At 44.8% G+C, this 43,346-nt stretch carries 34 protein-coding genes, 2 pseudogenes and 1 riboswitch; of the genes and pseudogenes, 11 read left to right on the plus strand and 25 right to left on the minus strand.

The genetic code is table 11. The features are described from left to right. Window positions 1-265: IS3 family transposase (locus BMZ95_RS06615; protein ID WP_143454974.1), on the plus strand; the 265-nt coding region annotated here is incomplete at its 5' end. Between the two features lie 333 nt (window positions 266-598). Here BMZ95_RS06615 and BMZ95_RS06625 read toward each other — a convergent pair. From BMZ95_RS06625 to BMZ95_RS06660, 8 genes are all read right to left on the minus strand, one after another. Further along, window positions 599-2,623 (minus strand): Orn/Lys/Arg family decarboxylase, encoded by a 2,025-nt coding sequence (locus tag BMZ95_RS06625; RefSeq protein ID WP_046922031.1) that lies wholly within the window; start codon window positions 2,621-2,623, stop codon window positions 599-601. Beyond that, window positions 2,620-4,071 carry an APC family permease gene (locus BMZ95_RS06630; protein ID WP_046922030.1) on the minus strand — a complete coding sequence of 484 codons (1,452 nt, stop codon included), beginning with the start codon at window positions 4,069-4,071 and terminating at the stop codon, window positions 2,620-2,622. Before BMZ95_RS06630 ends, BMZ95_RS06625 begins: the two co-directional genes overlap by 4 nt. A gap of 500 nt (window positions 4,072-4,571) precedes the next feature. Next, entirely contained in the window at window positions 4,572-5,039 is a 468-nt protein-coding gene (locus BMZ95_RS06635) for a hypothetical protein (RefSeq protein ID WP_046922029.1), read from the minus strand. Beyond that, window positions 5,020-5,682, minus strand: a complete 663-nt coding sequence (locus BMZ95_RS06640; RefSeq protein ID WP_046921549.1) for an ABC transporter ATP-binding protein — start codon at window positions 5,680-5,682, stop codon at window positions 5,020-5,022. The genes BMZ95_RS06635 and BMZ95_RS06640 overlap by 20 nt, the downstream gene beginning before the upstream one ends. Before the next feature lie 11 nt (window positions 5,683-5,693). After that, on the minus strand, window positions 5,694-6,344 hold the full coding sequence (locus BMZ95_RS06645; protein WP_014074216.1) for a hypothetical protein: 651 nt from the start codon (window positions 6,342-6,344) through the stop codon (window positions 5,694-5,696). Next, the gene (locus tag BMZ95_RS06650; RefSeq protein ID WP_014074217.1) at window positions 6,341-7,075 is read right to left on the minus strand and encodes a hypothetical protein; all 735 of its coding nucleotides are present in this window, start codon (window positions 7,073-7,075) and stop codon (window positions 6,341-6,343) included. The genes BMZ95_RS06645 and BMZ95_RS06650 overlap by 4 nt, the downstream gene beginning before the upstream one ends. Continuing rightward, complete coding sequence (locus BMZ95_RS06655) at window positions 7,062-7,862, minus strand: hypothetical protein (RefSeq protein ID WP_014074218.1); 801 nt, start codon at window positions 7,860-7,862, stop codon at window positions 7,062-7,064. Before BMZ95_RS06655 ends, BMZ95_RS06650 begins: the two co-directional genes overlap by 14 nt. A 48-nt stretch (window positions 7,863-7,910) precedes the next feature. Next, window positions 7,911-8,330, minus strand: coding sequence for a hypothetical protein (locus BMZ95_RS06660; protein WP_041820182.1), 420 nt, complete (start codon window positions 8,328-8,330; stop codon window positions 7,911-7,913). A 123-nt stretch (window positions 8,331-8,453) separates the two neighbouring features. Here BMZ95_RS06660 and BMZ95_RS06665 point away from each other — a divergent pair, with 123 nt between their 5' ends. The 6 genes from BMZ95_RS06665 (at window position 8,454) to BMZ95_RS06690 (ending at window position 13,164) form a co-directional block, all read left to right on the plus strand. Next, the gene (locus tag BMZ95_RS06665; protein ID WP_041820184.1) at window positions 8,454-8,684 is read left to right on the plus strand and encodes a helix-turn-helix domain-containing protein; all 231 of its coding nucleotides are present in this window, start codon (window positions 8,454-8,456) and stop codon (window positions 8,682-8,684) included. Window positions 8,685-9,196: 512 nt separating this feature from the next. Next, on the plus strand, window positions 9,197-10,072 hold the full coding sequence (locus tag BMZ95_RS06670; protein WP_046922028.1) for a metal ABC transporter solute-binding protein, Zn/Mn family: 876 nt from the start codon (window positions 9,197-9,199) through the stop codon (window positions 10,070-10,072). An 18-nt stretch (window positions 10,073-10,090) separates the two neighbouring features. Then, window positions 10,091-10,747 (plus strand): metal ABC transporter ATP-binding protein, encoded by a 657-nt coding sequence (locus BMZ95_RS06675; protein ID WP_046922027.1) that lies wholly within the window; start codon window positions 10,091-10,093, stop codon window positions 10,745-10,747. Further along, the gene (locus BMZ95_RS06680) at window positions 10,747-11,547 is read left to right on the plus strand and encodes a metal ABC transporter permease (RefSeq protein ID WP_014074221.1); all 801 of its coding nucleotides are present in this window, start codon (window positions 10,747-10,749) and stop codon (window positions 11,545-11,547) included. The genes BMZ95_RS06675 and BMZ95_RS06680 overlap by 1 nt, the downstream gene beginning before the upstream one ends. A 194-nt stretch (window positions 11,548-11,741) precedes the next feature. Next, window positions 11,742-12,305 (plus strand): ECF transporter S component, encoded by a 564-nt coding sequence (locus tag BMZ95_RS06685; RefSeq protein ID WP_014074222.1) that lies wholly within the window; start codon window positions 11,742-11,744, stop codon window positions 12,303-12,305. 138 nt (window positions 12,306-12,443) lie between these two features. Further along, window positions 12,444-12,546: riboswitch (THF riboswitch) on the plus strand. 63 nt (window positions 12,547-12,609) lie between these two features. Further along, complete coding sequence (locus BMZ95_RS06690) at window positions 12,610-13,164, plus strand: folate family ECF transporter S component (RefSeq protein ID WP_014074223.1); 555 nt, start codon at window positions 12,610-12,612, stop codon at window positions 13,162-13,164. 103 nt (window positions 13,165-13,267) lie between these two features. Here the strand turns inward: BMZ95_RS06690 and lepB are convergent, their stop codons facing one another. The 3 genes from lepB to serC all read right to left on the minus strand — a co-directional run bounded on the left by lepB (window position 13,268) and on the right by serC (window position 16,377). After that, window positions 13,268-13,798 carry a signal peptidase I gene (gene lepB, locus BMZ95_RS06695; RefSeq protein WP_046922026.1) on the minus strand — a complete coding sequence of 177 codons (531 nt, stop codon included), beginning with the start codon at window positions 13,796-13,798 and terminating at the stop codon, window positions 13,268-13,270. A gap of 312 nt (window positions 13,799-14,110) precedes the next feature. After that, window positions 14,111-15,289 (minus strand): 3-phosphoglycerate dehydrogenase family protein, encoded by a 1,179-nt coding sequence (locus BMZ95_RS06700; RefSeq protein ID WP_046922025.1) that lies wholly within the window; start codon window positions 15,287-15,289, stop codon window positions 14,111-14,113. After that, entirely contained in the window at window positions 15,289-16,377 is a 1,089-nt protein-coding gene (gene serC, locus BMZ95_RS06705) for a 3-phosphoserine/phosphohydroxythreonine transaminase (RefSeq protein WP_174519772.1), read from the minus strand. Before serC ends, BMZ95_RS06700 begins: the two co-directional genes overlap by 1 nt. Before the next feature lie 835 nt (window positions 16,378-17,212). Between serC and BMZ95_RS06710 the strand changes: the two genes are divergently transcribed. Then, on the plus strand, window positions 17,213-18,556 hold the full coding sequence (locus BMZ95_RS06710; protein ID WP_052750346.1) for a C40 family peptidase: 1,344 nt from the start codon (window positions 17,213-17,215) through the stop codon (window positions 18,554-18,556). A gap of 855 nt (window positions 18,557-19,411) precedes the next feature. Here the strand turns inward: BMZ95_RS06710 and BMZ95_RS06715 are convergent. From BMZ95_RS06715 to BMZ95_RS06775, 11 genes are all read right to left on the minus strand, one after another. After that, on the minus strand, window positions 19,412-20,098 hold the full coding sequence (locus tag BMZ95_RS06715; RefSeq protein WP_014074226.1) for an amino acid ABC transporter permease: 687 nt from the start codon (window positions 20,096-20,098) through the stop codon (window positions 19,412-19,414). Between the two features lie 15 nt (window positions 20,099-20,113). Beyond that, window positions 20,114-20,944, minus strand: a complete 831-nt coding sequence (locus tag BMZ95_RS06720) for a transporter substrate-binding domain-containing protein (protein ID WP_014074227.1) — start codon at window positions 20,942-20,944, stop codon at window positions 20,114-20,116. 1,303 nt (window positions 20,945-22,247) lie between these two features. Continuing rightward, window positions 22,248-24,071, minus strand: a complete 1,824-nt coding sequence (locus tag BMZ95_RS06735) for an alpha amylase N-terminal ig-like domain-containing protein (RefSeq protein WP_046922023.1) — start codon at window positions 24,069-24,071, stop codon at window positions 22,248-22,250. A 53-nt stretch (window positions 24,072-24,124) separates the two neighbouring features. Then, a complete protein-coding gene (locus tag BMZ95_RS06740) occupies window positions 24,125-24,934 on the minus strand; it encodes a maltodextrose utilization protein MalA (RefSeq protein WP_046922022.1) in 810 nt (269 codons plus the stop codon). A 205-nt stretch (window positions 24,935-25,139) separates the two neighbouring features. Beyond that, the gene (locus BMZ95_RS06745) at window positions 25,140-26,015 is read right to left on the minus strand and encodes a sugar ABC transporter permease (protein ID WP_014074231.1); all 876 of its coding nucleotides are present in this window, start codon (window positions 26,013-26,015) and stop codon (window positions 25,140-25,142) included. 8 nt (window positions 26,016-26,023) lie between these two features. Beyond that, window positions 26,024-27,307, minus strand: coding sequence for a carbohydrate ABC transporter permease (locus BMZ95_RS06750; RefSeq protein WP_014074232.1), 1,284 nt, complete (start codon window positions 27,305-27,307; stop codon window positions 26,024-26,026). A 317-nt stretch (window positions 27,308-27,624) separates the two neighbouring features. Next, a complete protein-coding gene (locus BMZ95_RS06755; protein WP_014074233.1) occupies window positions 27,625-28,875 on the minus strand; it encodes an extracellular solute-binding protein in 1,251 nt (416 codons plus the stop codon). Between the two features lie 312 nt (window positions 28,876-29,187). Then, window positions 29,188-30,951, minus strand: a complete 1,764-nt coding sequence (locus tag BMZ95_RS06760) for a glycoside hydrolase family 13 protein (protein WP_014074234.1) — start codon at window positions 30,949-30,951, stop codon at window positions 29,188-29,190. An 18-nt stretch (window positions 30,952-30,969) separates the two neighbouring features. Next, window positions 30,970-32,649, minus strand: coding sequence for an alpha-glucosidase (locus BMZ95_RS06765; RefSeq protein ID WP_046922021.1), 1,680 nt, complete (start codon window positions 32,647-32,649; stop codon window positions 30,970-30,972). 109 nt (window positions 32,650-32,758) lie between these two features. Continuing rightward, window positions 32,759-33,730: a LacI family DNA-binding transcriptional regulator gene (locus BMZ95_RS06770; protein WP_046922020.1), complete on the minus strand. Its 972-nt coding sequence runs from the start codon at window positions 33,728-33,730 to the stop codon at window positions 32,759-32,761. Between the two features lie 227 nt (window positions 33,731-33,957). Beyond that, window positions 33,958-35,883 carry a sucrose-specific PTS transporter subunit IIBC gene (locus BMZ95_RS06775; protein WP_014074237.1) on the minus strand — a complete coding sequence of 642 codons (1,926 nt, stop codon included), beginning with the start codon at window positions 35,881-35,883 and terminating at the stop codon, window positions 33,958-33,960. A gap of 285 nt (window positions 35,884-36,168) precedes the next feature. Here BMZ95_RS06775 and BMZ95_RS06780 point away from each other — a divergent pair, with 285 nt between their 5' ends. Beyond that, on the plus strand, window positions 36,169-37,659 hold the full coding sequence (locus BMZ95_RS06780; protein ID WP_014074238.1) for a sucrose-6-phosphate hydrolase: 1,491 nt from the start codon (window positions 36,169-36,171) through the stop codon (window positions 37,657-37,659). A 25-nt stretch (window positions 37,660-37,684) separates the two neighbouring features. Continuing rightward, the gene (locus BMZ95_RS06785) at window positions 37,685-38,686 is read left to right on the plus strand and encodes a LacI family DNA-binding transcriptional regulator (protein ID WP_014074239.1); all 1,002 of its coding nucleotides are present in this window, start codon (window positions 37,685-37,687) and stop codon (window positions 38,684-38,686) included. A gap of 556 nt (window positions 38,687-39,242) precedes the next feature. Here the strand turns inward: BMZ95_RS06785 and BMZ95_RS06790 are convergent. The 3 genes and pseudogenes from BMZ95_RS06790 to BMZ95_RS11480 all read right to left on the minus strand — a co-directional run. Further along, entirely contained in the window at window positions 39,243-40,061 is an 819-nt protein-coding gene (locus BMZ95_RS06790; RefSeq protein ID WP_014074240.1) for an endonuclease/exonuclease/phosphatase family protein, read from the minus strand. 231 nt (window positions 40,062-40,292) lie between these two features. After that, window positions 40,293-42,485: a PTS transporter subunit IIBC gene (locus BMZ95_RS06795; protein ID WP_014074241.1), complete on the minus strand. Its 2,193-nt coding sequence runs from the start codon at window positions 42,483-42,485 to the stop codon at window positions 40,293-40,295. Between the two features lie 279 nt (window positions 42,486-42,764). Next, window positions 42,765-43,204, minus strand: a pseudogene (locus tag BMZ95_RS11480) (family 1 glycosylhydrolase); the annotation flags it as partial. Window positions 43,205-43,209: 5 nt separating this feature from the next. Between BMZ95_RS11480 and BMZ95_RS10890 the strand changes: the two are divergent. Continuing rightward, window positions 43,210-43,346 (plus strand): annotated as a pseudogene (locus tag BMZ95_RS10890) (transposase); the annotation flags it as partial.

Below are 43,346 nucleotides of genomic sequence, written 5' to 3' on the forward strand. Positions count from 1 at the left end.
GCCTTACTATACTCAAAGATTGGCTAACCATCACTTTGTTCAAAGTATGTCTCGTAAGGGACATTGTCTGGATAACGCACCAGTGGAAAGCTTTTTCCACATACTGAAAACTGAGTTGCTGGATGGGCTACCATTATTTGAAGACATTACTGCATTTCAAATGATGGTTCAAGACTATATCCATTTCTTTAATTACGAACGGGTTTCTTTAAAAACAAAAGGCATGACTCCGGTAGAATACCGAAATCATGCCATGACAGCTTAATTGTTTAATTTTGTCTAACTTTTTTATTGCACTTCAGTAACTGGCACGGATTTCAAATCATTATTCATTCAGTTGGGGCGTCGGCTTCACACCTTGTTAATCAGGCTCAGACCAGCAACAAGGCTCATGATAAGTTCGTGCCGCGTCGCGACTGCGCTTTCGCTGATCGCTCGCGCCCCTCCTTATCTACCGCCTTGTTAAGCGGTTGGTCTTCACACCTTGCATAATCAGGTTCCGCCTCACAACCCCCTTGTCCCAAGCACCCTTGCTCGGGCAAGACGAGCTTACCCGTCGCAAGCGCGCCTTGGATACGCGGGGGCTGACCGTTCGGCTTCACACCTTGTTTTTCAGCACATATCCCTTCGCCACGTGCTTTCCGTTTTCATCCTTTTCAAGATATATCCCCTGAATCTCGGGATCAAATCCCGGAAACTCGTCCATTGCGCCCATCAGCAGCTTGAAGTAATCGACGTCAAGCTGCTGCCAGCGCTCACCGGGAGCGACGATGAAGACTCCTGGCGGATAGGGAAGCGCACCCTCAAGCGCGATGCGATCGACGATGTCGTCAAGATCGACCAATTCGCCCTCGTTTCTCATGAAGGCAAGATCAGCGTCATACGGAAGCATTTCGTAGTCGTTGAACGTCTTCTTTATGAACAGGTCGCGCTGAAGATGCCACGTCTGCCGACTGCTGTAGTATGAGTGCATTTCGTCGCACAGGCCGTGAAGCGTCACGTCCTCATAGCGTTCCCGGTTCATCCCGTACAGACGCGGCAGCGCCGTTTCGACCGGAACGTCGTCCAAGTAGAGACGCTCGAATTCCATCAGCGTACGGTACAGGACGTCAAGGTCTGCGGCGGGGCTTCCCGGCGTCACCAGGAACAGAAGCGAGTACAGGTCGGATTTCTCAGGCACGATACCGTGTTCCATGAGGTATTTTCCGACAACCGGCCCCGGGATGCCGCCTTCTTCGTATTCACCGGATTCGATGTCGATTCCCGGACACTTCACGACAATCTTGACGGGGCTTTGAATGGCTTCTCCGGCACCGCATCTCCTGAAGCTTTCAACGTCCCGGACCGTCGTGAAGAGGCTGCTTTCCTCCATTCTCCTGCAAAATGCAGAGCACGCATCCACGGTATCCTGCCAAAATGCGCTGTTGCCCGAAGCTTCTGCCATGGCCGCATTGACCGTCAGCGAAGCGTAGACAGGATAGGAGTAGCTGGTCGTCACATACTTGAGGTAGGCATTGTTGAAGCGCTTGTGGTCAATGTAGCGTTCCTGTCCCCTGATGTGTGCATCCTTCTTCAGAATCTGCGACGTCTGCGCAAGACCAGCCTGCTGTTTGTGAACGGACTGCGTAACCAAAATTCCTGGATCTTCCGGACCAAGCTCAAGCTGAAGCGGCGACAGCTTCTTCATTGAGGAAACGAACTGTTCGTATCCGCCCCAGGCACAGTCGAACAAAACATAGTCGCACAACTTGCCGATCCTGTCCAGGATCCACTTGGCATTATAAAAAATCCCGTCATACGTTTCAAGCTGCAGGACGGCCAGCCTGAAGGGCCGCTTGGCTTGCGCCTTTTTCGGATCAACCTTGACAATTTGTTCTCTGATCTTTTCTTCGGTCAGTTCGTCTGCGACAAGCGGTCCGATCAGTCCCAGCGGATTGCGATCCGTTTTAAGATACACGGGCTTGGCCCCCGTCATCACGAGCGCGCTGTTATAAAGCGACTTGTGGTTGTTTCTGTCGAACAGGACCAGATCCCCAGGCGTCAGGCAGGCACTTGCGCAGATTGTGTTGGAGCTTGTCGTTCCGTTCGTGCAGAAGTAGGCCTTGTCGGCATTGAAGGCACGCGCGGCCTGTTTTTCCGCATCAAGCGGCGTTCCGCCGTGCGTCAAAGTGTCGCCAAGCTCCGGCACGGTATCGCTCGTGTCGGCATAGAGCATGCGCTCCCCGAAAAAGTTCTTGAACACGGCGCCTGCCGGATGAATCGCATAGAACTTTCCGTTGTGATGTCCGGGAGTCGCAAATGTCGTCCGTTTTTCATCCGCAAAGTTGACCAGATCGAGCAAGAAGCCGGGGACGTTTTTTTGCTCGTAATTTTCTGCTTTTTCCTTGATAAATGCAGTGCTTTGATTCATGGCGCCTGCATCGACTTCAACGATCGGAATTTCAAGTCGCGCTTTTGCTTTGATTTTTTCAGCAATTTTCATTGCCTCAGAATCGTTTTTCATAAAAGCGATGCAGGCAAGTTCCGCACCGTTCAATTTTTCTGAAAGCAGCACCGTTTCCCACGGCTCTTCAACCAAAGCTTTCACTTCAGCGGTCACGGCGATTTTCAAATACTTTCTCATTTTGCCTGCCCTCGTTTGAGCTCAAGCTTGCGCAAAAGCGGCAAGATGAAGCCCATGCCGAAGATCAGGAATACGAAGAAGAAGTTCATCAGAAGCTCATGATCGAACTGCTTGGTTCCAAGCTCTGCATTTTGCGGAATAAAGCCCATCGTTGCGCACACGAACGTGAACATGAAGCACCAAAAGCCGACGGCCAACGCCCCCTTCCGATTCTTGATGAAGACGTAATCCGAGCTGAACTCGTTTTGTCGATAGCGCACGGCCAAAAAAGCCACGAAAACAAGGCACGTCTTATACGGCGAAACGATGCCGTTCAGGTTAAGCAGCCAATTGTAAATTGAGTTGATGCTTGGAAGCGTTCCGCTCAAAAGCAGCAAAACAAGCGAAATTCCGGCCGTCAGCGTATAACTGTTAATCGGGCGACCATTCTTGTTTTTCTTCGTCAGCCAGCTAGGCATATACTTTTGGTTGACGTCCCCGGCAAATACACGGCTGGCAGCGTCGATCAAGATTGCAAGCTGCGCCAGCATGAAGAATGCCTGAACGACAGCAAACACGTACATCAAAACGCTGCCCATCCCGAGCTTTTCGCCCAATAATTTGAATGCATAGTACGGACCGTTCATCTTGAAGTCCTGCGGAATGTGATTGGCATCAAAGAAGACCGCAAGCGACAACGTTCCAAGAATCGTCAAAGCACCTGTCATAAGCGCAAGCACCCACATTGAGCGCGGAAATTCTTTTTTGGGATTTTTCATTTTGCTGATGTAAGGAGCCGCAAGTTCGGCACCGGACATCGCAAAAATAAGCAAACCGGTCGTTGAGAAATAGTGAAGAGAAAAACTCGGCTTGAAGGCTTCAAGATTAAACGGCTGCGTTGCGACATGCGCACCGTGCGTCACTGCCCAAAAAGTCATCAGGACGAACAGCATCGACATGATGAACATTGCGCCGCCGCCAATCAAAGACAGGATTTCAAGCGAGTCTTTGAAGAAGTTTTCCAATAAGATAAATGCCAGAATAATTGCAAAAGTCAGCAAGCCGAACGTAAACGTCGACATGTGCTTTCCAAGCGTCGCATCCCCGAGGATAATCCAACTGAACGACACGATGACCGAGTTTGACACGTCGACGAGGTACGGAATCGTCTGAACCCAGTACATCCAAGACGTCGCATATCCGAACAGATCGCTGCCGGTTCCGCGCCTGATCCAGGACGCCAACCCACCGGCCTGCTGATCAAACGTCAAGCCGAGCTGACTGACGATCAGTTCATAAGGGATAACGTAGGCAAACAACATGAAGATCCATGAAATGACAACCGATAATCCCTGATTTTGAAAGGGATAAAAGATGTTTTCAAAACTGATGATCGTGACGAAGTCGAGCAGCGTCAAAATCAGCCATGGCGTATATTTCTTGCTTGCATTTTGCTCTAAAGTATTCATTTTTTTCATCCTTTGCTTTTATGACTAGTTTAATCGGTTCAGTCACTCGAGCAATCACCTGACTTAAGCAAGGAATTGCTTGAGCTAGAAGCCAGGCGTGCCGGGATGCTTATTGGAAAACATTTCTCTTCCCCCTCTTTTCAAAAATACACTTAAATATTTTAAAATATTTTAATGAAAAAGCAAGTCAAATTGTGGGCAAAGAGTGAAAATACTTGCAGAAAAGTTTACGAACAAAGTCCCAATTTTCATCAATGCGGCCGATTTTGACAAATGCAGTGCTGCTCAAACTCTGCTCAATCCGTGCGCCAAGACGTCCTTACGGGCAAAACGGTGATTTCTAAGATTTGTCCGTAAATACCATCCCTAGGTTACTGAAAGCGCCCTCTTTTGGCTGTTTTCATCGCAGCAGGAGCTTGTCATGCATACGCAAAAACCGGTTTAGATTTGCAATCAACTGCAAATCAACCGGTTTTTCACTTCGAGCCATATTTTCCTCATCATTCAAAAAAATATTCAGCATATTTCATTTTGCCAAGTTTGTACCACAGCACGGTCTTGACGCCTTTTTTGCCAAAGTCTTCCTTATTGACTTTTCCTTCAATGACGTTTCTGCCCGGCTTGAGCTTGAGTCCTTCCGAAGCCTTGCCGTTGACTTTGTACGAGTCAAAATAATCAACCGTTCCGTCAGGCGTATTGACCAGCTGCAGATTTTCCAGAGATTGCGCCTTTTGGCTGTTCACGATCAGTTTGAAATAAACCTTCTTCGGTTCAACCTTTTCGACGTAGCGTTCAATCTCAATCTGCCTGCCGGAAATTTTCGTTCCAGCCTTTGCGCTGCAGCGAACGATTTTATACTGTCGGGCCAGCGCTGCATTTTCATGCCGAACTAACAAGAGACCTGCCGAAACCAAAGCCAACAAGACGAGTCCGATGCCGACAAAGCCTTTATTCGTCAATTTTTTCATCGCAATTAACCGCCTCTTTTTTGATCCTGCCTTCGCTCACGTAATAGATCTTATCCGCCACGTCATTGATGAACGTCTTGTCGTGACTGGAAATCAGCAAGGTTTTGCCGCGTTTTCTTTGTTCAAGCACGAGTCGCTTCAAAAATTCCTGACCGTCTTCGTCCAAAGCATTGGTCGGCTCGTCAAAAATCAGAAGACTCGGATCGGACAGCATCGCCATCGCCAAAAGCAAGCGCTGCTTCATCCCAAGCGAGTATTCCTTGTACGTTCTCTGATTGTTCGGATCGAGCCCGACATATCTCAAAAGCTTGTCCAAATCGTGTTTTTCAGACGCCAAAATATCCATCAGTTCCAGATTCTGCTTGCCGGTCTTGTCGGCCAAGGCCGCATATTCGACCATTGAATACCCAGTATCTTCGGCAAACAGGATGTCTTTTCGAAGCTTCTTTCCGTGCACGAAAACCTGCCCCGAATCAGGTTTCAAAAAGCCAAGAATCGTCTTGAAGATCAAACTTTTACCGGACCCGTTCGGACCAACGAAGCCGTAAATGCCCGGTTCGGAAATTTCAAGCGAAATATCGTCCAAAGCCACAAGGCTCTTCATTTTTTTAGTTACGTGTTCAATTTTTACGATGCTGCTCATCAAAAATCACCTCAAATAAAATCCAACTGCTTGATTCTAAAACCGCACCAAGCGATGATGATCAGCATTAGCAATGCTGCCAAAACATCCCCTGGCAAAATCGCCGTTCCTCTGACAAACATCAACCGGTCAAAAAACGGCATCCCATCGGCAAAAATTGTCAAAACCGCAATGACGACGACTAGCCCTTCGCAGATTACGGGCGAAAAAATCAGAGTCAGGAAGGCAAAGCACGCTAAAAACAAGAGCAGGCAAAACACTGCGGTCCATGCAAAATGCAGAGAATGATGCCTCGTCATAACCAACAGCAGCAAAACATTTGCTCCTCCGACCGAAAACAGATTCAGAACCGAACAAAAAAGATACTTGCCAAGACTGATGCTTGCGACCAACGGATAGTCATGCAAAATCAATTTGCGAAAGGAATCACCGATGACGACCTGATTAAAAATCACGATCAAAAACCATGACATCGGAAAGTACGGATTGCCTCTGAAATCTGAAATACCCTGCATCACGTCGCTTAAAAGCGGCCTTTGTCCAATTTTGGAATACTGAAAAACGGCAATGGCGCACAAAACAAGCATGATCAGTTCGCGGCGCCAAACGTTTCCGAGCATCAGTTTCATGTTTCTTGAAAAAAGTTTTCCAAAAACTTTCAACTCAAGCGCTCCCTTCTAAAAAGAGTCTTCTTGAAAATTTCAGACGCCAAAACGGCATAGCCTGCATTGATCAAACAGTCCAATGCAAATTCAAAAAAGCCAAAGCTTGTTGCATCGGGAATCAGCAAACCGCGCATGATCCAAACGGAAATGCCAAAAAATTCGAACGTTTTGGCTTCAATCAAAAACACGATTTGAAACAACAGCCACGTTAAAGGTTTTGACAGCACGTTTTCCAAAGCAAACGTCATGCACCCGAAAGCAAACCAGGCTAAAAAAAACAAACTCAAATCTCCTGCCAGGCAGAAGAAGGTTGTTTTTTGCACCTGATATCTGCCGCCAAAAAAGATTGCAAAAACCAACAGGCCCAAAATGGCGCCAGAAGTCAGGATGAAACAGGCTAAAAAGACCTTCGACCTTGTCAAACGTCCGATCTTTTCAGGCTGTTTCAACACAAACATTTCCCTTTCAAATCCGCAATCAGTCAACAACAGCAAAAAAATGGCCGAAAAAACGGGAAACAGTCCCAATTCACAATACTGAAGATTCGAAAAACTCGCAACGAACATTCTGCCGAGCTCAGTGTCGCCTTTATTCCCTATTGCAATATTGGCCCTGCATTTTGAAAGAACGGACGCAAAAGTCAAAACCGAAACGGCCAATCCCAAAACAAGAGCCTTGATGCGCGATTTTTTCGACGTTTTTTTCAAGAGATACTTATATGCTTGCATGCTTTCTTACCCCGACAATCTGAAAGACAAAAAGCAGCGCGACGCAGACCAGATAAAAGGCCGCCAAGCATCCAAGCGACGGCAGGTACATCTGCGACATGACCGGAAGCACCAGCAAAAACGACGGCAGATTGACGATTTTCTGATTGGCCAGCACGAAGAAGATCAACCCGATGATAAAGCCGCTGAACATGACCGTGAACCTGTTTGAAAAATAAAGTCCGCAAACGGCCGTCAGCATTCCGAACAATCCTGCCGCACACCCTGACAGAATTATATAAAACAAAATCAATTTAAATGGTTTAGAGTACATCCATTCAACGTGATACGTGAACAAACGACTGTAGCCTTCGCCTGAATTCAGCACTTGATCCGGCAAAACGTTCGGCAGCAGCAAAAAAACAAACATGACGTCTGCCGCCAAAACAAGCACGGTCTCGATAAACGTGACCGCATAAACCGAAGTCAGCGAACCGAGCACATAGCCGATTTTGCCCTTTTTCTGCAGCACGTGCATGATAAAGCCGCTGTTTGCGTCATCATACGTCATCTGACTGTTTCCGAGCGCTGCCATGAACGGAATCATCAACGAAAAAATGAGGCTCCAAAACGTGTCTGCCATAATCCATTTATAGTACGGACAAAATGCTTCCGGACTGTTTTTGAATTCGCCGATTTGCATGCGGAGAAAGCCGACCGCAAAAACAACGTGCAATAAAACGACTATCAGTCCGAGCAAAAAACCCGAAAGGTACCTTCTGGAAAAGGAACGCTTTACAAAATACACGATTTCACTTCCTATCAATGAAAGAATGATGCTTTTTCCAAATCTATATTAATATTTTCCACAATCTGCATGCCAAGTTCCATAGGCACTTCCATTCCCCCAAGATGATGCTTCAAGCCAAACGTTGTTTCCTTTGCCGTATTTTTCAACCGCATAATTAGTTATATAATATGTGTGGTTTCCATATATTCTTCTAGAACTACCAATAGAAGTGTTTCCCTTTCCGCCAACTAAATAACTGTGAATGTATGGCGTAACTGTATACCAAGGACGGGTGCACTTAGTTGATTTAAAATAAATATAAGACTTAGTCCATTTCTGTTGCCTATATGTTGCATCATATGGACTATTCCACCTGAATTCAAAATGAACGTATGACGTATTAGCAGCAGATGCTACGGAACCAAAGTTAGCAAAAAGAAGCAATACTCCTAAGATAACAGCCACTAATAAATTTCTCTTCTTCATAAAAAACACTCCCTCATTTTTAATCTTTTTGTAACATTACTACATGTGTCATTATACTATAATTAACTCAATTGTTGATTTGATTATTCATATTTGCATATTATTTTTTTGGGGGGCAGATTTATGAATTATGGGAAAATATTTAAATTGCTTCGCAAAGAACAGGGCTTGTCGCAAAAGCAGGTTGCAGCAGGCATCGTCTCGCAATCAACCCTGTCTCGCTTTGAAGAATCCGGAAACATCGATTTTTTGTCATTTATTCTTCTGTTGAAACGACTCGGAATGACCCCTTTGGAATTTATACAGTATTGTGATGATTTTGAAATAGGCGATTCTGATTATTGCCTTAAATAATTCTTAAATAATTCGATATATTTTCTTTAAATCCATTGTGTACAATTAAATTACAGCTTGAAGTAGAACACCAAAATTTGAATACACCCGCATCTGATCCTCCCCTTTCAGATGCGTCGGAAAGCTGATAATGCTGCGGACTTTCCCCAGTCTGCAGCTACAACACATACTCCTTTTTTCCTCCGTATTTCCCCATACGGAGGTTTTTTGTGTCTTCAGCGCAATTCTTCGTGCCTGACGCGGACTGCCAAAAACCAGAAGACGCTTTCGGGGTCGAGACGTTTCCTCAATCACTGATTGCCGAATGTTTCATTCAAAAATTCAAAAAAATTTAAATCGTAATCTTACTCCTCTTATTACGCTTAACATCGTAATACCGTTTTTGGCTAAATCGTAATAAGGTTGATATATCAACGTTTCTTGCTTGACAGTCATATTTTGGGCGGTTATGATTTTAATCGTAACAATTACTAAATAAAACTCAAGTACGCTGTTAAAGAAAGGAATTATGCATGAATAAAAGAACTCATTTGCTCTCATTATGTCTTTTGACGATCTGTACGCTGCTTATTCTTGGGGGATGCGCGAACCAAAGCAAAAAAAGCAGTTCTGACAAGCTGAACGTGGTTTCGACTCTGGATTTTTATGGAGAAACGGCCAAGGCAGTCCTTGGCAAAAACGGAACCGTCACGTCCCTTATCGACAACCCGAACATCGACCCGCACGACTTTGAATCCACGACCAAAACGGCCAAGCAAACCGCAAATGCCGATGTCATCATCAGAAACGGCGCCGGCTATGATGACTGGATCAAAAAACTTTCGGACAAAAAGAGCCTTTCCGCTGCCAGATTGATGAACGTCAAGGACGGTCAAAACGAACACCTCTGGTACAATCCTGAAACGATGTCAAGGCTTGCGGATGAACTGGTCAATGTTTTTTCAAAAAAAATGCCGTCAAAAAAAGCTGAATTCAAGCAAAATGCCGCTGCCTACAAGAAAAAAGTCGCCAGACTGAACAGCGAACTCGAAAAAATCAGAGCTGAAAGAATTGAGAAGCCAGTGGCCGTTTCGGAGCCGGTTTTTGACTACTCACTTGAAAAAATGGGTTACAAAGTCGCAAACGCTCACTTTGCCAAGGCAGTCGAAGAAGAAAGCGATCCGTCATATACGGACATCAAGAATCTGCAAAATAGAATCAAGCGAAAAGAAATCGCCTTTTTCGTGTATAATGTTCAAAGCGACGGCACGACCGTCAAAAACATCGTAAATCTTTGCAGAAAACACGACATCCCGGTTGTCAAGGTAACGGAGACGCTGCCAGAAGGAAAGAACTATTTCAATTGGCTGCAATCGGAATATCGTCAAATTGCAGAAATCGAAAAATAATCGGAAAGAAGAACGACTATGGATTCTATTTTGAAAGTGACCAACCTGAATCTGAAAATCCCCGACCGAACGCTTTTTTCAAATCTGTCATTTGAAATTCCGCGCAGAAAACTGACCTGTATCACGGGTGAAAACGGCGTCGGCAAAACGACTTTGATCAAGCATCTCCTAGCGGATTTATCGCATGACTACGAGGAACACGCCAAGTTCATGGTTTCAAGAGATCAGGTTCAATACGTGCCGCAGCTTCGAAGCATTGATGACGAATATCCGCTTTGCATTCGTGATTTTGCGGCTTTCGGGCTCAAAACCAACAGCATTTTTTTGAACAAAGAAGCCAAAGAAAAACTGGCCGCCATCCTCTCTGAAACCAATTTGACAAAAATTGCCGACCGACCGCTCGGACGCGCTTCCGGCGGTGAAAAGCAACGTGCCTATCTCGCCCAGGCTCTTTGTGCCGATCCGAAGCTTTTGATTTTAGACGAAGCAACCGCGAGTCTTGATCAGACAAGCAAGCACGAACTCTTGAAAATGCTTCGCAACGTCATGAAGGAACATGGCCTGACCATCATGTTCATCACGCACGATCCTGAATTGATTGCCGCTTATGCCGACTACGAACTGCATTTGGCAGACAAATCGGGAAAACTTATCAACAAGGGGGACAAGAACTGATGCTCCAATATGATTTCATGCGCTATGCTTTTATTGCCGGGATTTTCATTGCACTGATCTGCGGCGTCATGGGCGTCTTCGTCGTGGCGCGCCAGACTTCGTTTTTCACGCACACGTTGTCCGAAATCGGTTTTTCCGGTGCTTCGTTCGGCGTCTTTGCCGGCATTTCACCGCTTGCAGGGATGCTTTTGTTCACCTGCTCGTCTGCCCTCCTGATCGGTTTTTCAGGCGAAAAGCTCGGCCGGCGCGAATCTTCAATCAGCGTCTTCTCCGGTCTTTTCCTCGGACTCGGAATTTTGTTTCTATCCCTTTCAAACAAGCAGGCCAATTATGCAACGAGCATTCTCTTCGGGAGCATCGTCGGAATCAATCGCTCAAGCATTGACATTCTGGTCGGATTAAGCATTTTTTTGCTTTTGGTCATTTTCCTGCTGTTCAAGCGCTTGGCCTACAACTCGTTTGATTCGCAAGGCGCCGAATATAATCAGCGTTTCAACAAGTCGATTTCAATCATCTTCTTGATCATGCTTGCGCTGACGATCAGCATCACGGCGCAGATCGTCGGTTCATTGCTGATTTTCGTTTTACTGACGATTCCTGCATCGGCAGCCAAGTATTTTGCGCACACGCTGAAAAAGATGATCGTGCTCAACTTCCTGTTCGCTCTGTTCGGAATCTGGTTCGGCCTTGTTCTGAGCTGGGTGACCGATCTTCCGGTCAGCTTCTTCATCACCGTCATTGAGGCACTGATTTACGGCAGCGCAATCTTGAAGGAACATTTTGAGACATATCAAAAATAATTTATGTCAGCGGATGATTCGCAGCTTTTTTGTGAATCATCCGTTTTTTTGTGTCCGCACAGTCGGCATCTCATCCAAGCACATAATTGTATCGATACATTATCCAAAAATTAAATAAAGCATCGTTTATTAATTGATTTTTAACCATCCGAAACCTATAATTCACTTAACGCTATTATGAAGAAGGTTTTATTATGAGAAATGAAAAGCTTTACGCAGTAATTCGGGCAGCATTCTTCGCTGCGCTTGACTATGTCTTCGCAATGTTCCAGATTCACGTCCCGTCACCCGTCGGTCACCCGTTCGTAGATCTTGGTTTTTCTTTTGTTGCTCTGGGCACGCTGTTCTTGGGATTCAAGTACGGTTTTATCTCAGGCGCGATCGGCCTTGGCCTTTTTGATCTTCTGAACGGTTACGCCAATCATGCATACCTGACCGTCATGGAAGTCCTTTTGCTGACGGCGGCCGTTGCGGTTTCCTACAGGCTGCTGAAAAGAAATGACGGTCTTTCCCGCTCGTCACTGATTACAATCGGCATTGTCTCCGGCCTCGTCAAGATGTTTTCCGGCTATCTCCGCTATCTCGCCGAAAGTCTCATCGATGCCGGTCTTCCGTTCGGCAAGGCTGCCGTGACCGCGCTCGCAGCGTTTCCGGCCGACTTCGCAACAGGTTTCGTGATGTTCTTTGCAGTTCCAGTATTCTTCGTCGTCATGTCCAGAGTGACAAGCCGGATGAATCTGTCCGTACAGAGACATTGAAACAGGAAATAAGCGACAACGTCATTTTCCCGCGTCCGTGACCACATCCGGCTACAAGTGAACGATAACCATCAAGTTTTTAAGCAACATTCGTGTTTCATGGTGGATTTTGCACCCAATCTATGTTATATTATTCGTTACAGGGGTAGGAAGTCCTGCGTCAAGGGCTGACGGAACGGAATGTGAACGTCAGCAGAAAGGTCCTGTCATTGGCCTGCGTGGTTCTTCCGCATTCACCATAATTACAATTTCATAATTTTTGGTGCTTGTCTCCCCCAATAAACTTTAGGGAGATGTTTATCTAATGACAAAACTTACATGGAGCAGTCCTAAACTGACGACTCGAACCTTGACCTTTGGCGCATTGCTGATTGCGATTCAGCTTTGCCTGTCAAAACTGTCGGTTGGTCCCGAAAACGTCGTCAAGGTCGGATTAGGCTTTATCGGTACCGCAATGATCGGGTATTTCCTTGGTCCATGGCTTGGTGGAGTTGCATTGGTTTTGAACGACCTGATCAGCAACACCGTTTTTTCAACCGGATCGTCATTCTTTATCGGATTTACCTTCTCTGCATTTGTCACAGGCGTTATCGCCGGATTATTTTTGCACCGTCAGGAAATTACCTGGCAGCGTCTGGCAACGTACACTTTCTTTCAGATCCTGATTTCAAACGTGTTCTTCAACACGATGTGGATCTTTTTGATGTACTTCCAGACCAAAACGGCAGGCGCCTTGTATGGCCTTTTGGCTCAGCGACTTCCAAAGGAAATCATCAGCTGGCCGATTGAAGTCATCGTTTTGCTGTTCCTCATGAACGCAATCGAACGCTTGCCAATCAAATCTTTGAACAATAATTAAAGATAATGGGATCGGATAATCCGGTCCCATTTTAATTTTCTTCAAAAAATCAGCGCTTCAAAAAAGGCTTTTGACGCACGAACGCATCAAAAGCCTCCTATTCTCACTTATCCATTACGCCTACGACAGCCCGCTTGGGAACAAAGCCAAACATCCGGCTGTCTTCCGAAGTCGAACGATGATCCCCCAAAACGAAATAACTGTTTTCAGGAACTCTGTCGACGATCGTCTTCCAGTGATTGCGCACGCCAAGATCGTGCAGCGTCCAATCACCCGTTGAAGCCGACGTTTTTTGTTCTTCATTCAGATAGCTTTCATCAATTTTCCTGCCGTTGACATAGATGATTCCGTTTTTTGATTCGATGGAATCGCCTGGAAGTCCAATGACGCGTTTGATGTAATAGCCGCTTTCTTCCGGCTTGACGGACATCTTTTTGGTATCAAAGACGACGACGTCCGACCGCTTGATTTTTTTATGATATTCGATAAAAACCTTTTGCCCGGAATCAATCGTCGGGGCCATTGAGCTTCCGTAAACTTTGACTTCTGCACCGTTTTTCCTGAACATGAAAAAGGCCGTAAAACATAAAATACCCGTAACGAACCAGGCAGCAAGAACCTTTACTTTGCTCATAAATTCTCACCTCTGAGAAATTGTTATTCCCATTCTAGCATCATCCGTCCAGAATGTATAGAACAAGTCACCGATGCTTTCCTTCATGAAAAATGCAGTGCTCATAGCGACGGTCTTCTTGGCGATAAACATCGGAACTTGTGTCTCCGAAATAACGTTTAATCAAAAAAGAAAGCCACCGTCACTAGAAAACGCATTCACCGCATCTTCTTAAAAAAGCGACGTCCAAATCGCATGCGCAACTCGGATGCCGCTAAGGAAACGGAAATGCTCTCCGTCTGCCCCTGCCAAGGAATTTAATTATACCATACCTTAGGCGTGATTGTGCAATGCCCTGACGCGAATGACCTCAGGAATCGTCATCAATTCCTTCTCAAGCTCTTCGACTTGTTCTTCGGAAAGAGCGGCCGCATCAATTACCGTATAGGCAATCTTATCGCGCGACCTGTTGATCATGTTGTCGATGTTGATTTCGCGATTTGCCAAGATTGTCGTGATTCGTCCAACCATGTTGGGGATGTTTTGGTGAATCAAAGTCAGGCGAAGCGGTGCCTCAAACGGCATTTCGACCGTCGGAAAATTGACCGAATTGACGATGTTTCCCGTTTCAAGATACTTGCGCAAAGTTCTTGCAGCCTGCTTGGCACCGTTGACCTCGGCTTCTTCCGTCGTTCCACCAAGGTGCGGCGTCACGACCGTTTTGTCATGATTAAGAACTTCAGGAGAACTGAAGTCAGTCATGAAAAGCCTCAGCTTGCCGGAATCAAGCGCTTCGCAGACGTCATGATCGTTGACGATTCCGCCGCGCGAATAATTCAGGAGGACTGCCCCGTCCTTCATTTTTGCAAGCTCCTCTGCAGAAATCAGATTGCGGTTCTGTTCAGTATACGGAATATGAATCGTGACATAGTCGCTGTCATTCAAAACGTCATCGAGGGATTCCGCGCGCGGAATGTCGTTGGAAAGCCTCCAGGCATGCTCAACGGAAATATAGGGATCGTATCCGACAACGTCCATCCCTAAATCATATGCTGCACGGGCAACTTTTGACCCGACGGAACCAAGTCCGATAACGCCGATGCGCTTACCCTGAAGTTCCGTTCCGTCAAAATGGTTCTTGCCCTTTTCAGTCTGCAGCGAAACATCTGCGCCGCCCATCTTCTTGGCCCATTGAATCGCAGGAATAACGGGACGGGCTGCCAAGATCAAAAGCGCAACGACAAGCTCCTTGACGGCATTGGCATTTGAGCCCGGGGTATTGAATACGACGGTGCCCTGATCCGTGCATTTTACAAGCGGGATATTATTGAATCCGGCCCCTGCCCGAGCGATTGCAAGCACGTTCGTTCCAAAAGCCGTTTTATGCATGTCCTGGCTTCTTATCAGCAAAGCATCCGGCTTTTCCGTCTGGTTGACCGTATATGATTCCTTTGGAAAAACGTCAATCCCTTCCTGAGCAATTACGTTGTAAGTCTTAACATCGAATGTCATTAGTTTTCCCCCTTGATTTCCGTTTCAAATTTTTCCATGAATTCAACCAATGCCCTGACGCCCTTCAGCGGGAACGCATTATACAGGCTGGCCCGCATGCCACCGACCAGTCGATGGCCCTTGAGATTCTTGAACCCTGCCTCATCTGCCTCCTTGATGAAGCGCCGATCCAATTCTTCGTCGCCCGTAACGAACGGAATATTCGTCGTTGACCGGTCGTCTGCAAAGACCGGCGACTTGAACAGCTTGGAATTGTCCAAGAATTCGTAAAGCAAGCGTGATTTTTCCTCATTGCGCTTTTGTGCGGCATCAACGCCGCCTTCTTCAAGCAGCTGCTTAAAGACGAGACCAGCCGCGTAAATCGCAAAGACCGGCGGCGTATTGAGCGTCGAATGTTTCTTTGAAAGCTTGACGTAATCAAGCATTGAAGGCAGGTTTTGACTTTCATCGAGCAGAGAATGCTTGACAATCACGACGGTCAGACCGGCCGGGCCGATGTTCTTCTGTGCTCCGGCCATAATAAGTCCAAAATCTTCAACGTTATATCTTTGGGCAAGAATGTTTGACGACATGTCAGCCACAACGACGTTTCCCTTTACGTCCGGCAGCTTGCGATACATCGTTCCTTCAATCGTGTTGTTGAGCGTGACGTGAACATAGTCGCAAGGTCTGTCCAAATTCAGAGAATACGGCAGCTTCGTGTAATTTTCGGCCTCTCCGGATGCTGCCGCATATGTCGAGATTCCCGGCAGCAAATCCGCTTCCTGCCTGGCACGGACTGCCCAATGTCCGGAATCGACAACGGCAACGGTCTTTTCCCTGCGTGCCAGATTCAGGGGAATCGTGTCAAACTGAAGCGTCCCGCCCCCCTGAAGAAACAGGACATCATAATCGTCCGGCACGTTCATCAGCTGACGCAGATCGCTTTCGGCCTCATTTTGCATGTCAACGTAAAGTGAGGATCGGTGACTGATCTCCATAATGCTCATACCGCTTCCCTTATATGAAGGAAGTTCCGCCTGAATCTTCTTGACGACTGACTTTGGCATCACCGCCGGTCCAGCTGAAAAGTTATAAATCTCTGTCACATTACCCACTTCTTTCTTGTTTTGAATTTAATTAATCTATTTCTAATAAACAGAAAAGTTTCTGCTATCCTTTAACTTTAGGCTATTATCATGCAAAATGCAATAAGTTTCAGCGATAAAAATTAAAGAAATGTTTGAATTCCAACTCTTATTTAATGTCTCAATTATCGGATTGACAAATTCAGATTTTAATAATTAACATAACTGTAACATTCACGAGCTTTCATTGACAATCTTTGACGTTCAAAACCCTGTATTTTACAAGGGGTTTCCCCAGGCATCGGTTCCCTTAAGTCTTTTGTAACATTCACGTAACGTTAGAATGAAAGAGAACTTTGAAATCCATAACTTCAACAAACAAAATCCTTTATAAAAAGGAATTCTTCATTGCTTCATCAATATCTCACAAAAGCTTCACGTTTGCCTTTAAATCCCGTTATATCAACAATAATGAGCTGTTTGTTACAAAAATAACTTATTTTGTAATATTTTTAGCTCATATTTGCAACATTTACCAGTTAGAATAGTACGTATAGGGTGTCAAGGGAAAGTTTACCCTGTTGACATAATCCGTGAAACATGATATGCATGTTTCTTTGTTTATCGTTGGTGTTATTTAGAACTTATTCCATAGTATTTGAATCGGGAGGATAGAGACTGTTAATAGAATTGAAGAACGTTGCGCAACAGCATTTACCAATCAGGGGCAAGGCTGTTTGCCCTGGTCAGTCGCTTTAGGAAGAGCCACTGGCCTTGATGCCGGTCTTTGAGCCGGCAAGCGCAACGGATGCAGTTTTTGCATCATCCTATGTTTTATATAGCAGTTGTAGTTATTTTGAATCATACAGCTAAAAATATTTTAATCGGTACAGCTGGTGCTGCGGGTTTGTTTTTGGCCTCAGCTGCAACAGCAAATGCCGATACAGCACATAAAGTTGTTAAAAACGACACTGTTTGGGATCTTTCCCAAAAATACGGCGTTTCCATCGAATCAATTGAAACGCTTAACAAGATTGATCAGAACAGTCATTTGATCGTTACTGGTCAGACATTGCAAATTCCTGCAAAAAACGATGCCAGACAACAAGAAGACAAGACAACGGAAGCAACGCATGAGGTTTCAGTAAAAGACGGTGATTCTCTCTGGACGATTGCACAGGCTGAAAACACGACGGTTGACAAGCTTCGTTCATTGAACAACCTTAAAGCAGACGAAAATTTGATCTACCCTGGTCAAACGCTCAAGGTTCCCGGTGCTGCCCAAGCAGCGGCTCAAACTCAAACGACGTCCGCCGATACCCAACAAGCTTCAGCTCAAACGCAACAGCCTGCTCAACAAACCGCTTCAGCTGATCAGACTCAGCAAGCAGCTGCAACGAATGCTCAAACTCAACAAGAAGCTTCGACTGCTGCTAACTCTGAGGCTTCTCAACAGCAACAGGTTCAAGTTGTCGTTTCTGCAAACCATACGACTCATACGGTCGTTTCCGGAGAATCTCTTTGGTCGATCGCACAAGCTTACGGTGTGACCGTTGATTCATTGCGTCAGTCAAACAACCTTGGTGCAACGCTTGTCGCAGGCACGACTTTGACGATCAACGATCCGACAAAGAATCCTGCACAGCAGCAGACACAGGCTGCTCGACAACAAAAGCAAGCTGCTCAGGCGGAAGCTTCAACTCAAACACAGCAGGCAACCCAAAGCAGCAATAATGTTCAACAGCAACAAACACAGCAACAGGCTCAACCATCGAGCTCAAGCAGCCAGCAGCAGTCTGCACCTGCTCAGCAGCAAGCGACACCAACTCCTGCCGCTTCATCCTCAATCAGCGGCAGTGCGGTTGCAGCATATGCTCAACAATTCATCGGCGTGCCTTACGTTTCCGGTGGCAAGACGCCAAGCGGCTTTGACTGCTCAGGATTTACACATTACGTCTATGCACACTTCGGCAAGGAAATCGGAGGATGGACGGTTCCTCAGGAAAGCGCCGGAACACAGATCAGTGTCAGCCAGGCTCAAGTCGGCGATTTGCTCTTCTGGGGTGCACGCGGTAATACTTACCACGTTGCAATCTATCTTGGCGGCGGACAGTATATTACTGCTCCGGAACCCGGACAAAGCGTCAAAATCGGCAATATCCGTTACTTCCAACCTTCATTTGCCGTTCACGTAAATTAAACAATGATTCAAAGAGGCTGGGGAGAATGTGATCTCAATTGAAAACCCGGACGGAATTTGCATTAACTGCAAATTCCGTCCGGGTTTTTATGTATATGGGAACAAAATTCCTGTTATGACGGAAATAACCAAAGGAAGAGTAACAAGAGTCAGCTCCCAGACAACGAACGAATTCAGTCGCAAGCTGCCTTTTATCTCTCCCTTATATTGTGATTCATATCTGTTTATGTTTTTACATTTTACGTGTCCTCTGAAGCTGCCCGAAATTAAACGATTATTATTAATATTTATGCACAAATTTTATTTTTACTCAATTACCAACTTAATAGTGTAATTATAGTATTTTTTATCATAATAACTATTCAAGATATATTTTTTATAGAATAACAATCATCTTTGAGTAAAAGCGATTTTTAGTTATTCTCTTTATTTTTGTGCCTACAATAATCAGAATGTTTCCAAATAATGCCTTTTCCCTTAGAAACACAACTAAAAAACTCCCTAGCCGGGGAAAGGCCAGGGAGAAAAAAGGTTATATGGAGTATTCGATTATATCGCAGCACTGGGGAAGCGTGCAATACAATAGTTCCTTTGGAAAAAGGAACTAGCTTGAAATTTCCTTCAAGCTACAGGTTTATATTACAAGTTTGATGTGAACTTTTTATGAACTTTGGTTGAAAAATGATTATTTATTCACTAGCAAGATTTTGGACTGAATCTCCGCTTGTGCTCACATCAAACGTTAGCCGGCGAATCTTTTTTACAACTAAAAAAACAAATTAAAACAGCGCCATGGGGCAACATGACGCAGTTTTGCAGTTGCGCCCGCCGACATCATGTGTGTTAGGGAGTTTTTCAGGCCAGGCGCGCATATTTGCGACTCATTTTCTTTTCAAAATATCCAATAATCCAGGATAACGTAAACGTCAATACGAAGTAGATGGCAGCAGCGACAATCAAAGGAGGAACAAAGTCATACAACGTTCCGCCAACGCCCAAAGCTTGTGCCGTAACTTCCTGAACGCCGATATAAAACAGAACGGAAGATTCCTTGATCAAAGAGATGAACTCGTTTCCCATTGCCGGAAGAGCATTTCTGACCGCTTGCGGCAAAACGATTTCAAACATTACCATATGACGCGTCATTCCTAATGACAGACCAGCCTCAGTTTGTCCTTTCGGAATCGAAATAATCCCTGAACGGAAAATCTCCGCCGTATAAGCCCCTGAATTTAACCCAAGAGCAATCGAACCTGGCAAAACGCGATCAAGACTGGCGCCAAGAATATGAATCGGCGGGATGCTCAAGATTTTTGACAACGAATAATAAATCAGCATGACCTGAATCATCGAAGGAGTTCCGCGAACAACCGAGATATAGACGCGAGAAATCGTCGCCAGAATCTTGTTGTCGGAAATTCTCATCAAAACCAGCAGCAAGCCAATCAAAATCCCGATAACGCTTGCGATGATCGAGATGATAATAGTTTGTGCGGTACCTTCAAGAAAGGCTGGGTAATAGCGCCCTAAAAAGTCAAACATCTTAGATCCTCCTCATTACTTGCCGTACTTGGCTTGCAAGTTCTGAGCATCTTGAAGCATTTGGCCCGAAGTGCCGCCTTTTTGAATCTTGTCGATAACCTCGTTAACGACCTTGATCAGCTTCTTATCGCCCTTCTTAGCAGCAACGCTGTACGATTCGATATCTTTGCCGGTTGTCAATTTTACCTTGGCAATCGCATACTTGCCAGGATTTTGCTTTACATAATTATTGGCAATTGCATTTTCCAAAACAAGACCGTCAATCTTGCCGTTCTTAAGCTCTGTTGCAAGACTCGTCGTCACGGATTCCGTCACGAGGTTTGCGCCCTTCATTTGCTTTTTAACGATGTCTTCTTGCGTCGTTGATTGTTGAGCACCGATTTGCTTGCCCTTCGTATCGCTGATCTTGTTATACTTGTCAGCATCCTTCTTTTGAACAAGCATAACGTTCTCAACCGTGTAATAAGGCTTTGAAAAATCAACGACTTTTGCACGCTTGGCCGTCTTCGTCATGCCGCTCAAAACAAGATCGACTTTGTCGTTTTGAAGTTCAGAAATGAGCGACGGAAATTCCGTGTTGACGATCTTAAGCTTAACACCAAGCTTATCGGCAACTTTTTGCGCAAGCATGATGTCATAACCGGTAATTTCTTTTTTGCCGTTTTTAACGATCGGAAATTCGAACGGTGCAAAGTCTGCCGAAGTTCCGATGGTCAAAGTCTTGTTGTCCTTGACCTCTTGCACAGAATTATCTGATGATTTCTTTCCGCATCCGCAAAGAATCAGACCAAGAGCACAAACTGAAGCAATCCCAAGCGTAAACTTCTTAATCATATTCTTTTTCATATCAATTTCCTCCAATATTTAACATTGTGCCTGATTTCATGCTGATAGATGCACAACCAATCCTGATAAGTTACGAGACGTCATTTGCCCTTTTCGTCGTCGTTTTTTCATAGTAATTAACTCCTTAACTGTTTCGATATTGCATATGTTAAACTTATATACGGGATTTGTCAATATATTTATGCAATTTTTAGTGATTTTTTTGTTTTTTATGCATTTGTATGAATATTAGAAACGTAGTGACCCGCCATCTGCATTTTTCATGCATCCGATTTTTTTGTAAAATGCAGAGCTGACGGCAGCGAACAATGACTTGATGCCTCTTGAATCGACGTTCACGGCATTTGCGGGCAAATCGAAAAAAATGGCATTTTTCCCGGAACCGCAGTCTGCCTTTGAGTAATTTTGTTGATTGCGGCTTTGCTCGGAATCCTGCTTTAGCGCGCGGATCCGAAAGTAGACAAAAAACGGAATAAATGCCTCATTTTTGTCTACCAGCTTGTCAAAATTCGGGGCGCGCGGAACCAAAAGTAGACAAAAACCGGGGTGAATGCCTCATTTTTGTCTACCGGTTGGTCCAAATTCAGGGTGCGCGGATCCGAAAGTAGACAAAAAACGGGGTGAATGCCTCATTTTTGTCTCCCGGCTTGTCGAAATTCGGGGCGCGCGGAACCAAAAGTAGACAAAAACCAGGGTGAATGCCTCATTTTTGTCTACCGGTTGGTCCAAATTCAGGGTGCGCGGATCCGAAAGTAGACAAAAACCGGGGTGAATGCCTCATTTTTGTCTACCGGTTGGTCCAAATTCAGGGTGCGCGGAACCAAAAGTAAAACAAAATCTCCAAAATTCGGAAAAATGTTCTACTCGGTTACCTTCGCCAAAGCCGTGTGGTCTCAGATTACGGGCAAATTTCAAAAAGCAACGATTTGCCCGTAACCGAGGTCAGGTGCAGTGATTGAGCAAATGATGCGCAGCACTGCCTTTGGCAAAATCACTGCCGTTTACGGACAAATCGATGAAAATGGGCTCTTTGTCCGTAAATTTAAGTGAAATCTTGTCGTGCCTCCCAGAACAAGAGAAAATCCGCACCAATCATGGCACGGATTTAAATCATTATTCAGTTGAGCGTTCGGCTCCACACCTTGTCATAATCATGTTTCGCCTCACAACCCCCTTGTCCCAAGCACCCTTGCTCGGGCAAGACGAGCTTACCCGTCGCAAGTGCGACTTGGATACGCGGGGGCTGAGCGTTCGGCTCCACACCTTGTCTAAATCGGGTTCATGACCGCTCGTTTCCACACCTTTACATTTCCACAATCACAAACCCCTGCTTGCCTAAGCGCGAATCCTTTTCCATCAAATTTTGACTCAAAAGCAATTTGGCATTTTTCGGCGTCACGATTCGGATGCTGCCGTAACCCAAATTGAAGCAGCAAAACAGTTGCTGCTTGCCAAGTCTTCGCGTAAACGTAATGAAACCCGTCTTATTGCTGCACTGCCCCCATTCAAAGCTGCCCTTGGTCAAAATATCGATGTATTTTCTTCTGATTGCGGTCAAGCGTGAAACAAAACGCGTCATCGTAGCGTTTTGTTTTTCTTTTTCCCACTTCATCGTCGGTTGCAAGGACGGACTTTGACTCGCATTTAAAAACGGCTGTTCACCAGAATTTTCATCTTTTTCTTCCGCTTTGACCGACAGCAAATCCTCGGTTCCGTACAAAAAACAAGGGGCCTGAATCTGCATGAACGAAAAAGCCAGCAATGATCTCAAAAGTTCTTCATTTCCGCCGCATGCGTCAATCAGCCGAACCGTATCCGGTGCATCGAACTCCAATATGTCGCAAGGAATAGCCGAAGAGCGTCGCTTGGAAGCAGTCTGAACTTGCGAGTCGCTCAAATCAATGGGCGTCACGTCGCCCTTGGTGAACGCATCAACAATCTCGCATGAGTACGAATTCGAAAAGACAACATCAAGCACGTTTTCTGAACCGTCATTTGCTTTGAGGCGTCCCTTGGAAACAAGCATGACGCTCGGATCAAGTAAACGCAGCTCATCTTTTAAACGTCGCTTGAACGAGTCAGGCAGCTCATCCGCATTGTTCAAACACCATGCATCGATTCCGAAATTTCTTGTCCAGTACCTGAAAACATTGCTGAACATATCTTGAACCTCTGCATTTTCAAAATTGAGTCTTGGCTGATGAGGGTTGTCGTCAACAGCTTCATAAGTCAGCATTTTAGCGTAATCAGGAATGTCGCTTGGAATGTAGCGAACAGGATACTTGTCAATCAAGAACCACTTGGCGTAAGACGAGCGCTCGCTATAATGACGAACGTCCTGCCATTCGAGCGAAAAATCGCTCAAGTGGTCGCAACAAATATCCATCATCACGTGCATCCCGCGATTATGCACGGCTTCAACCAGTTTTTTCAAAGTTTCTTTCGTACCGAAATTTTTGTCAACCTGAAAAAAGTCGATTGTATCAAATTTATGTCCTGAATATGCGGAAAATACCGGTGTCAAATACAGTCCGTTGAACCCAAGCTTTTGCAGATGATCCAAATGATCAATGATTCCCTGAAGGTCACCACCGAAAAGACTGGCCTTCATTGGATCATTGTTCCAGTCATCTGCACCTTTAGGATCGCTTGTTTCGTCTCCGTTAGCGAAACGATCCGGCATCACGCGATACCACACGGTTTTTTGAGCCCAATCGTTTGAAATTTTTTGACTGCATTTATTCAGATAAGGGGTAATGAATCCTCGCATCTGAGCAACGTTTTGAAGGTTGAAGATTTTCAGCGCGTTTTCACCGTAAAGATATTCTCCATCCGTTGCATCAAGCAGTCTGAAAGCATACTTGATGCGATGCTTGGACGAAACCGGCAACAATGCCTCCCAGTAGTCAAACTCGCCATTCACCAAATATTTTGTCATTTCGAGCTGGTCAAAAGCCCAAGTATTGCCCTCGATATTCCTCAGTGCTTCTGCGCAAGGAGCACCATAAATTACTCTGATTCGCGCAAAGTCTCCATGCCTTGTTCTCAAGCGCACGCAATACTTGTTTTGTTTGGTCAAATAACCCATTTCGCTTTCTGGGTGATGAAAAATTGCCGCTTTGTCCATTTCTATTACCTCACCTGATTTTCTACTGTCTATATTATAACTTAAAAATCAAGTTATTTGCGTTTTTCAACATAGTAATCATTGAAGTGAGTTTTTGTATATACGACAAGCATCAAAATGATTGCAGAAGCCGATTGCACGGCCGTCATCAATGACAAGTCGAAATGCACAGTCCCGAAAACAAATGCCACCAACGATGCCGGCCCCAAAACGTTTAACATGACGTTGACTGCTTCTTTGAAGCTTCCGATTGTAATCATCGGACTCTTTCTTGCAAGCCATAAAAAGATGCTTCCGACAAGAATGATCAAAACATCCGTCATCAAAAACATGGATCCCACAAGAAACATCATTGAAAATGCAATTGCCGCCTTATTCCTAAGATACCAAGTTTTCACAAGCTGTTCTTTCAACTTGCCTTCATTCGGTGCATATTTTTCGTTATAAAAAATCTTGTAGGTTACCTTGCGATCTCTCAAATAGAAAAATTTGTCGCACATGACGACTGCCGATTTTGCTTTGTCTACCTGTTTTTTCGGCAAATTGATGCCCATCAAACGTCCTTTCTCGTTTTTGAGAACCTGCGAATTCTTAAATGAATATTCATCTTTGGAATATGAAGCATTCTTGGCAATTTGCTGCATTTCCTTATCATTTAGCATTTGCGAAACCTCAGGCATATATTCACCGATATCGACCGTCGTCTTTTGCTGATAATAAAGCGGAACCGGTGTTAAAACAAGCGCAAACAAGAAAACGAATACCAAAATCAGCTGCCACCACTTCATTGATTTGCGATTCGTAAACATTTTTACTGGTGACGTCCATGATGCGAAATAATTTGACGGAAATGCGTCTTTCATTATAAAAACCTCGTTTCAAGTACTTTATACAAATAATTTTACCACGTTTGCAATCGCTCGCAAAGGCGGTACGTCAACTTTCCCTAAATACGCGGCTCTGCATTTTTTCAAAACAAAAAGGAACCGGATTCCCGGTTCCCTAGCAATTAATTAAGCTAAAGGAGTTCATGGGAGAAAGTTAGCTCCCATGCCTCCAAAATTTCCGTTAGCCCTTGGCACCGCCGGCCGTCAAACCGGTTACGAAATATCTTTGCAGATAGAAGAACAATGCGCAGATCGGAAGGGCAATCAGAATAGCACCTGCGGCAAACAAGGCAACTTGTTGATTTTTCGGATCTGAGATGAATTCCTGCAGCCCAACGGCAACAGTCAGATTCTCCTCTTCGCGAAGCAGGTAGCGAGCCGTCATGTAATCGCCGAACGGTCCCATAAATGCCCACAGCGCTTGAACCGCAATCATCGGCTTGACAAGCGGCATGACGATCTTCCAGAAAATAGTGAAGTTGCCGGCACCGTCAAGTTTGGCCGATTCGTCAAAGTCATAAGGCACGGTGTCAAAATATCCTTTCATCAGCCAGGTATTCATCGGAATGCCTCCGCCGATATAGATCAAAATCAAGAACCAGTCATGATCAAGCCCATTAAGCAACATGCCCAAAACGTAGTAAGCAGTCAGAGCCGCCATCGTCGGTACCATTTGAACGACAAGGAAGAAAGTCAATGACCACTTTTTGCCGGCAAAGTTATAGCGCGAATATGTGTACCCTGCAAGGGTAATAACAGCAACTTGAACAAACATCGTAAAAATAGAGATGATGAGCGTATTTCCGTACCAAGTACCGTAAAGCGTATCCGTGAACAATTCCTTGAAGTTGTTCAACGTCCATGGCCCGCTGAAATCAAGCGTAAAGGCAACCACGTCGCTGCTCTTAAATGCAGTCATCGTCGTAATCAGCAACGGATAGATAATAATTATCGAAAGCAAAATCATGTACAGATACGTGAAGAAATGTTTTAAGAAACGGTTCCTCTTGATCGAGCTTTGCTTTTTGACTTTTATTTGTTCAGCCATCTTAATCATTCCCCTCTCTAATCCATGTCAAATGCATGCGACTTCTTGAATACGAACAACGAAACCGCAATGACGATTGCCGAAATAATCAGCGTGATTGCAGAAGCAAGTCCGTATTGCGGCGTAGTGCCGGTCGTCAGCTTATAGATCCATGAAATCAAGATATCAGAATTTCCGGCACCACCGCCAACGTCTCCTGGGCCACCATTATTGAACAGGTAGATGATAGAGAAGTTGTTGAAGTTGAACGTATATTGCGTCACGAACGTCGGTGCGGCAACGGCCAAAATTGCAGGCAGCGTAATGTGATTGAACTTTTGTACCGGCGTTGCGCCGTCAATCGTCGCAGCTTCATATAAATCTTCAGAAATTGATTGCAAAATACCGGTTACCAGCACGTAGATATACGGGAAACCAAGCCAACCTTGAATCATGATCAAAGCAACCTTTGTCCAAAACGGATCAGTCATCCAGCTGATCTGTGGAATATGAACCGGCAGGAAATGATTCAAAAACGGAATTACCTGGATATTAATCGCACCAGCTGAATCATTGAAAATATTTGAAAAACTCATAATCGTGACAAATGCAGGGACGGCCCATGGCAGCAAGAAAATAATCCCAAAGATTTTTTTGCCTTTGATGAAATCTTGGTGAGCAACGACAGCCGTGAAAATTCCGATCACGATTTGAAGCGTTGAGGCACACAATGTCCAAATTACCGTCCATCCAAAGACCGCACCGAACGTCGCACGATAGGAACTGAGCATAAACATATCGTGGAAGTTTTGAATACCAATCCATGAAATAAGAGATGCGGGCGGAATATGGTTAAAATCGTAATTCGTAAATGCCATAAGCAGCGTTACGAAGACGGGCAAAATAATCGTAAAAATCATTAAAATATATGCCGGAAACGTCAGCAAATAAGGAAAACCATCAGTCGCAAGCGAATCACACATTTCCTTCCAAGTCTTAGGAACGTCCTTGCCTCGATTGATTGCTTCCGCTGTTTTTCTTGCATCTCTAACATTGACAATATAAAACATCAAAAAGATAATTGTGACTAAAAATTGCAGCGTTCCTCGAACCATCAAGAACATCGAATGATCTCTTCCGGCAACCGTCCCGAGAGTAACAAGCCCGACCAAGGCATTGAAACCAAAAACGGCCATTTCAATGATGAAAAGAGCAAAGATGCCTAAAAAGATGATTCCTTTAGCCTTTTGACCATTTTTTAATTGACCAAGTCCAGGAATCAGAGAAAGCCACATTGTTTTCTTTGGATTCAACTTTTCCATTTAAATCCCACTCCTTTAAAACGACATAAATAATTGCTATTGGCGAAAGCAAAAGCCTTCATAATCAAAGAGTTTGGCTGATTGCCAAACTCTTCTGAAAAATATTTGAAAAGCATCAAAGATGAACGGGCAAGCCAAGCGGCTGAAACCAATGCTTGCGTACGGGCTCATGACCGCTCGCTTCCACACCTTGTCTTAATCAGGTTCCAGCTCGCATTCCCCCTATCGCAAGCAAGGACTCCCTGGACGAGACAAGCTCGCCTTCGGTCGCCCAATGCTTGCGTACGGGCTCATGACCGCTCGCTTCCACACCTTGTCTAATCCTTATACTTTTGTTCAATCGATTGACTGATCTGTTTTACAGCAGCATCTGCCGCCTGCTTTGGCGTCTTCTTGCCAGAAGCCGCATTTATGACCAAGTTTTCAGCACCTGTCCAAACTTCGGCCATTTCCGGAATGTTAGGCATCGGATCTGCATAAGCAAATTGCTTGATAACGGCCTTGGACAATTCCGTACCATTCTTGATTGCATAGTTGCGAGCATTTTGATTGGCAGGAACTTCTTGAACGTCCTTGTAGAATTTCTCTTGATTCTTGTCGTTTGTCAGATAGTCGATGAACTTTTGGCAAACTGCTTTATTCTTCGTATACTTTGAAACGACCCATGCCTTGCCGCCGCCGAATGCTTGATATTTTTTACCGTTGTCCAACGTCGGAATCGTTGCGACGCCATAGTTGACCTTGTCTTTCTTATATGTTGCGGCCATCCATGGACCATCGATGATTGCGGCAGTCTTGCCGGACGTAAATTGATCCGTAATGAAGTTTTCGTTTGAAGTCTTTGACTGCATGCCTTTTGGCCAAACGTTCTTGAACCAGTCAGTGATGTATGTCAAGCCTTCAACTGCACCGCTGTTGTTCAAACCAAGCTTCTTAGGATTTGTATTGCTGTCACCGAAGATATAGCCGCCATAACCTTTGATCAAGCCGTAAGCGTTATAGAAATTTGTCCATTGGCAAAGGAACCCGACGTTTTTGGTCTTGTCGTTTGCATATGCGTACTTTGAATCCTTGGAAAGAGCTTCAAGATCTTTGAACGTCTTAGGAGCCGTCTTGATAAGATTCTTGTTATAGTACATAACGAGCGTTTCTATTGCGGCCGGTTCGCCATATTGCTTGCCATTAAGCGTAACAAGTTTTTTGTCGCGTGAATCGTAGCGACCGGAGACAAGCTTAACGTCAGCCAATTGGCCTTGCTTGCCCAAAACGCCGACTCTGTCAAACGGAGCCATCATCACGTCAGCAGCTTTACCTGCAGGTCCGTCAAGTTTCAAAGCGTCCAAAGTTGCCAGAGCATCCTTCGTCTTTACGACAACCTTGACGTTGTTCTTCTTTTCAAAGTTGCCTTTGACTTCATTGATATAATCTTTGTAGCCTTTGTCAACTGAAATAGTAATCGTCTTCTTTGAGGAATCGGATCCGCTCTTACTGTTTCCGCAAGCAGCCAATGACGCGGTTGCACCCAACGCAATAGCTAAAACACTAGCTTTCTTGATATATTTGTTCATTTTAAATCCCCCTTTAGGTTAATTCGTTTTCTTACAAGTTTTATTATGCGTCATCATATTTCTTTATGCAACCGATTACAAGGTGTTACCGGTAACATATTGTAGCGCTTACATTATAGTGCCGATTGATTTTGTAAACATTCTTCTTTTTTCGTTAAATGCAGCACTCGCTAAATCATCACGCCAAGCTATTTGCTTATTTCCATCATGGAAGGCGATCGTCACTAATACAAAAAACCGGATGATTTGCAATTATTTGCAAATCATCCGGATCCTTAATTTGAGGCATAGTTTGCCCCGCCCTTGAAAAATTTATTTCTTTACGATTATGAAGCCGTCTTTTTCAACCTTGTCATTCTTAAGGTTTTGCCCGAGCAAGACTTCACCAAAACAAGGCGCTTCAAGTGCTTTTTCACCCATGTTGAAGAAGCAATGCAACTCAACTCCGTCAAAACTTCTGACGACTTCAAGACTGTTCGTTTCGTCACAAACGTTCCTGTATTCGACTTTTCCCTTCGACCAAATATCTGCGTAATCTTTTCTGAGCTTAATCAGCTTTTGCATGAACGCAAACATTTCGTGATCCTGTTTTTCCTCATCCCAAATCATGCACTTGCGACATCCTGGATCAAAGCCACCGTCGAGTCCAACTTCCGTGCCATAGTAAACGCAAGGGGCACCAGGCTGCGTGAACATGAACGCAAGCGTCTGACGCTGAAGCTTTTTGTTACCGTGACAAAGCGTCAAAAGTCGAGCCGTATCATGAGTATCCATGGCATTCAGCATGACTTCGTTCGTCTGATCGCGATATTTCATCAAATGTTCGGAAAGCATCGATACCATTTCTTTTGCCGTCGTTTCGTGCTTGACGAAATCAAGCGCAATCGACTCAGTAAACGGATAGTTCATCACAGCATCAAATTCTTCTTGTTCAACCCATTCCTGAGCACTGTGCCAGACTTCGCCGAGAACGTAAAAATCTGACTTCAATTCGTGCGTTGCGGCATAAAACCTCTTCCAAAAATGGTGATCGATTTCGTTTGCGACATCGAGCCGCCAGGCATCAATGTCAAATTCTTTGATCCAGTACTGCGCAATCTCAAGCAGATATTCTGCCGTTTCCTCATTAGCGGTATTGAGTTTTGGCATATGCGGAGTCGTTGCGAAGACTTCATAGGTCAAATTTTTTGCATGCTCTGCATTTTCCGTCTCATCATAAGAAACGGGGAATTTGTTGATGTGGAACCATTTGGCAAATCTGGAATTTTCGCCGTACTTTTGCACGTCTTTCCATTGAATCGAAAAATCGCCCATATGGTTGAAAACCGCATCAAGCATGACGTGCATCCCGCGTTCATGGGCAGCATCAACCAACTCTTTGAACGTCTCCTTGTCGCCAAATGCAGGGTCGATTCCAAAATAGTCGACCGTATCGTACTTGTGATTGGACGTTGCGGTAAAAATCGGGCACAGGTACAGTCCGTTTACACCCAAATCCTGCAAATAGTCGAGGTGATCAAGAATTCCCTTCAGATCACCGCCAAAAAAGTTCGTCGGTGTCGGATCGGCACTCCCCCAAGGAAGAGTTCCAGTCGGATCATTAGTCTTGTCGCCATTTGCGAACCTTTCCGGGAAAATCTGATACCAAACAGTTTTCTTGACCCATTCGGGCGTTTTGACGCGGTCGATTTCATGAAGATAAGGCATCCTGAAACAGGATAGCTTGTCTTCGTTTTCTTCCGTATAAGGCATTACGCGCCTGTCGTCATATAATATCTCTTCTCCGTCGTTGCCAACCAGATGAAACGCATACTGAAGCCTGTTCAAAGGCATCTTGACTTCCGTTTCCCAATAGTCGTGGTATTTGGTTTCAAACGTTTTCTCCATCAAAATGACGTCATGCTCCCAAGTGCTTTCGTCTTTTTCGTTGACCTTGTTTCCGTACGGATCTCCGTAAAGCAGCTTGACTTCTTTGACATCGCTGTGCTTTGTTCTCAAGCGAATCTGAAAAGCATCTTTTGTCTTAAGATATGCCATCTCGCTGTCCGGGCGATGATATAACGCTGAAATTTCCATTGCGTTCCCTCTCTTTCCTTATTCTGTCATAAAGACCAGGCTTCCGAACGGCGGAAGCGTTAAAACGTTTTCTTCATTAAGACTCAGGCTCCCGTTTTGTAAAACGATGTGCTTGTCGCTCAAGTTTCCGTGAACTCTGTATTTAGTAACGGCATCCGCCAAATTGCAGATTACCCAAGCTTCGCTGTCGCCAAGCGTCCGCTTATAGACGTACAAATCATCCGTCGTATCGGCCAAAACGAAATTGCCCTCAACAAACAAAGGCTTCTTCTTCAGTTTAAGCACAGACTTGTAAAAATTCAAGATGCTCGTGCCGTCGCTTTGTTCATTTGCAACGTTCACGTCGTTCGTTTGTCCGTACTTCCAAGGTTTCGTCGCCGAAAAGCCGTAATACTCGCTTTCGTTCCACTGCATTACCGTTCTTGCAGCCATCTTGTGACTTCTTGAAAGCATCAAAAGGCATTTTTCTTCCGTTGCACCGGCTTCTTTGGCTTCTTTGAAAAATTCGTCTGCTTGCTGGTCTTCAAAATCGCTGATTTTTGGCAAGACAGCAGACTCCATGCCAATTTCTTCGCCATAATAAATGCAAGGTACGCCTCGCTGAAGATACATCAAAGTCGCAAGCATTTTGGCCGCTGCCTTCTTATGTTCGCTTTCGGCAGCAAAACGCGTCAAAACCCGCGGCATATCGTGGTTGTTCCAATAAAGCGTCGGATAGCTGATTTTTTGCAGACGCTTTTGCCACGTAACCATCGTATCCTTGAACGTTTCGATTTTAAACGGCAACGGCTGCCCGAATTCCGGAAGTTTAGGATCGAGCTTGCTCTTGTCGTCCTCAAAATATCGAAAGGTTACGACCGTGTCACACATTTCCCTCGAAGGGTCCGTATAATCAATAGCCAGATCAATGTCTGCGCTGGCGGCCTCGCCTAAAATGAAAATATCCGGCTTATATTCGCGCAGCGTCTTCACGAATTCGTGGAGATACGTTTGAACAAGCGGCATGTTTGCAAAAAATGGCTCGGCAACAATCGGACCCTTTTTTCCATGAGAAGGCATATTTTGCTCAAAATCGGCCTTGGCAATATGGATAAAAGCATCAAGCCTGAATCCGTCAACGCCATGATCGATCCAAAACTTGGCAATATCTGCCATCGAACGTCTCACTTCGGGATTTCTCCAATTCAAATCCGGCATCTTTTTGTCAAATAAGTGAAAGTAATAAACGTCGTCTGCTTGCGGATCTTTTTCCCAAACGCTGCCGCCAAAAAATGAGCCCCAGTTATTCGGCAATTTGCCGTCTTTTCCCTTTGCCCACAAATAATAGTCGCGATAAAGGCTGCGCTCGTTTGCGATTGCATCTTTGAACCACGGATGCTTGTCCGAAGTATGATTCATGACGAAATCCAAAATTACGTCTAAGCCCAAAGAGTGCGCAGTTTCGACGAATTCGTCAAAATCATGCAGAGTGCCCATCTTCTCATCGAGCGCATAATAATTCGACACATCGTAACCGTTATCAATTTGCGGTGACACAAAGATCGGATTCAACCAAATCGTATTAACCCCTAAATCTTTTAAATATTCCAGTTTTCCGATAATACCCCGCAGATCGCCTATTCCGTCTCCGTTAGAGTCCCTAAAGCTCTTCGGATATATCTGATAGATGATCCTGTCCTGATATTTTTTGATTCCCACTCAAAAAACCTTCCTTCTTCGCATAATACGTTCAATTATGAGTTTAAGGGCATAGCAAATTCTTCGCAAGCGGTTTCAAATTGTTAACGATAACATTTTTCGCCTTTCGCTAACTTTTTTCGCTACCTCCCTTTCGGCGTGTCGTTTCTCTTTTGACGAGCATCGGATCAAGCAGCTTGAATCCTTGTTTTTTACCCTTTTGTTCGATTTTGTTGAGCAGCATCTCACCGCAAATTTCGCCCAGTTTGGCAACGTCTTGTCTGATAGTTGTAAGCCTTGGCGACACAACCTGGTCCAAAAAGATGCCATCATAGCCAATGATCCCGTAATCATCGGGAATGTTTGCGCCCTTTTCTTGGATTGCTCGCTCGATTCCGACGGCAATCCGGTCGCTTGCACAGACAAATGCCGTATTTTTGGGATATTTTTCCCAATTTTTTTGAAGCATTTCCTGACTCTTATGAGAATGGTTTTCCACCCGCACGATTTCCGGTTCCTTCAAAGATTCCTGCATCACTTGGATATAGCCGCGTTCTCGCGAATATTCGAATGCCTCTTTCAAATCAATGCCGACAAAAACGACTTTGTCATACCCTAACGAAAGCGCATAGCGCGTTGAAAGCATCCCGCCTTTCTTATTGTTCGTATCGACAAAATCATATCCGTACAGATTTTCCCCGAACAAAATTACTGGTTTTTCGATTCGAGAAATCCACTCATAGTCGCTTTTTCGCATCCCCGTAATAATGTATCCGTCGCATACGCCAAGATCAAAGCTGTTATTTGCGACAAGCTGCAACGAATACTGATGTCGGCTGAGCGCAAGCGAAATGCCAAGCAAAAGATTCATGTAGTATGGTTCGACGGTTGAAATTTCTTCCAAAATGAAAAATTTGACAATCTGCGTTCTGTTTTTGGCAAGAGCCTTTGCAGCAACGTTTGGGTGATAATCCAGCTCATGCATTGCGGCAAAAACCAATTTTTTCAATTCATCCGTTACTTGCTCGGGATGGTTGATCACGCGTGAAACCGTCATTTTGGAAACATTTGCCCTTCTTGCCACGTCTGCCAGCGTCACCATTTTTAACCCCTCTTTTTCTAAATATAGTTTCTTCAGATATTATATCACTGTGTGCAATTTTCTTCGCAATTTCCAATCGAAACATTTCCCGGCGCCAACATTTCTTAGAAATCTCTAATACAATCACAAAAAAACAGCCATCGTCACTGACTCGTCCCAAAATCGAAAGGCCGATTTTTCGAGTACGCATCATGCGGATAGCTGTTTTTTTGCTTTAAAAATTTTCTTTATGCTTCAAGCGCGATCAAATCGTCGCCATGCTTGACGCTGGAGTTATCGATTCTCACGACGGACTTGTAGTTTGGCGTATTCGTCACGATAACCATGACGGTCGGATCGTAGCCGGCATTCTTAACGGCAGCAAGATCGACTGTTCCCAAAACGTCGCCTTTCTTGACGCGTTGTCCTTGAACGACGTTTGACGTGAAATTCTCGCCTTTCAAATTAACGGTGTCGATTCCGATATGGAGCAAGACTTCCTCACCGTTGTCGCCTTTGATTCCGTACGCATGCTTCGTTTCATAGGCAACCGTGATTTCACCGTCAATCGGTGCATAGATCGTCCCATCTTCAGGAATCACAGCAGCACCGTCGCCCATCATCTTTTGAGAAAAAACTTCGTCGTTTGTTTCGCTTAAATCAACTGACTTGCCGTCGACCGGTGAGCAGATTTCTGCATTTTCCACACCGGAAACGGCGGCTGCTTCAGCCTTGACTTCTTTGGCTTCTGCAGATTCAGCAGGAGCTTGCGGCGCAACCGGATTGAGTCGTGCTTCGTGACTCTTGCCGTATGCATACGTCAAAGCAAATGCGATTGCAAATGAGATGAGTTCGGCAACGACGTACATCGGAATCGATTTTGCATAAATCGAAAGGAAGCCGAGGAATCCTGCCGAGCCAAGGGATGCGGCGATAACTTTGACAAAACCGGCAAATGCCGAAGCGATGCCCGAACCAATCAATGCGCAGAAGAACGGGAAGCGATATTTCAGGTTGACACCGAACAAAGCAGGTTCAGTAATGCCCAAAAGAGCCGAAACGCCGGCAGAAGACGACAGACTCTTCATCTTCTTGTCTTTTGTCAGGAAGTAGATTGCAAAAGTTGCGGCACCTTGTGCAACATTGGCCATTGATGCAACGACGAAGATGAAGTCGCCGTAGCCATGGCCGTTGCTAAATGCAGAAAGCAGCTGCGTTTCGATTGCCGGAAAGCTTTGGTGAAGCCCAGTCAAAACGATTGCCGAATAGCAAAGACCGAACAGGCCCATGCCAATAAAACTCGTCGTATCATAAAGCCAAACGAAGCCGTTCGTAATCCAATCAGAAACAGTGCGCATTACTGGACCGACGATCGTAAATGTCAAAAACCCGGTAATCATTACCGAAAGCAACGGCGTAAACGTGAAGTCAACCGCTGACGGAAGATGCTTGTGGAAGAATTTTTCCAAAACTGACAATAAGTAAACGGCAGCCAAAACAGGAATTACCTGATAGTAGTAATTGTTTTGGGAAACCGCAAGTCCGAGAATATCCCATGATTTGCCGGGAAGGAGGTTCGGCGAAGTCATAATCATCCCGATTGCGGCTCCGAGAAACTGATTGGCACCAAAACGCTTGGCAGCCGAAATACCGACGAGAATCGGCATAAAGATAAACGGAGCGGCCGACATGAGCTGAATCATGTCTGAAAGTCCTTTAACGTTCGGATACATTTCAACCAAGGCCTTGGCACCAAATAAACCTTTGGACGTCAAGAAATTGTTTAATGCCATCAGCAGACCACCAGCAACCAAGGCAGGAATGATCGGAACGAAAACATCAGACAAAAGTTTGATGAAAGCCATGACCGGATTGAACTTTTTGCCTTGCTCAGCAACTTTTTTAAGCTCATCTGTCGAAGCTTCCTTGAGTCCCGTTTCCTTGATCAACTCATCGTAGACGTTGTTGACGTCTCCTGGTCCGATAATGATTTGGTATTGACCGTTCGTTTTGAAAGTCCCCTTAACGTCAGGATTTGCATCCAACGCCGCTTGATCAATTTTTGAGTCATCCTTTAAAACAAGGCGCAGACGCGTAGCACAGTGTGCAGCGCCAACCATATTGTCACGCCCGACGGCGTCGATAACCTGTTGGGCAACTTTTTTGTGATCCATGAATAGTCACGCTCCTTTAATCAGTAACCTTTAAATTATGAATAATTGCTAAAAACAATGTTGTAAGCGTTTCAATATCGCTTACAAATACTATGATAACGTATTTTTAAAATATGTCAATCGTTTATCATATTTTTTCTGATTTTTTTATAAATGATTTCTAAAATTACAGTTATATCAACATTTTTAGAGTGTTAATCGATTGACATATTCAGACTTAGAGGTTACAATTAAAGCATAATAAGACAACGTTTTCAACCTTTATGTCAAGAAAGGAAATTTGCTATGGAATGGTCAAGAGAATTGCGCTACAAGCCTTATGCCGATTGGGGAGCAAAAACCTTGCTCGATCTTCAAGCGCAGGCTGCATGCTCAGATTACAAATTAGGCTATCATATCATGCCGACTTCCGGATTGCTTAATGACCCGAACGGTTTTTCATATTATAATGGATATTGGCACGTATTCTACCAATCATATCCTTTTGGACCGGTTCATGGTTTAAAATCATGGAATCACATGCGTTCAAAGAATCTGGTTCATTGGGAAAACTTGGGCATTGGCCTGAACCCCGATTTTGAATACGATAAAAACGGCGCCTACTCGGGCTCTGCTCTCCAAGTCGGAAACAAGCTTTTCATCATGTATAACGGTAATTCAAGAGATGAAAACTGGGTTCGGCACCCATACCAGCTCGGTGCCTGGATGGATGAGAACAATCGCATCGAAAAACTCCCTGAACCATTGATTACACAACCGGATCACATCACGGAGCATTTCCGCGATCCGCAAATCATCAAGCACAAAGATGAGTACTATGCAATCATCGGTGCACAGGATGCGACACAAAAAGACGGTCGCATCTCAATTTATCGCTCCAAAGACCTGAAGAACTTCGAAGACCTCGGATATCTTCATTTCACGGACGAAAACATGGGATACATGATTGAATGCCCAAGTTTGGTCTTCATCAACGACAAACCGGTGCTCATTTTCTGTCCGCAAGGCATGGACAAAAACATCTGCTCATATGACAACATCTATCCGAACAACTACATCATCGGAGATTCTGTCAACCTTGATGCAGGACGTTTTGAAGCAAGCGACAAAACGATCAAAAACCTCGACGAAGGTTTTGACGTCTACGCTTCGCAAGCCTTCAACGCACCTGACGGCAAAACATATCTCATCAGTTGGACAGGTCTTCCTGAAATTGAATACCCAACGGATAAAGAAAACTGGGCTCATTGCTTGAGCCAGGTCAAAGAGCTTTTATTAACGGACAAAGGCGAACTGATTCAGCGTCCTGTCAAAGCAATGGCCGACCTGCGCTATGACGGGCTTCCTTTGACTCAAGAACAAGGCATGGACCACATTCAAAACCTCGTTTCCGATACGGGCAGCCAATATGAATTAAAATTAACTTTAGATGCCAACCAGAAAGGAATTTTGCACCTCGAAAAAAACGGTTTGAACAACCAAAGTCTAAAACTTGTTTTTGACACTGAAGAAGGCAGTCTGACCCTTGATCGCGGAAACAGCGGCAAGGTTTTCGCCACTGAATTTGGCACGAAAAGAACAACTTTGGTTGCAAAAAATGCTCCGATTGAGCTTGACATTTTCGTTGACAACTCGATTTGCGAAATTTTCATCAACGGCGGCAAGAAAACGATGACGGCACGTTTCTTCCCTGAAAAAGGTCAAAAGTCAATCGTGATCGAATCGCAATCGGACGTCAAATATCGCGGAACTTTCTGGAAAATGCAGAGCATCTGAATCACCTAGCGAAAGGACGATTTTTATGCGACCAAAACTGACCGATGTCGCCAAAAAAGCCGGCGTTTCCAAAACGACCGTTTCGCGCGTCATTAACAACTACGGATATATCAGCGAAAAAACAAGACAACGGGTCTACCGTGCGATGAAAGAGCTCAACTATCAGCCAAATTCGCTTGCACGCTCGCTTCACGGTAAGAGCACGCACCTGATCGGCATTATTTTTCCTTCGATCATGAACCCGTTTTACGCCGAACTGGTGCAGCGCGTCGAAGAAAAACTTTTCGATGCCGGCTATAAGATTATCTTGTGCAACTCTGCCCAAAACAAGAAAAAAGAGCGCGACTATCTCAAAATGCTGATTGCAAATCAGGTTGACGGCATCATTGCCGGTACCCACAATCTTGGCATCGAGGAATACAAAAACGTTGGTTTGCCGATTGTTTCCTTTGACCGCTACCTGTCTGAAACTATCCCAACCGTCAGTTGCGACAATTATCAAGGCGGCATTACGGCCACGAAAGAACTTTACGAAGCTGGTGCGCGCCATATCTATTTTTTGGGCAACCCGCATCAAAGCGGCAATCCGACGGACAAGCGTCTCAAAGGATATTGCGATGAAATCGATCGGCTCAAACTGACGCGCCACACTCATACGGTCAGCTTTACCGAATCCGCCTCGCTCAAAAGCTTTTCCATCAAAGAACTTTTGTCAAAAAGCGTCGCCGATGGCATCGTCTGCACCGACGACCTGACGGCTTTGCTTGTTTTACAGGCTGCCCGCGAACTCGGCATAAACGTCCCAAACGACTTGAAAGTCACCGGCTTTGACGGAACGGAACTCGTTTCAACTTATCATCCCGAACTTTCAACAGTCGTTCAACCGCTTGAAGACATCGCCTCGGTTTTGATCAATCTTTTGCTTGAACGCATCAAAAATCCGGATGAAAAACTCAAACAGATGGAATACGTCTTACCCGTCACGTTTAAGAGGTCCGCATCAATTGGGCAGATTTTTGGTCAGTAAAATCCAGTTCCCGGAATAAAAAAATTCGCATCCAAAAAGGACTTCCCGATATTCAACAGGAAGTCCTTTTTCTTCTTCGGTTTTCGCAGTCTTGTTTTAACTTATATGCTTTCATTACAGGCAAATTGCCGTTTTTTAAGATTTTCCCGTAATCTTAAAAAATCGTTAAAGCACAACTCAGCCCTGCATTTTCCAAACAAAAAGAGGCTGGGAAAAAATCCCGTTTCTTACTTGAATTAAATGAAATGCCGAACGAAAGCGGTCGATTTGCGACTGATTTTGTCCGCATTTTTTAAAATACAGTTCTGCTCAACTAATCTAGTCAAAATCTATGCAGATTTAAGGACAGAAGCTGCTTTTCGGAGCATTTGTCCGTAAACGACAGTGATTTTGCCAAATGCAGCGACTGATAAATCAGCGCGCCAAACTATTTTGGGTTATTTAAATCATAACAGGCACTTGTCACGTATACGAAAAAAAACCGGATGATTGCAATTGATTGCAAATCATCCGGTTTCTCAATTTGAGGCATCGTTTTTCCTAGTCTCTTTTATGTCTAGTTTACGGTTGCTTCGCATGAAACGCCGAAATGATCGCTGATTGCCGGCATTTTCTTGCCATCAAACACGACTCTGCTTGTTTGCGAAACAAAATTTTTCGTTGCAAAAATAAAATCGATTCTCAAAGCATCCTTGTTGCCTTCCCAACCATCGATGTCTGCTTCAATCGTATTTTCGCCTTCTTTAACGTCAGCTTCCACATACGTGTCACGCAATAAAAGCTTGCTGTCAAGAATTGCCTGATAGCCCTTCGTGTTTGCCGGATTGTTGAAATCACCCATAATCACCAGGCTTTCTCCTTGAGTAGCCAATGCTTCTACCGCATTTTTCCACTCATCCAGGAATCCGTCCTTGAGCCACGAAAAATGCGCGCTGGCAACGCAGGTTTTCTTTCCGTCAACAACGGTTTGGCAAAAAAGCATCTTCCGCGTATGATAGTCCGATGGATCATCTCCTTTTGAAACGAGTACGCTTGAAGCTTCAAGAGGCTCTTTTGAAAAAATCGCAACTCCTTCGTTGAAACGATCATACCCGACGTGGTTGTATGCATAGCTCCAGTAGTACTTTGTTCCTTTTTGGGCAAGGTATCTCGCAAGTTGCAGTCCGTAATTGTCCTCGTGGATTGCGATTTCGCCTGCAACAGGACAATACCCCGGCAAATCTTGCGTCGCATCGGAAGTCATCAATTGATTCACCTCTTGCAAACATACGACGTCATAATCGCCGCTAAAAATTTCATCGCCCAGAATTTTCAATTTTCTTTCAACGTTTTCGCCCAACAAACTGTGCGTATTCAAGGTTAAAAATTTAGCCATCTTTGCGTATTCCTTTCAAAAAAGCCAGGAAATAACGCGATTCCCCGGCCTAGTATGTCAACCACCATCGGCTAAAGTCGATGACTTGTGAACAAACACCCCTATATTGAGTGTCCGAACCACAATTTGCATAGATACAGATGATTTACTCAAACAGCCATAGTTGCTCGAACAGTGATTATCTAATTACCAATGCCTTTTATGTCTCCAGGTTGCCATAGAGACGATTTATTAAAGCTCAACCGACCCAACGACCGTCTTGGCAGAAGTTTGACCAAGCTTGTCAATTTTAACCTCTTTGACAGCATCCATATTTGTGAATGCGACCACGATCGTCGTGCCCTTGCCGGCTTGTTTGACTTTGTCCCAATCGCAAACCGCAAGCAGATCGCCGGCATTTACGGTTTGACCTTCTTTTACTTTGACATCGAAAGGTTCGCCTTTCAATTCAACCGTATCAAGTCCCATGTGAACAAGCACTTCAAGTCCGCTGTCTGTCAACAATCCGACTGCGTGTTTTGTCGGAAAGACGTTCGTGACTTTGCCTGAAACCGGTGCGTAAACTTCTGAGCCGGTCGGATTAACAGCAAAACCGTCGCCCATCATTTTCTTGGAAAATACAGGGTCTTTGACGTCAGTAATCTTGATCGCTTCACCGTCAGCCACGCTGACAACGTTTTCTGTCACGCCTTTGTATTCAACGTGCTTTTCTTTAGAAGAAGCATTTCCCGAAACGTCAACTTTTGGAATTTCGACGCCGGAATCAAGCAGATCCTGGACGTCAGACTTCAAAACGTCCGCTTTAGGTCCATAGACTGCCTGAATACCATTGTCTTTGACGACGAGTCCCAAAGCTCCGGCATGTTTCCACGCGTTTTCATCACCGACTTTGGCAGCATCCCTGACCGTAACACGAAGTCGCGTCATGCAAGCATCAACGTCGACGATATTTTCGCGACCACCGAGCAAGTTGACAATCTTGACGATTTGTGAATTAGGATCTACTTTGCCGTCAGAAGTCGTAGCAGCACCGGTCGATTCGGACGAATCACTATCATTGTAGTTGCCGTTTCGACCAGGAGTTGCATAGTTGAACTTCTTGATCATGAAGTTTGCAATGAAGTACATGATTACGCCAAAGAGAATCGATACCCAAACGAAGTTCAGAATGTCACCCAAAAGTCCGGCTTTAATAGCCATTGGCGTTCTCGTCAAAAATTCGATATTGCCAAATGAGTGAACGCGCAAATGAACGAGATCGGCCATTGCAAATGCGCAACCTTGAACTATGGCATATACGAGGTAAAGCGGCATTGCGATGAACATGAACATATATTCAAGCGGTTCCGTAACACCTGTCAAGAAAACAGCAAGTGCGGCAGAAACGTACATTGACTTGTATTGTTCTTTTTTATCTGGATCAACGTTGCGGTACATTGCGTAGCAAAGACCCATCAATGTACCTGTAGCACCGATCATTTGCCCAACCTTGAAACGAGCAGGAGTCCAGTGAGTCAATACGTACTGATACTTCGCAATATGTCCTGCGCCATGCAAGTTAACCAAGTCGGTTGCCCATGCAAGCCAAAGAGGATCTTGACCAAACACCTGGTGACCGGCTTGAGCGCCAGAAAGAACCGTATACGTGCCGCCAAGCGACGTGTAGTTCATTGGAATCGTCAGCATATGGTGCAAGCCAAACGGAAGCAAGAGACGTTCCAATGTCCCATAAAGGAACGGTGCAAGGAAGCGTGCACTTTCCTTAGAGTTGGCAATCCATGTGCCGAAACCGTTGATTCCTGATTGAATAACCGGCCAAAATGCTGCCAAAAGCAATGCAACGATTGCAGAGCGGAAAATAACCACCATCGGAACGAAGCGCTTACCATTGAAAAATGACAAAGCATCCGGAAGCTTGCGGAAGTTGTAGTACTTGTTGTAAGCCGTCGCACCAACGAATCCGGCAATGATGCCGACGAAGACGCCCATGTTCAATGCGGGCGCTTCCAAAACATTGATGAAATAATCAGCTACGGCAATCTTCGTTCCGAAGATTGTATGTACGTAAGCATGACCATTCGAAATCATGTCGGTTGTAATTCCGTATACCGCACCCGTGATCTTGTTGAGGAAAATAAACGACAACCCGGCAGCAAAGGCGCCGCCAGCACGATCCTTGGCCCAACTTCCGCCGATTGCCAACGCAAAAAGCAAGTGCAGGTTGGTGATAACGCCCCAACCGATTTGTTCAATCACGCCACCGACAGTGACGAGAATTGCCGCATTCGGATTAATCATCGGAATTGTCTTGCCGATACTAATCATCAATCCGGCTGCAGGCATAACAGCGATAACGACCATCAGACATTTGCCGAATTTTTGCCAAAATTCGAAGCTGAAGATCTTTTTAACTGAATCCTTCATCTGTATTAAACCCCTTTAATAAAATAATTGCAATGTTCCAAACCAGTTACACAAGACAATCATTGTTTCCTATGCAACCGATTTCATCAACAACTCTTATTATATCCCTTTTGGCGGTTTTGTAAACCCTTTAATTATAATTTATTTAAAAAAATTACAAAAAATCAGTCTTCCTATGCATTCGTTTGCATCAAATCGGCATTTTCTTAAACTCCTTAAAACCAGGTTCAAAACGTCTGAAATTTTACGGACAACCGGCTGTTTTTGTCAATTTTGTCCGTAATCTCCATTTTCATCAATGTGTCCGTAAACGTCATTGATTTCGTCAAGTGCGCCCAAACCGTTTTCGACGATGAACAAAGGAACGCGATAACGATTCCAGTACTCGTTCAGAGTCATACGAAGACCGACAGGATCAATTTGCCAGCCCCAATCGCTTGCCTCAAGATAAGGGTTCAGTTCGCCCATGGCAAAATTGCCGCTGGCTTTTTCGACTTTTGAAACATCTGACGTCATGATCGACATATGGCAGCTGAAGCCTAAATAGTCGACCGTGCCTTTTTTGTTTTCGCCTCATCTTCAGGCTCCATGGAAAGTTCGATGCCATTTTCCTTGAAGTAGCGGTTCAGATATTCCGGATATTCTCCGCGAACATGAACGTCGGTAAAGAACGGGTTCGGCTCGTCCTGAAGCTGAGCGGTTCTGACGTCGCTCGGGTCAGAACATGGACAAAGCTATCTCCACCTTGAAGAAGAACATGACAGCCGTTCTTAACAGCGTCGAGTATGATTTCTCCAACGGTCCGGTTGAAGGAATAAACCGCAGAATCAAGAGTCTGAAACGCAGTTGCTTTGGATTCAG

Source organism: Ligilactobacillus ruminis DSM 20403 = NBRC 102161 (assembly GCF_900113455.1).
Classification (GTDB): Bacteria; Bacillota; Bacilli; order Lactobacillales; family Lactobacillaceae; genus Ligilactobacillus; species Ligilactobacillus ruminis.

What these genes read in the sequence shown, in the direction of transcription:
- BMZ95_RS06720 (WP_014074227.1), bottom strand. Translation starts at nt 20,944, where the DNA reads ATGAAAAAGAATATGATTAAGAAGTTTACGCTTGGGATTGCTTCAGTT.
- BMZ95_RS06715 (WP_014074226.1), bottom strand. Translation starts at nt 20,098, where the DNA reads ATGTTTGACTTTTTAGGGCGCTATTACCCAGCCTTTCTTGAAGGTACC.
- BMZ95_RS06700 (WP_046922025.1), bottom strand. Translation starts at nt 15,289, where the DNA reads ATGACATTCGATGTTAAGACTTACAACGTAATTGCTCAGGAAGGGATT.
- BMZ95_RS06755 (WP_014074233.1), bottom strand. Translation starts at nt 28,875, where the DNA reads ATGAACAAATATATCAAGAAAGCTAGTGTTTTAGCTATTGCGTTGGGT.
- BMZ95_RS06670 (WP_046922028.1), top strand. Translation starts at nt 9,197, where the DNA reads ATGAATAAAAGAACTCATTTGCTCTCATTATGTCTTTTGACGATCTGT.
- BMZ95_RS06770 (WP_046922020.1), bottom strand. Translation starts at nt 33,730, where the DNA reads ATGGTGACGCTGGCAGACGTGGCAAGAAGGGCAAATGTTTCCAAAATG.
- BMZ95_RS06790 (WP_014074240.1), bottom strand. Translation starts at nt 40,061, where the DNA reads ATGGCTAAATTTTTAACCTTGAATACGCACAGTTTGTTGGGCGAAAAC.
- BMZ95_RS06735 (WP_046922023.1), bottom strand. Translation starts at nt 24,071, where the DNA reads ATGGACAAAGCGGCAATTTTTCATCACCCAGAAAGCGAAATGGGTTAT.
- BMZ95_RS06660 (WP_041820182.1), bottom strand. Translation starts at nt 8,330, where the DNA reads ATGAAGAAGAGAAATTTATTAGTGGCTGTTATCTTAGGAGTATTGCTT.
- BMZ95_RS06745 (WP_014074231.1), bottom strand. Translation starts at nt 26,015, where the DNA reads ATGATTAAGATGGCTGAACAAATAAAAGTCAAAAAGCAAAGCTCGATC.
- BMZ95_RS06635 (WP_046922029.1), bottom strand. Translation starts at nt 5,039, where the DNA reads ATGAAAAAATTGACGAATAAAGGCTTTGTCGGCATCGGACTCGTCTTG.
- BMZ95_RS06675 (WP_046922027.1), top strand. Translation starts at nt 10,091, where the DNA reads ATGGATTCTATTTTGAAAGTGACCAACCTGAATCTGAAAATCCCCGAC.
- BMZ95_RS06640 (WP_046921549.1), bottom strand. Translation starts at nt 5,682, where the DNA reads ATGAGCAGCATCGTAAAAATTGAACACGTAACTAAAAAAATGAAGAGC.
- BMZ95_RS06750 (WP_014074232.1), bottom strand. Translation starts at nt 27,307, where the DNA reads ATGGAAAAGTTGAATCCAAAGAAAACAATGTGGCTTTCTCTGATTCCT.
- BMZ95_RS06680 (WP_014074221.1), top strand. Translation starts at nt 10,747, where the DNA reads ATGCTCCAATATGATTTCATGCGCTATGCTTTTATTGCCGGGATTTTC.
- BMZ95_RS06630 (WP_046922030.1), bottom strand. Translation starts at nt 4,071, where the DNA reads ATGAATACTTTAGAGCAAAATGCAAGCAAGAAATATACGCCATGGCTG.
- BMZ95_RS06665 (WP_041820184.1), top strand. Translation starts at nt 8,454, where the DNA reads ATGAATTATGGGAAAATATTTAAATTGCTTCGCAAAGAACAGGGCTTG.
- BMZ95_RS06690 (WP_014074223.1), top strand. Translation starts at nt 12,610, where the DNA reads ATGACAAAACTTACATGGAGCAGTCCTAAACTGACGACTCGAACCTTG.
- BMZ95_RS06760 (WP_014074234.1), bottom strand. Translation starts at nt 30,951, where the DNA reads ATGGAAATTTCAGCGTTATATCATCGCCCGGACAGCGAGATGGCATAT.
- BMZ95_RS06785 (WP_014074239.1), top strand. Translation starts at nt 37,685, where the DNA reads ATGCGACCAAAACTGACCGATGTCGCCAAAAAAGCCGGCGTTTCCAAA.
- BMZ95_RS06685 (WP_014074222.1), top strand. Translation starts at nt 11,742, where the DNA reads ATGAGAAATGAAAAGCTTTACGCAGTAATTCGGGCAGCATTCTTCGCT.
- BMZ95_RS06650 (WP_014074217.1), bottom strand. Translation starts at nt 7,075, where the DNA reads ATGCAAGCATATAAGTATCTCTTGAAAAAAACGTCGAAAAAATCGCGC.
- BMZ95_RS06740 (WP_046922022.1), bottom strand. Translation starts at nt 24,934, where the DNA reads ATGAAAGACGCATTTCCGTCAAATTATTTCGCATCATGGACGTCACCA.
- BMZ95_RS06775 (WP_014074237.1), bottom strand. Translation starts at nt 35,883, where the DNA reads ATGGATCACAAAAAAGTTGCCCAACAGGTTATCGACGCCGTCGGGCGT.
- BMZ95_RS06795 (WP_014074241.1), bottom strand. Translation starts at nt 42,485, where the DNA reads ATGAAGGATTCAGTTAAAAAGATCTTCAGCTTCGAATTTTGGCAAAAA.
- BMZ95_RS06625 (WP_046922031.1), bottom strand. Translation starts at nt 2,623, where the DNA reads ATGAGAAAGTATTTGAAAATCGCCGTGACCGCTGAAGTGAAAGCTTTG.
- lepB (WP_046922026.1), bottom strand. Translation starts at nt 13,798, where the DNA reads ATGAGCAAAGTAAAGGTTCTTGCTGCCTGGTTCGTTACGGGTATTTTA.
- BMZ95_RS06780 (WP_014074238.1), top strand. Translation starts at nt 36,169, where the DNA reads ATGGAATGGTCAAGAGAATTGCGCTACAAGCCTTATGCCGATTGGGGA.